29 protein-coding genes and 1 pseudogene are annotated in these 41549 nt (G+C 69.1%); 8 read left to right on the top strand and 22 right to left on the bottom strand.

Annotation, left to right across the window (positions count from 1 at the left end; all coding sequences use genetic code 11):
* Nucleotides 1–112: 112 nt before the first annotated feature.
* Both ctaD and ABZU52_RS00435 read right to left on the bottom strand, forming a co-directional pair.
* Nucleotides 113–1873 (bottom strand): cytochrome c oxidase subunit I, encoded by a 1761-nt coding sequence (gene ctaD, locus ABZU52_RS00440; RefSeq protein WP_210780947.1) that lies wholly within the window; start codon nucleotides 1871–1873, stop codon nucleotides 113–115.
* 130 nt (nucleotides 1874–2003) lie between these two features.
* On the bottom strand, nucleotides 2004–3110 hold the full coding sequence (locus tag ABZU52_RS00435; protein WP_354968950.1) for an FAD-dependent monooxygenase: 1107 nt from the start codon (nucleotides 3108–3110) through the stop codon (nucleotides 2004–2006).
* Nucleotides 3111–3408: 298 nt separating this feature from the next.
* On the opposite strand from ABZU52_RS00435, the gene ABZU52_RS00430 reads away from it, so the two are divergent.
* On the top strand, nucleotides 3409–4533 hold the full coding sequence (locus ABZU52_RS00430) for a cellulose binding domain-containing protein (protein ID WP_354968949.1): 1125 nt from the start codon (nucleotides 3409–3411) through the stop codon (nucleotides 4531–4533).
* Nucleotides 4534–4674: 141 nt separating this feature from the next.
* A pseudogene (locus ABZU52_RS00425) lies at nucleotides 4675–5030 on the top strand (IS701 family transposase); the annotation flags it as partial.
* A gap of 176 nt (nucleotides 5031–5206) precedes the next feature.
* Here the strand turns inward: ABZU52_RS00425 and ABZU52_RS00420 are convergent.
* From ABZU52_RS00420 to ABZU52_RS00390, 7 genes are all read right to left on the bottom strand, one after another.
* Nucleotides 5207–5623 (bottom strand): hypothetical protein, encoded by a 417-nt coding sequence (locus tag ABZU52_RS00420; RefSeq protein ID WP_354968948.1) that lies wholly within the window; start codon nucleotides 5621–5623, stop codon nucleotides 5207–5209.
* Nucleotides 5620–12405 (bottom strand): polymorphic toxin-type HINT domain-containing protein, encoded by a 6786-nt coding sequence (locus ABZU52_RS00415; RefSeq protein WP_354968947.1) that lies wholly within the window; start codon nucleotides 12403–12405, stop codon nucleotides 5620–5622. Before ABZU52_RS00415 ends, ABZU52_RS00420 begins: the two co-directional genes overlap by 4 nt.
* 80 nt (nucleotides 12406–12485) lie before the next feature.
* Nucleotides 12486–15995, bottom strand: a complete 3510-nt coding sequence (locus ABZU52_RS00410) for a LamG-like jellyroll fold domain-containing protein (protein WP_354968946.1) — start codon at nucleotides 15993–15995, stop codon at nucleotides 12486–12488.
* Between the two features lie 44 nt (nucleotides 15996–16039).
* Nucleotides 16040–19177: a hypothetical protein gene (locus ABZU52_RS00405; protein WP_354969052.1), complete on the bottom strand. Its 3138-nt coding sequence runs from the start codon at nucleotides 19175–19177 to the stop codon at nucleotides 16040–16042.
* A 723-nt stretch (nucleotides 19178–19900) separates the two neighbouring features.
* Complete coding sequence (locus ABZU52_RS00400; protein WP_354968945.1) at nucleotides 19901–20866, bottom strand: N-acetylmuramoyl-L-alanine amidase; 966 nt, start codon at nucleotides 20864–20866, stop codon at nucleotides 19901–19903.
* Complete coding sequence (locus ABZU52_RS00395; RefSeq protein ID WP_354968944.1) at nucleotides 20866–21018, bottom strand: hypothetical protein; 153 nt, start codon at nucleotides 21016–21018, stop codon at nucleotides 20866–20868. The genes ABZU52_RS00400 and ABZU52_RS00395 overlap by 1 nt, the downstream gene beginning before the upstream one ends.
* A gap of 126 nt (nucleotides 21019–21144) precedes the next feature.
* A complete protein-coding gene (locus ABZU52_RS00390; RefSeq protein ID WP_354968943.1) occupies nucleotides 21145–21930 on the bottom strand; it encodes an aldo/keto reductase in 786 nt (261 codons plus the stop codon).
* A gap of 165 nt (nucleotides 21931–22095) precedes the next feature.
* Here ABZU52_RS00390 and ABZU52_RS00385 point away from each other — a divergent pair, with 165 nt between their 5' ends.
* A complete protein-coding gene (locus ABZU52_RS00385; RefSeq protein ID WP_354968942.1) occupies nucleotides 22096–23286 on the top strand; it encodes a threonine synthase in 1191 nt (396 codons plus the stop codon).
* A gap of 51 nt (nucleotides 23287–23337) precedes the next feature.
* Here ABZU52_RS00385 and ABZU52_RS00380 read toward each other — a convergent pair whose 3' ends face one another.
* The 4 genes from ABZU52_RS00380 to ABZU52_RS00365 all read right to left on the bottom strand — a co-directional run bounded on the left by ABZU52_RS00380 (nucleotide 23338) and on the right by ABZU52_RS00365 (nucleotide 28335).
* A complete protein-coding gene (locus ABZU52_RS00380; protein WP_354968941.1) occupies nucleotides 23338–24708 on the bottom strand; it encodes a pectate lyase in 1371 nt (456 codons plus the stop codon).
* 259 nt (nucleotides 24709–24967) lie between these two features.
* A complete protein-coding gene (locus ABZU52_RS00375; RefSeq protein ID WP_354968940.1) occupies nucleotides 24968–26767 on the bottom strand; it encodes a glycoside hydrolase family 15 protein in 1800 nt (599 codons plus the stop codon).
* A 42-nt stretch (nucleotides 26768–26809) separates the two neighbouring features.
* Nucleotides 26810–27202 carry a cupin domain-containing protein gene (locus ABZU52_RS00370; RefSeq protein ID WP_354968939.1) on the bottom strand — a complete coding sequence of 131 codons (393 nt, stop codon included), beginning with the start codon at nucleotides 27200–27202 and terminating at the stop codon, nucleotides 26810–26812.
* Nucleotides 27203–27456: 254 nt separating this feature from the next.
* On the bottom strand, nucleotides 27457–28335 hold the full coding sequence (locus ABZU52_RS00365; RefSeq protein ID WP_354968938.1) for a sulfotransferase domain-containing protein: 879 nt from the start codon (nucleotides 28333–28335) through the stop codon (nucleotides 27457–27459).
* 91 nt (nucleotides 28336–28426) lie between these two features.
* Between ABZU52_RS00365 and ABZU52_RS00360 the strand changes: the two genes are divergently transcribed.
* The gene (locus ABZU52_RS00360) at nucleotides 28427–29494 is read left to right on the top strand and encodes a hypothetical protein (protein WP_354968937.1); all 1068 of its coding nucleotides are present in this window, start codon (nucleotides 28427–28429) and stop codon (nucleotides 29492–29494) included.
* A 7-nt stretch (nucleotides 29495–29501) separates the two neighbouring features.
* On the opposite strand, the gene ABZU52_RS00355 is transcribed toward ABZU52_RS00360, so the two are convergent.
* The gene (locus ABZU52_RS00355) at nucleotides 29502–29783 is read right to left on the bottom strand and encodes an adhesin (protein ID WP_354968936.1); all 282 of its coding nucleotides are present in this window, start codon (nucleotides 29781–29783) and stop codon (nucleotides 29502–29504) included.
* Between the two features lie 192 nt (nucleotides 29784–29975).
* On the bottom strand, nucleotides 29976–31109 hold the full coding sequence (locus ABZU52_RS00350; RefSeq protein ID WP_354968935.1) for an NAD(P)-binding domain-containing protein: 1134 nt from the start codon (nucleotides 31107–31109) through the stop codon (nucleotides 29976–29978).
* 49 nt (nucleotides 31110–31158) lie between these two features.
* On the opposite strand from ABZU52_RS00350, the gene ABZU52_RS00345 reads away from it, so the two are divergent.
* Together ABZU52_RS00345 and dacB are read left to right on the top strand one after the other, a co-directional pair.
* A complete protein-coding gene (locus ABZU52_RS00345) occupies nucleotides 31159–31875 on the top strand; it encodes an aquaporin (protein ID WP_354968934.1) in 717 nt (238 codons plus the stop codon).
* Between the two features lie 66 nt (nucleotides 31876–31941).
* Nucleotides 31942–33525 carry a D-alanyl-D-alanine carboxypeptidase/D-alanyl-D-alanine-endopeptidase gene (gene dacB / locus ABZU52_RS00340; RefSeq protein WP_354968933.1) on the top strand — a complete coding sequence of 528 codons (1584 nt, stop codon included), beginning with the start codon at nucleotides 31942–31944 and terminating at the stop codon, nucleotides 33523–33525.
* 45 nt (nucleotides 33526–33570) lie between these two features.
* On the opposite strand, the gene ABZU52_RS00335 is transcribed toward dacB, so the two are convergent.
* The 3 genes from ABZU52_RS00335 to ABZU52_RS00325 all read right to left on the bottom strand — a co-directional run bounded on the left by ABZU52_RS00335 (nucleotide 33571) and on the right by ABZU52_RS00325 (nucleotide 35742).
* On the bottom strand, nucleotides 33571–33900 hold the full coding sequence (locus ABZU52_RS00335; protein ID WP_354968932.1) for a hypothetical protein: 330 nt from the start codon (nucleotides 33898–33900) through the stop codon (nucleotides 33571–33573).
* A 117-nt stretch (nucleotides 33901–34017) separates the two neighbouring features.
* Nucleotides 34018–34959 carry a hypothetical protein gene (locus ABZU52_RS00330; protein WP_354968931.1) on the bottom strand — a complete coding sequence of 314 codons (942 nt, stop codon included), beginning with the start codon at nucleotides 34957–34959 and terminating at the stop codon, nucleotides 34018–34020.
* A 189-nt stretch (nucleotides 34960–35148) separates the two neighbouring features.
* The gene (locus ABZU52_RS00325; protein WP_354968930.1) at nucleotides 35149–35742 is read right to left on the bottom strand and encodes a pentapeptide repeat-containing protein; all 594 of its coding nucleotides are present in this window, start codon (nucleotides 35740–35742) and stop codon (nucleotides 35149–35151) included.
* 85 nt (nucleotides 35743–35827) lie between these two features.
* Here ABZU52_RS00325 and ABZU52_RS00320 point away from each other — a divergent pair, with 85 nt between their 5' ends.
* Entirely contained in the window at nucleotides 35828–37060 is a 1233-nt protein-coding gene (locus ABZU52_RS00320) for a serine hydrolase domain-containing protein (RefSeq protein ID WP_354968929.1), read from the top strand.
* Between the two features lie 188 nt (nucleotides 37061–37248).
* Here ABZU52_RS00320 and ABZU52_RS00315 read toward each other — a convergent pair whose 3' ends face one another.
* Nucleotides 37249–37710, bottom strand: coding sequence for a PPOX class F420-dependent oxidoreductase (locus ABZU52_RS00315; protein ID WP_354968928.1), 462 nt, complete (start codon nucleotides 37708–37710; stop codon nucleotides 37249–37251).
* 42 nt (nucleotides 37711–37752) lie between these two features.
* Nucleotides 37753–38391: a hypothetical protein gene (locus ABZU52_RS00310; protein ID WP_354968927.1), complete on the bottom strand. Its 639-nt coding sequence runs from the start codon at nucleotides 38389–38391 to the stop codon at nucleotides 37753–37755.
* 305 nt (nucleotides 38392–38696) lie between these two features.
* On the opposite strand from ABZU52_RS00310, the gene ABZU52_RS00305 reads away from it, so the two are divergent.
* Entirely contained in the window at nucleotides 38697–39476 is a 780-nt protein-coding gene (locus tag ABZU52_RS00305; RefSeq protein ID WP_354968926.1) for a D-Ala-D-Ala carboxypeptidase family metallohydrolase, read from the top strand.
* 102 nt (nucleotides 39477–39578) lie between these two features.
* Here ABZU52_RS00305 and ABZU52_RS00300 read toward each other — a convergent pair whose 3' ends face one another.
* Both ABZU52_RS00300 and ABZU52_RS00295 read right to left on the bottom strand, forming a co-directional pair.
* On the bottom strand, nucleotides 39579–39989 hold the full coding sequence (locus ABZU52_RS00300; RefSeq protein WP_354968925.1) for a hypothetical protein: 411 nt from the start codon (nucleotides 39987–39989) through the stop codon (nucleotides 39579–39581).
* A gap of 88 nt (nucleotides 39990–40077) precedes the next feature.
* Entirely contained in the window at nucleotides 40078–41502 is a 1425-nt protein-coding gene (locus ABZU52_RS00295) for a DUF234 domain-containing protein (protein ID WP_354968924.1), read from the bottom strand.
* Nucleotides 41503–41549: the final 47 nt, after the last annotated feature.

Genomic DNA, 41549 nt, shown 5'->3' with positions numbered 1-41549 from the left:
GGCGTGGCGCGGCCCACCACAGGAGGGGGGTCGCGGGGGGGCCCGCAAAGGGCGCGCGCCGCCGCTCCCGGTGTCCCGGGGGCGGCGCCCGTCGTACTGCTGAGCTTGAGCGTCAGTGCCGGTCGACGTCGCTCGCGGTGTCCTCGCGGTAGCTGGCTCCGCCGTCCGACTCGCTGGTGAGCGGCTTGGCGCCACCCTCCGGCGGGCCGGCCAGGCTCTGGCCGCCGGCGGCCAGCTCCGGGAACTTCGCGTCGAACGCGGGCCGCTCGGAGCGGATGCGCGGCATCCGGTCGAAGTTGCGCAGCGGCGGCGGGCTGCTGGTCGCCCACTCCAGCGAGTTGCCGTGACCCCAGGGGTCGTTCACCTCGACCACCGGGCCGGTCTTGTACGACTTCCAGCAGTTGTAGATGAACGGCAGCGTCGAGATACCGGTGATGAACGCGCCGATCGTGGAGATCGTGTTCAGCGTGGTGAAGCCGTCGCTGGGCAGGTAGTCGGCGTACCGACGGGGCATGCCCTCGTTGCCGAGCCAGTGCTGCACCAGGAACGTGGTGTGGAAACCGATCATGGTGAGCCAGAAGTGCACCTTGCCCAGGCGCTCGTCGAGCATCCGGCCGAACATCTTCGGGAACCAGAAGTAGATGCCCGCGAAGACGGCGAACACGATGGTGCCGAAGAGCACGTAGTGGAAGTGCGCCACCACGAAGTACGAGTCCGACACGTGGAAGTCGATCGGCGGGCTGGCCAGCAGCACACCGGTGAGACCACCGAAGAGGAAGGTGACCAGGAAGCCGACCGCCCACAGCATGGGCGTCTCGAAGCTGATCTGGCCCCGCCACATGGTGCCGATCCAGTTGAAGAACTTCATACCGGTCGGCACGGCGATCAGGTAGCTCAGGAAGCTGAAGAACGGCAGCAGCACCTGGCCGGTGGCGAACATGTGGTGCGCCCAGACGCTCATGGAGAGCGCGGCGATCGCGACGGTCGCGGCGACCAGACCCTTGTAGCCGAAGATCGGCTTGCGGGAGAAGACCGGGATGACCTCGCTGATGATGCCGAAGAACGGCAACGCCACGATGTAGACCTCGGGGTGCCCGAAGAACCAGAACAGGTGCTGCCAGAGCATCGGCCCACCGGTTGCCGGGTCGTACACGTGCGCGCCGAGGATGCGGTCCGCGGCGAGCGCGAAGAGCGCGGCGGCCAGCAGCGGGAAGACCAGGATCACCAGGAGGCTGGTGACCAGGATGTTCCACGTGAAGATCGGCATCCGGAACATGGTCATGCCGGGCGCACGCAGGGTGAGCACCGTGGTGATCATGTTCACCGCGCCGAGGATCGTGCCCAGGCCGGAGATGGCCAGACCCATGATCCACATGTTGGCGCCGACGCCGGGCGAGTGCTCGACGCTGCTCAGCGGCGCGTACGCGAACCAGCCGAAGTCAGCGGCACCACCCGGGGTGATGAAACCGGCGGTCGCCATCGTCCCGCCGAACAGGTACAGCCAGTAGGCGAAGCTGTTCAGCCGGGGGAAGGAAACGTCGGGCGCGCCGATCTGGATCGGCACGATGTAGTTCGCGAAGGCGAACACGATCGGCGTCGCGAAGAACAGCAACATGATCGTGCCGTGCATGGTGAAGAGCTGGTTGTACTGCTCGGGCGACAGGAACTGCAGCCCGGGCCGAGCCAGCTCAGCCCGCATGACCAGGGCCATCAGGCCACCGATCATGAAGAACACGAACGCGGTGATCATGTACATGATCCCGATCTGCTTCGCGTCCGTGGTTCGCAGCAGCCGCGCGATGGCCGACCCCTTGACCGGCTCCCGGACCGGCCAGGGCCGGGTCACGACCGGCTTGGGTGCGACGGTGGTCACGAGTGGCCTCCGGTTCTCGGTTGTCCCGCTCGGCACACGCTGGTTATCGGCGGGCCGTCATCCGCAAGGAGGATAGTCCCCGGCAGGTCGCAACGCCGCGTGGGGTGGCGTGACACGATCTCCAACGGGGCTACAGCGGGCCGAGCAGGAGCCGGTAGTGCTCCCCGAAGATCCGGTCGCCGCGTCCGCGCAGCAGCGGGTCGCGCAGCGCCGGCGGCACGTCCCTGGTCCGGTTGCGGTCCCGGGTCCGGTCCCGCACCCATCGGGTACGCGGACGGCGACGACTTTCGTACGCCACGAGTGCCGCCTCCACGCTGTTGGCGGCGCGCAGCGACTCGGCCAGCACCACGGCGTCCTCCAACGCCATGGCCGCACCCTGCGACAGCGTCGGCGCGGTGGCGTGCGCGGCGTCACCGACCAGCAGGACGCGTCCCCGGTACCAGCGGCCCAGCTCCACCTCGTCGGTGATCCCGACGTGCACCTCGTCGAGCGCCGCCAACACCTCGGGCACCGGACCGCGGTAGTCGGCGAAGAGCTCCCGCAGCCGGGCCAGCGGATCGGCTGGTTCCTCGGTGCCGGCCTCGTCGGCGTAGAGGTGCAGCCGTCCGGCGCCGATCGGCACCATCAGGAACCCGGAGCGCTGGCCGAGCAGTGCGGTCCACTCGGTGACCGGTGGGCCGTCGCGCAGCACGGCCCGGTAGACCACCTGGCCGACCGGGCGCGGCGGCCCACCGAGCGCGGCCAGCGCACGGACCGAGGAGCGTGGCCCGTCGGCGCCGATGACCAGGTCGTACTCCGTGGTGGTGCCGTCGGTGAAGGTGACGCCGACAGCGCCCGGAAGCAGGTCCAGGGTGCGGACCTCGGCGCCGTGCCGGACGGCGCCGCCGGCACCGCTGAGCAGCACCCGGTGCAGGTCGGCCCGGGGTAGCGCCCGGCACTCGCCGACGCCGGCCCAGAGGGCGTCGAGGTCGACCTCGCAGAGCTGCACGCCCGCGGCGTCGAAGAACCGCTGCCGGTGGATCACCTGCCCGGTCGGCCGGACCGGGTCGTGCAGATCGAGCCGGTGCAGTGCGCGGGCGGCGTTGCCGGGCAGGTACAGGCCGGTCTCGGTGGACTCCCCCGGTGGCAGCCTGTCGGTGACGTCGGGCCGGAAGCCCGCCAGCCGCAGCGCCCGGGCCACGGCCAGGCCGGCGATGCCCGCGCCGACGACGAGGATGCGCAGGGGGGAGCCACCCATGGTGGTGTACGCCTCCGGAGGGGGAGCGGAACGCGTTGGAGGCAACACGCTACTCGGAGCTATTGACCCACACCAGGCCCAATCGGCCCGCCCACAGCCGCTCGTCGGCGACCGGCGCCGCTTGGCCGGCCGTCTGTGGCCAGCCGTCCGGCGGGCATGGCAATCCTCACAATTCACCAGTTCGCCGCGGGCGGTTGCGTACCAGTTTCAAGCATGTAAATGTGTCGTGGAGCGTGGGAGCGCTCCCGCACTGCCCCACCACATCCGGCGCCCGGCACGCGCCGAGTCAAGGAGTGTCATGAAACGTCAACTTCGGGCCCTGGCCGCCGCCGGGTTGCTGGTCGCCAGTTCGCTGGTGGCGGTGGCCTTCGGCGGCAACGCCTCCGCCGACACCCAGATCTGCGAACAGTACGGCTCGACCACCATCCAGGGCCGCTACGTGGTGCAGAACAACCGCTGGGGCACCACCGCCCAGCAGTGCATCAACGTCACCAGCAGCGGCTTCGAGATCACCACGCTGAACGGCAGCAGCCCCACCAACGGGGCACCCACCGCGTACCCCTCGGTGTTCTTCGGTTGTCACTACACCAACTGCTCCCCCGGGACGAACCTGCCGATCCAGGTGAGCCAGATCAGCAGCGCCACCAGCAGCATCTCCTACCGGTACGTCAGCGGCGCCACCTACAACGCGTCGTACGACATCTGGCTGGACCCGTCGCCCAAGCGGGACGGGGTGAACCAGATGGAGATCATGATCTGGCTCAACCGGCAGGGTCCGATCCAGCCCATCGGCTCGGTGGTCGGCACGACGAACCTGGCCGGCCGCACCTGGGAGGTCTGGCGGGGCAGCAACGGCTCCAACAACGTCATCTCGTACGTCGCGCCGTCGGCGATCTCCAGCCTGAACTTCAGCGTGCTGGACTTCATCAACGACACCCGTAACCGGGGCGCGATCACCAACTCCTGGTATCTGACCAGCATCCAGGCCGGTTTCGAGCCCTGGCAGGGCGGCGTCGGCCTGGCGGTGACCTCGTTCTCGGCCAACGTCAACGGTGGCGGTAACCCCACCACCCCGCCGCCGACCACCCCGCCGCCGAGCGGTGGCGCGGCCTGCGCGGTGAAGTACACGGCGAACTCGTGGAACAACGGCTTCACCGCCGACGTGCAGATCACCAACACCGGCTCCAGCGCGATCAACGGCTGGACGATGAACTACTCGCTACCCAGCGGGCAAACGGTTACCAACGCGTGGAACGCCACGGTCAGCCAGAGCGGGTCCGCGGTGACCGCCCGAAACGTGGGTCACAACGGATCCATCGCACCCGAAGGCACGGCCAGCTTCGGCTACCAGGGCACTCTGAGCGGGTCGTACTCGTCGCCGACCAGCTTCTCGCTCAACGGGGCAACCTGTTCGCGTAACTGACCTGCTTTCTGTCGCCGGACAGGGGCGTGACCTTCGCGGTCACACCCCTGTTCTGTTGCTTGCCCTACCTGGAGGAAACGTCACCGGCTTCGGCGAACTCACGGATGAACGCCAGCATCCGGTCGATCATCCGCAGCTGCGCACCACCTGGTCGCCGTCGCCGGCCGACATGGAGCATCGAGGAATCGTTCCAAACCACCAAGACCGGCCTCGGCCTGGACCAGCACCAACACCGCCGCTGGCGGGCCTGGCACCGCTGGACCACCCTCGTCATCGCCGCTCACGCGTTCCTCGCCGCCGCCGCAGCAGCCAGCACCGCCAGCCCGGACGGCCTGATCCCGATCACCGTCAACGAACTCCGCCGTCTGTTCCACGCCCTGATCATCGAACCCACCCGACGCGTCGGCGACGTCATCGCCTGGTCCATCTTCCGCCGGCGGCATCAAGCCGAAGCCAAGATCAGCCACTACGCCCGACAAGCCCTGACGGAACCCTGAAAATGATCTCCTGCTGGAGTACTAACTAACTCACATTCGGGTTCGCACCTGAGCAGCATCACCAACGGCATGTGGGGGCGTGACCTCCTCGTCACGCCCCCATACACCTGCGGCAGCCCGCCTCGTCAACAATCGTCCGAGGAGGATTTCGGAAGGCTGCGGCGCATTCCTTTAACTCATCTCACCACATCAATCGCGATACCGTAATCGCGTCGCAAATCCTCGGCGAGCTGCGGCCCCGCATATCTAACGACTCCACGAAGCCACCACTCACTCTCGGGAAACTTCGGAAAGGCATCCGGGATTAGAATTGCGCGGAATTCTTCGTCTGCCGCCAGAACGGCCCTACGCACAGAATTCATTTGCGGAAAGGGCGCAAGCTCCTCAGCATTCAGAACTTTCTCTAGATCCCCTCGCGCCGTGAGCCCGTTGAAGTAGTCCTCCGCAGCATTGCCTTGAAAGCCCCTAACGCAGCTGGCCACCAAATCGGACCACTGGCCCACGAGCGCCCTCGGCTCATAGTTCCTCCAGCGCCCACAGCTTTTTACGAATTGGGAAAACACCTCAACAAAGGCGGCGTCGTTCAGGTTCATCGATTCGCCTCACCCTCAAAGTACCGTGATGGGTTGTCCGGCCGGAAGTAGTTGGTGATTCGGTTTCCCTCACGCATTCCAATCCTCCCCTTTGTATCCAACCGGATCACAGTGCTTACGCCGTCCAGAGTGCGTACGGTTTCCCTGGCGCCAGCCGGGCACGCATCACTGCACATCAGACTCTTCGCATCATCCACGTACTGCTCGAAGCCGCCGTCATAGTCGTACTCCGGCATGTCCGGACCCTCCGGCTTCCCATCCCCGAGCACATGCTTGTCGTATTTGATGTCAGCAATTCCCGGGCCGAAGTCGCAGTTGTGAACGAGCACCGGCGTCCGGCCCGCGAGCACGTAGTACGTGTGGATTGATTGTACGGTGAGGTTGTACCGAACCGCCGAACTCTCGTAGGAGCGAAGGGCGGCAACCTTGGCGACGTCGCCATTACTCGTCCCGAGAAGCTCCCCGACCCGAAGGTTGCCCGCATCCACCCAGGTGCGACGATCCGCGCTCCAGAACGGGTGATGTTGGGTGGTCTGCAAGGGGACCGCATCAGCGTTGGGGACCTTCAGGGTCAGGTCCGTCAGGTAGACGTCCAGGTTGATGTGTGTGGCTACGACCGCACGTATCGAGGTCTTCCCGCTCTGTGGATCGCGGGCAACCACCCTGTCCCCTGTTTTGATCTCCTCGATCGGACGCCTGGAACCGTCCGCCATCAGGACCAGGGTGCCGGGCGCGAAACTGTCCAGGCAGCCCTTGCTGGCCTTGAAGAAGCTCTTCGCGCCATCGACCAGGTCGCCCAGGAGGCCCTTGGCTCTGCTGACGAGGTTGGCGAACTTCTCCCACTTCCATGGCGCCCCGTACCTCGCGGCGAGCTTGCCGATCGCGCCGCCGATGGCTGCGCTGGCGATGTTGACGGCGGTGCTGATACAGCCACCCATGTCGCCCTTGAGGACGCAGTCCAGGGCGTCGGTGATGCCCAACTCATCCATCATGATCTTGGCGAGAGCCTTGGCCGCGTTCAGGAGCTTCTGCTTCGCACGCGCAATGCGCGCCTGGCGTTCCTTCTCGGCTGCGGCGGCAGCCGCCCGAGCCTTGTCCTCCTCGCTGGCCCGGGGGTTGTTCCAGGCATTCTTGGTCGGCTCGTCCGGGTCGTACGCGCCCGAGCAGCCGCCACAACCGTCGTTGTGTCCCTTGACCTCGTGGTAGTTGCCGTACATGTCCTCGTAGTCGGCACCGGGACCGCAGGCGTCGTCGGAGCACGACTTGAGGCCGTCGGGGTCGGAGTACGAGATCGGGTTGTTGTTCGCGTACGCGTACCCGTGCATCTGCTGCGGGTCGTTGACGTCGATGATCGGGTCGACGGAGATGAATCGACCGGTGACCGGGTCGTACTCGCGAGCACCGATGTTCACCAGGCCGGTGGTGGAGTCCTGGTTTCCGTTGACGAAACCCTTCTCCGTCGGCCATTGCCCCGGTGTTGGCGGCGTGCCGCGGCTCTCACCGAACGGCGTGCTCCGCCGGTGGACGATCCCACCGTTCTCGTCGACAGTCGCCTGGCCCGTGCCATGGTGGTCCGACGCTACGTAGTGCAGGCCGTTGATCTTGCGAACGATCGTGCCGCCACCTGGCAGGGGGTAGTAGCGCGTACCGTCGGTCGCCCTGGTCGCGTGATTGAGCCGGATCTCCATCCCAGGCAGGTAGAGAGTCGTCGACGTCGGCTCCTTGCGCAGCATCCGCGAGCCGTCGACGTCGTACGCGAAACTGGTCTTCTTGCCCGTGGCGTCGGTGACGGACTCGAGGTTGCCCTCGGCGTCCCACTTCAGGGTCTGGTCCTCGCCGACCTTCGTTCGACGCGTCGTGTTGCCCGCGGCGTCGTAGCCGTACTCGTGCAGCTTCGACCCCGCCGACGTCGTCTCGGTCATCGACTGGAGGGTGTGCGGCTGCGGCTGGCCCGCGGCCGGGTAGGTGTAGGCGCGCTCCTTGATCGAGGTGCCGTTCGCGGCGAACTGCGACTCGGTCTTGCGGTTGCCCACCACGTCGAAGGTGTAGGCGTGGTGATACGGAGCCACCCCACCCACACCCGTCGTCGACGGTCCTCCCGCGCACGGGTCGGTGGCGGTGCTCGCCGACGTCCAGGCCCGATCCATGCGGCGCAGGTAGTCGTAGGTGAAGCACTGCACGTCCCGGGTACCGGAGGGCGTGTCGGCGATCTGGGTGATGTTGCCGGACGCGTCGTAGGTGTACTGGGCGTCGATGTCGATGACTGGGGCGCTGCTGCGGTCCAACCGCTGTGTTGTCAGGCGCTTGGAGCCCTGCTCGTACCCATAGGTCGACCACACCTTGTTGTTGCCGAGCTTTGCCTCGGTCTGTTTGACCTCGCTGGTGGCCGAATAGTCGACGTCCGTCAGGTACGGCACTTGACCCTCGGTCGCGGTCAACCGCTCCAGACTGTCGTACGTGTAGGCGATGCTCTCGATCGGCAGTCCGCCACCGCCGGACATGCCCGTCGCTCGCACGGTGCCGTCCTGGTTGTACTCGGTCGCGAAGCTGTACATCCCGGCGAGTTCGGTGCCGGCATGCGGAGGCACCTGGTAATCGGTGTTGTGCGGCCGGTAGAACTCGTCGTAGCCGGTGTAGTACGTGGCGTACTCGGCCCCGTCGATCCATCGGCTCGTCATGGACAGCGTCCCGAGCTTCTGGAAGTCGTACAACCAGCTACTGAGGAGCGTGCCGGTCTCGGCGGTCCCCTTGTAGGTGGCGGTCGTCCGACCGATCGCGTCGTAGGTGGTGCTGATCGTCTGCTGCACACCATTGGTGGTGCTGGTGAGCCGGTCCAGCTTGTCGTAGGTCATCGTCGACGTACCCGCATCCGGGTCGATCGACTTGACCTTGCGGCCGAGCTGGTCGTACTCGTGCTTCCAGACGTTGCCGGCGGGGTCGGTGACCGTCGCGAGCTGGCCGGAGCGGTTGTAGGTGTAGGCCGTCTTGTCGGAAGCCCCCGACGGTTCAGCACCCTTGTACTGCAGCAGCTGAGTCGTCTGCCCGATGGCGTTGGAGATCGTCGTGGTGGGGGTGCCACCCTGCGGCGGGTCGACCGAAACGCGGTCGCCGCCGTACGTGGTGCTGGTACGCCACTTCTCGTTACCCGCTACCGCGAAGATCTCCGCCTTGACCCGGTCGGCACCGTCGTAGACGTAGAGCGTCTGACCATCGACCTCGCCGTCGCTGGCAGGGAAGATGGCGTCCGCCGGGGCACCGGCCGCGTTGTAGGTCGCGTAGGTCTTGGCGAGGTTTCCGGTCGGGGTGTAGAAGGTGTCCGCGATCATCCGGGTGCCGTTCGGCCCCTCGGTCTGCACCTGACGCGGACGCAACAGACCGTCGTGCAGCTTGTACTCGACGCTGTACGAGCCGTCGTTCTGCCGCTTCTCGGTCTTGACCGCGACCGGCTTGTCGGTGCGGATCAGGTAGCTGTACTTGATGCTCGGGCTCAGGCCCGTCGCACCGGTACGGTCCGGCATCCACACCTTGGTCAGCCGGCCCAGCGAGTCGTACTCCAACTGGCTGACCAGTTTGTTCGGGTCAGTCTGCTTGACCGGGCTACCCCAGGCCGGGGTGTACTCGGTGGTGGTGACATGGCCGAGCGGGTTGGTCTCGACCACCTTGGTGGTGAGGCCGTTCGTCTCGGTGTACGCGGTGGTGGTCGTCTTCTCCATCGCGTCGGTCGCGGTAAGCGGCCGACCGTACGAGTCGAAGGTCCCCGACGCGGCGGTGATGTAGGTGGCCGTGGTGCCGTTGTGGCTCGCCAGCCGCTCCGAAGACGTCGGGTTGCCCACCGTCGGCGCCACCCCGAAGGCCTTGCCGTCGTAGAGGGTCCGGGTGTCGGAGATGACCTGGGTCTTGCGATCCGGGGTCACCGAGCAGGCCACCGAAACGGACTCGGTCCGCGCCACCAGGTTGTACAGGTAGGCGCTGGCGTTGTCGGCGTAGGTGGTGCGGTTGCAGGCTTCGTCGCCGGTGACGTCGACGTCGCCGAGGTTCTCCGTCTGGGTGACCCGGCCGAATGTCGTTTCGAAATTCGAGACGTTCTTGGTCTCCCGCCAGCCGCCAGCGGCGAGTGCGACGAAGTTCCGCGTCACCGAGGTGTTGGTGAACCAGGCCTTCTTGGCGCCCCAGCTGTGCGATTCGGTGGCGGTGTTGTGCCGCCACGGCGTGGCGATGCTGCGGCTGACCTCGGAAGCGCCGTCGTAGACGGTGCTCTCCAACTGGTGGCCGGAGAACTCGTCGTAGTCGACGTGCTCGACGCCGGCGGAGTCCTTCACCCGGATGTCCCGGGTGTCGGTACTGTTCGGCATCTTGTCGCCGTGCATGCCACGCAGGTAGCGGTACTCGGTCTTGGTGGTCTGGGTCTGACCGTTGCCGACAGTGACGACGACCTTGCCGTAGCCCCGCCACTCACTCCAGGTGAGATCCTTCGGGTCGGAGATCCCGTCAGGCTCGGACTTCCGCCAGGCGGCACCGTCCTGGTAGTCGTACCTGGTGACCATGTCCGGCGCGCCACCGGTCCGATCGGTCTCGACGACAGCGGCGACCACGTACTTGAAGAACCAGTCCGTGATGGGATCGCCACTGCCGTACGGGTTCCACTTGACCGGGTAACACCGCTTGGTGCTGTTGCCCTCGGTCGGCAGCGTGCTTTTGGTGCAGTCCGGGGTCGCGTAGTTGACGTCGATCTGGGCGCCGGTGTCGGTCCAGACAGCCGCGAGTCGAGGCCGGACCAGCGGACCGATGTTGTCGTCGTCCCGGTCGACCCGGTTCGACAACTGGAGGTTGCCCAGTTCCACTGACGGCATGGCAATGTCCGTGCCGTACAGACCGGTGTGGGTGATCTTGTGCAGCCAGAGGGTGCGGGACCCGTCACCGTTGTCGAGGAGCTGGTGGTCGAGCTTCCAGGTGTCGACCGGTTCCCAGCCGCTGCCCTGACGAATTTCGGTGGTGATGTCGGTCAACCGGGCCCGGGTCCAGAACGTGGGGGTGATCTGGTCCAGCTTGCACTTGGTGTCTTTGTTGCAGTTGCGGTCGAAGGGGACGTCCGGCCAGTACGGCGCGGTGGTCGTGTTCAGATCCTGCGGGTCGCAGTCGATGGACCCGGTCGCGAGGCACCGCTCCTTGACGTCGAACCGCACCCGCGCCGGAGCGTTGGTGGTGTAGACCGCGTTGTGCCGCTGCCCGTAGTCGATCCGCTTGAGGTAACCGCCGCGCTGGTACGGCACACCGTTGGCATCGGTGTTCTTGCCCCGGGCGTAGTAGTTCGTCTCGGGCGTGTAGAAGTACGAGCTGACGTTGCCGTAGCGGTCCTTGACGTAGTCGAGGCTCCACCGCCACGCCTGGTTGCAGTGCGAGGCAGCGAAGCCGCCAGACGTGCTGTTGCACGGCTCGTTGGCGTCGTCGCCGTAGACCGGCAGGGTCCACGTCGACCCGGTGACCTCCTTGTTGGTGGTCCAGCCCGGAAGCTTGTTCAGGCCGAAGAAGTACTCCGTGCCGTCGGTCGTGGTGACCTTCCAGTGCTCACCGTCGTTGTCGCCGTTGTCCGCCCCGGTGAACCGCTCCACCTTCGAGCCGTCATCGGTGGCGAACTTCCAGGTGCTGCCGCTCTTGACCAGCTCGGTGGACTTGCCGTTGAGCAGGATGGTGGCGTTGTCGTACGCCCAGCACTGGTCGGCGTACTGGTCGTGCCCGTCCTCGGCGCAGGACTTGTAGCGGCGTTCGATGTGCCCCGGCTCGTAGTTGAAGCCCTCACCCAACCAGGAGCCCTGGTTGTTGGTCGTGGCGGTGCGACCGTCGACAGACTGCGAGGAGTACGCGAGGGTGATGCCCGGAGCGCCGCCACCCGGAACCGGGGGCGTCCGCATCGGGTAGCTCCAGGAGAACCCGCCGGTGGACGGTGCCACCGACCACTTCGACGAGGGTGCGAGCTTCGTCGCCCCGTAGTCGCCCTGCGAGGAGGATTCGGCCGCGGCCAGCGCGAAGGTCGAACCCGTCGCCGCCGCGCTGACCGTGGCGAAGAGCGTGCGGGACTCGCCGTCGTTGACGGTCGGGACGGGCTCGGCCGCACAGCCGGCCTTCCCCGGCGTGGTCAACGCACACTCCGGCAGCTTCACCAGCTTCAGCCGCGAACCGAAGTCGCCGCCGAAAGCACCGGCCAGTCCGTCGTAGTTGACGCCCAGTTGGACGTCGCCGGCACCTTGCTGACCGTCGGCACGATTCACCCGGACCAGCGGGCCGTCGACCCTGGCCCGCTCGGAGGCAGCGCGGTCGAGCACCTCGACGCGTACCTTGCTCGGAACGGAAGCCTGCGGAGCGCCCGCCTTCCGCGCTGGGCTTGCCGCGGCCGACACCGACACCGCGAGGCCGCCGGCCTGGCCGGTCGCGGCCGGCGATGGAGCAGCGGTACGCGCGCCAGCCTGCTCTTGCGCGCCGGCTGGCGGAACGGGCACCGCGATCTCGGTAGCTCCCGCCGCAGGCCAGGTGACCTTGGCCGGAGTGGTCGTGGCGGGAGCCGCGCCCGGGTTGGCCTTACGAGGCTTCACGCCGAGCGGCGCGCGGTTCGGCACGGTCTTGCCGACGTCGGTCGCCGTCGGACGTTTGCGTTCGGCGGCAGCCGACGCGGGGGCGTTGACGACCTGGATGAAGCTTGCGCTCATCACGATGGTCATCGCCCAGGACACTGGTCGCACTATCCGGCGCTGCAAAGCGCCGGACGTGCCCAGAAGTCGGGAGAACATCCACCCTCCCCAGGGTTGGTTGGACAGAGGCAGGAGGCATCGGGGCCGCCCCGGAAGGGACGGCCCCGACTCTGGTCGTGTCAGAGGTTGGGCTGCTCGAAGGTCAGGCTGAGCCGATCGATCTTGACCTTGTCTGCCGTGCCGTTGTAGATGCGGATGTCGTCGATCGCCCCGGACAGGTTCTCTTTCTCGACGCCACCACCGAGCGTGCGGCCGAACTGCACGTTGCGGAGAGCGGGCAAAGGCTTGTCCAACTGGAGCCCCAGGGCCTGGCCGTTGAGATAGAACAACAGCTCACGGGTGTACCCGTTGTAGACCAGTGCGACGTGGTCGCCCTTGGGAGTTATTGACGGGGAGTTGTCGAATTGGGCCGACTGTGTGATTCCGGCAGCGGCCATCTCCCAACGCCCCTCAGTGTTGCCCCGAAGGACCACGACGCTGTTGTTGGTGGCGTCCTGGATGGAAATCGCCGTCATCGGGTGGCCCTGGGACCCACTGGTGAATCGAACCCGAGCGGAGATGGTGAAACTTCCTGCCGGGTCGACGACCGGGGTGATCGTCTCGGCGTACTCACCGGCCTTGCCGGCGAACTGTAGGTACCCGGCACCCATTAGAGAAGTGAACGGGTTGGTGGTCCGAATGAGATTGCTCGGCTTTCCAAGTCGAAGCGCCTCACCGCCGGCATCGTAGTTCGGGCTCAACCCCGAGGTCTCGGTGCTCAGCTGCCAGTAGCCCTTACGATCCAGCTTGTGCTTCTCCAGGCCAGCCACGTCCTCGCTGACGACCGGACGGTCGAACACGGAGACGTCCGCCATAGCGCCCTTGAAGAAATCGGAGTATCCACCGCCCTTGTAGGTGTGGCGGCCGAACTGGAGGGCGCCCCGGGCCTGGACCAGCGAGCGCCGGTCCTTGACCACCGGAGCACCCGTACCGACCTGCAACGAGATCTTCTTGTTCGGGGCATCGAAGACGGCCGTCACAAAGGTCCAGGCGGTGGTCGCCGGACCGGCGTTCACCCTCCACTCACCCAGGTTGATGACATCGTTCGTGGGCATCCGGAAGAACCAGTTGCCCTGCTCCACACCCAGGCTGAAGCCCGGTTCACCGGTGGCATCCTGGCTGACGGCCACCTGTCGTCGACTGGGGTCGTCCACCCGGAACCAGCCGGTGAGGGAGAAGCTCTGGCCGGTGTTCGTCACCACCGATTTCTCGGTGACGAGGTAGGCGTTGGACGTGCCGTCGAACGTGGCGGCGGTGTCCCACGCGCCGAGGGACCCCGGCACTCCGAACGTGACGCCGGTACCGATCGTGGCGTCGTGCGAGCCCATCTGGTCGTTGGCCTTCTTGGCGGCGGCGATGTCCGACAGCGGCCACTGCGCGACAGGTGGACGCTTACCCACCCGGAAGGTGCAGGTGGCGATGGTGCTGGACCGCTTCGCCATGTCGATCGCCTTCACGAAGAGCTGACGCGGCCCCTCCTTGTCCGGCGTCCACTTGATCGTCACGGGGCCACCGTTGGTGGTCGGCTTGACCGACACCGTGGCGCTGTCGTTGAAGCTGTACTGGTATTCCACGACGTCGGTGGCTGCCGAGTCGAAGGTGAAACTGCCCTGGACGCCGATCGAGCCGCGCCACTGGTCGTCGTCGAGACAATCGGCAGTGGTATCAGCCGCATCGTCGGGCAGATACTCCGGCGAGTCCACGTCCGGGGCGCTCGGGCTGGTCTTGTCGTAGTAGAACTGGCAGACGTTACGCGAGCCGTCGGAACTCCAGGGCCCCCAACTCACCCCGTCACTCGCACGGACCTCCCACGAGATCGGCACGTCCTGCGCGATGTCGGTCGGCACGTAGTAGCTGAAGAGCGAGCCGCTGGCCTTCAACGGAGTCGTGTAGCTGCGGGTCTGCGGGCTTCCGCCGGCGGGCGTCCAGGTGACCTTGAACTCGGCCTTGACCTGCTCGGTGTGCGCGGACGAGTGGTCGGGGTCCCGCAGGATGGCGTTGAGCCGCGGCGGAACGTCCGTGTAGGGCGCGGTCGTGCCGTAGACGCAGCCGCCACCGGGCGACATCGTCAGCTCCGACAGGTTCGGGATCACCGGGGCGCGGTTGTAGCGAACGGAGAGCACACCGTTGTCGCAGAACCGCTTCGTGTGGCTGGAGTCGCTCTCGTTCACCGACCGGAGGCCGAGCGTGACATTGCTCCAGCCCTTGTTCACCGCCTGCTGGACCGCCGCCTTGGCTTCCCACTCGGTGTTCTGGTTCGTCGTGGTACAGCTCGCTTGCACCTTGGTCGGCGAGTTGTTGGCCAGGTGTGTGGCACCCGACCAACCGGAACCGCCGGGCTGGTTGCCCCAGTTCGTGGTGGACTTGATCCCGGACGGCATCAGGTAGAGAGCGGCCGCGTGCGCGGTGCTGTTGTAGACGTGCTGCAGGGTCACGCGGAACTTGGCTTCGAGGATCGTCTTGCCGGCGTACGGCGTGGCCAACTGGTAGAAAATGCGCTTGACCTTGGAGTTGTTGCAGGAGCTCGGGCAGAGTCCGATGCGCTCGTGTCGCTTGGTGTCGAACTTCCAGTACTCCTCGGACGGATAGCCGCTGTCGACCATCGCCCAGGCGCTGTTGGTGCTGCTCTGCCAGACCGGGTCCACGTACACCGGGTAGGTCGTGTCCGGGTTGGTGAGCATCGCCGCGTCCGGGGCAAGGCTCAGGGTGCCCGCGGTGTAGTCGAGACCCACCTGCCCGACCCGCGAGTCCTCGCCGGGACCCCGTGCCGAGGCGACGTTCGGATCGGCGGGATCGGCGGTAGCGGCGGAGCTGCGCTGGGCGGCGCTGACGCCCTCCTGGTTACCGCTGTCCCACATGGTCGGCGCGTCCGCCTCCATCACCGGGTTGCCGGTGGCCGGGTCGAAAGCGACGACACCGCCCTCGGCGGTCTCCTCGATGTCGAGTCCCACACCGGTGACCCCCAGCCTGAGGTCCCGCAGCTCGGGCAGGTTCGCCGCTTCGGGCGTCTTCAACACGAGAACGTGGGAGAAGCCCTCGACCGTGACGTTGGCGACCAGGTCGACGTCCGGGAAGACCTCCGGGTAGGTGACCTGGTCGCCGCTGATCGTCGGGGCGGGCAGGGCGTGGGGCCAGGTGAGCGTCATGACCCGGAAGTCGCGCTGGACCACCATGAGGGGCGTGGTGCCTCCACCGGACAGACGCATGTCGAGCAGCGCCGCGGCCGGGGTGATCGTCCCGTCCGCCTGGGCTACCAATGCCGCGTCGGCAGGCACCCACGTGTCGCCCCGAATGACCCGGACCGCCTGGTTGTACTCATTGGCGATGAGCGTCCCGTCCGGCTGGGCGAAGACGTCCCGGTACTCGCCGCGTTGGGCGAGCACCTCGACGGGCTGGTTCAGTTCCGCCGCCGCGATCAGTGCCTCGGCTTCGGTGTCGCGGACCGGGTCGGTCTCGACCGCGGCCACCGGGGCGGTCGGCGGAGCGGGCTCGGGAGCGGCCACGTAGGCGGTGCCGGCCAGTAGGCCGGCGAGGCCCACCGTGAGGCCGACCGTGAAGAGCCGACCCCGCTTTCTCGTACGACGGATCACCGTCAGGTCCTCCCCCGTTGAACTGCGCCAATTCAAGTTCTTCATCAGTTGACCGCCGCCCCGAACGTGCTCACGTTGGCCGGGAAGCCGTTCACGCCGGGCTGCCAGGTTTGAGTGGGCGTTGTCGCTCCGCCGGCCAGGCTCGACCAGTTGAAGCCGTAGACGGCGTCCGTCCCGTACGGGGTCGCCACCAGCAGCCGCGTGGAAGTGGCACCGAGCGAGGTACCGAGGATCTCACTCGTCCGGACATTGCCTGGAATGCTCGACCCGCCGCGTTCGAGCGTGACCGGCGTGCCGATCGGGTCGGCCAGCGCACGGAAGATCCTTACCCGGCCGGAGTCGACGGTGTCAGTACCGGCGTCTTCGCCCGGCACACCGACCGCGAGGAACATCGTCGAGTTGGTGCCCTCGCTGGCCGGAGCGGTGTTCACCACCAGCACCTTCTCGCCGAGATAGTCACCGTCCTCGGAGGCGTACGTGATCGCCGGCAGTTCGGCGAAGGTATTGCTGGACTTCACGTGGAAGCGGTGCACCATACCGGCGTCGGGCGCTGGGGTGCCGGTCGCTGCCACGGTGATGTCCTCACCGGGCACACCAACGACCACGAGCGAGTCTTGGGTGCCCTCCGCTGACCCGACGGGGCGGTACGGCGCGATGGCGACCGACTTACCGAAGTTGTCGTTGGCCTCGGAGACGTTCGAGACGGACGTCGCGTCCTGGTTGAGCTCGGCGGCGAGCGTCGGCAGCCCACTGGTCAGCACGTGACTGAAGACGTTCACCGCTCCGGCGAAGACCTCGGTGTCGATCGCCTCGCCCGGTGAGCCGACGGCCCAGTGGTACTTGGATGCCGCCACCGCGTACCCGGTCCGGTCGTCGATCTCGGCTGCTCCGGGGATGCCGGCGCCTTGGCTGAGCGCGACGTTCACGTTCCCCCGGATGTAGTGGACGATGCCGGTGACCGGGGAGGCGAGCGACTCACCGGGTGCGCCGATGACCAGGTACGGCTGCCCACTGGCCGTCTGGCTGCCGGCTACCGCGTAGCCGAACCAGTCGTGGGCCTCGGCGGCGTCTGGCACGTTCGTGACGTCCTGGTGGTAGACCAGCGTGTCGGGTCCCTTGGCCAGCCCGGCCGGTGAGCCGAGCAGGACGAGTACGACGCCGGCATCCTGGAGGCCACTGACGTCCTGGAAGGGAACCCCGACCGCGAGGTCGGTGCATCCGTCGTTGTTGGCGTCGTACGCGGAAATAGAGGTGCCGAAGCGGTCGCCCGGCTCGGGCGCACCGGGCACCTTGGACACTCCCTCAGCCAGGGTGTGCACGGTGGCGCCGCCGCCGTAGCTGACGTGCAGCTGCCCGGCGCGGATCTGACCGTTGACCGTGGCCTCGGGGTCGGCGATCGCGACATCCGCGACACCGTCACCGTTGAAGTCGCTCTCCGTGCCGCCGACGCAGCCGGTCACTGGCGCGACGGTGGTGTAGACCTGCATCTCGCAGAACGAGGACCAGGTGTCGCTGCCGCTCACGCCGTCGGATGCCTTGACTCGCCAGCGGTAGATGCCGCCGTCGACGAAGGCGCCGGCCGGTACCGTGGCCGCGGCGGTGGCCCCGTTGGCGACGTTGGTGTAGGTGGCTGACCCGATCGGCGTGTCGGCGTTCATCGCCCACCACTCGAACGCGACCGTCATGGCTGTCGCATCCGCGTCGGAGACGGTGGCCTTGAGCTGCGGCGTCACCGTGTTGACAGTGGGTCGGGCGGAGCCGGTCACGCAGCTGGTTGCCGGCACTGTCGCCCGTGCGGTCACCGTCGGGTACGAGTTGTAGGTGACGCTTGCCTTCGGCACTTCGGCGGTGCCGGAGTAGTTGCGGGAGCGGAACTGTTTGAACGACGTCGAGTCGGTCTCGTCGGTCGCTCGCAGACCCATGTCCGCGCGGGTGTCGCCCGCGTTGGCCGCCCGCTGGAAGAAGCTGGTGGCGGTGACGCCGACCCAGTTGTCGTCACACGACGGGTCGAAGCCGGCCGACGCCGTGGTAACCCTCTCCTGGTGGTTCCAGGCGGGTTGGTTGCTCCACACGACACCGTCGGAGATCGCGTCCGTCGTCCAGAGTTCCCAGGAACGCCCGGCACACTGCACCGACCACCAGTTCCACAGCGAGATGGTCGCTGTGTTGATCTGCTTGCCGACCAGCGCGGTGGTGTCCCACCGGGCGAGCGTCCGGGTGATCGGGCCGGTCGGGCCGAGCTTTCCGAGCCGCAGGTCTGGCTCGCCGCCACGGTCGACGCTCTCGTTGGCCTGGACGAAGGTGTCGAACGTGGTGGAGAGTGGGTTGATCTGCGGGTCGATGCTGATGGGGTACTGCCGCTCCGGCGCCTTGAGCCACTTCTGGTCCGGAGTGAGGGTCAGTGCGATGCCACTCCCCGCAGCGGTCTTGGCGACCTTGGTGACGGTGGAGGTGACCGGCACCTTGTTGACGGGTGCGCCCTGGGCGTCGACCCGCGCGTCCCACATCAGCAGGGCCGGGGTCGTCGCGATGGCGCGGCCCGTCGCGTCCCTGATGGTGGTGTCACCGCCCACGCCGCGCTGGGTGTCGGCGACATTGCGGCCGGTCAGCGGCAGCGTCAGCGTCGCGACCCGGCTCAGGGCGGCGGGGCTCTTGACCACGAACAGGGTTTCGAGGCCGCTCCGGCTCGCTCGTACGACGAGGTCGACGTCGGGCAGGGCGTTCACATAGGTCGCCCGGTCCTCGCGCAGTTGCGGCTCCGGCAACGCTCCAGCCCAGTTGACCGCCACCCGGTCGTCGCCCTTGCCCACGGCTGCCAGCTCGTGGGTGCCGTCCGGTTGCGGACCGGAGATCGACAGGTCGTGGGGGTGTGCCGCCGGACGGACGCTGCCGTCGGCGTTCCGGTGGAGGGTCAGGTCGATCGGAACCCAGTCGCCATCGCGGCGGACCCGGCTCGGCCCGAGAGACAGCTCCGCCCGGAACTGCCCGTCGGGCAGGGCGAACACCTCGGTGGTCTCGGAGGTGAGGCTCTTGACCTGCACCGGTTTGCCGGTCTTTCGGGCGGTCCGTGAGGACACCGCCTCGTCGGACCTGTTTTCCACGCCACCCGTTACGCCATCAGGCCCGGCGGCGAAATACTCCGCCGGTTCGCCCGATATACCCGCCAATGCGACCGCCGTCAGCACAGCGACACCTGCCGCAAGGCATGAACGAACGGTGGCAGTCTTTCGACCTGCCACGAAACCTCCCCCGTGTGTTTTCAGATATCGATCGGGACTGTAGGGATGAGTCCGCTCTACGCACAAGTAGCGTCACAAACAGTAAGGAGGAAGCGGTCAATTGGTACGTTCTGCCGTCATCAGTCACGCAGTGGAATCTTGCCTGCTCAGAGCGGATTGGCGGGGGTGGTCCGCGAACCCCGGACGACCCTCTCTGCGCCAGGAATTCCGGCAGTGATAACCAGCGGAAGAGCAGGACTCACAGTGCAGCTAGCCGAGCATTTTTCCCATGTTCGGGCTACGTGATCGTGCTTACCGGTTGCCACGTCGGAAATGGCAGCAAGAAGCGCCAGGCGAGGCTCGGATCCCGGCATCAATTCAATGGATCGCGGGGACGCGCACCCGGTCCGGCCATTGAGTGCGCCAACCCGCGACACCTACTCCCACCTGCCAGGATGCTGTCCAAATGCCGCAGTCCGGCCCAAGGACGTCGCGAGTTAAGTACACCCGGAAACAGCGTCACCTGGAGACTGCGGACGCACCCCAGGAATTCTCGGACAGCATTTCCTTGTCGTGCTGCATGCACTTGCCGTCAGCCGCCTCACGATCAACTCGGGTTTCGGGAAGTCGGGGCATCCCGCTGACGGGGATACCCCGACCTTGCCGGAGCCGAGTCGATAGGCAGGGTCAGGCCCGGGTGAGGCGTACGGCGTCGGCGATGACCAGACCGGCGGCGTTGCTCCACCGGCTCACGCCCACCCGGTTGGCGTCACCCGCCGGCAGCGTGAACGTGCCGAGCGCCCGCCACTGCCCGCCGGTCACCCGCTGGTCGACCAGGACCGTCCGGTTACCGGTGCTGGTGGCGACGATGTACGGGGCGGCGCTGTTGTAGCCCGAGTTCGCCGGCCACCAGGCCTCGACCCGGTAACTGGCGGTGGCCGGGACGTTGAACCGGTACCACGCGACGTCGCTGGCGGCGACCGGGTCGGCGTACCGGTAGTCGGCGCCGTACCGCTGACTGGAGTACGACGACACGCCCCAGTTGGCGCTGGCGGTGAACCGACCGCTGGTGGTGTTGTCCACAGTGGAGGACCAGGTCGTACCGCCGCCGGCCATTCTCGCCGCCACGTCGGCACGCATGACGTTCAGGTCGATGAACGACGGGTCGATCTTGCCGGTGGTGCTGGTCTCCCGGTGGCCCCGGGCGTAGCTGCTGTCCCGGCCGAGGCGGGTGAGCACGGCGGCGGTGGCGGCCAGCGACGCGTTGTACTGCGCGGCGGTCATCTCCTGGTCGACACCGTTGTAGTCGATCTCCCACCCGATCATGAGGGTATTGCCGTCCCCGGCCGGGATGGGCCCGCTGCCGCCGCTGACCCCGGCGTGGTTGCACCGACCGGCGGAGATGACGTGGAAGACACCGTTGTAGTCGACGAGCGCCTGGCACAGCGGCCCTGGCAGGTCGGACCGGCCGTTGATGCAGATGCCGAGCGCCGGATGCGGGTTGCTGGCGCTGGAGGTCGAGGCGGTGTGGTGCCAGAGCACCCCGATCGGGTCGAAGGAGCCGGGCCGCATCCGGTTGAGCCAGTCCCCCTCGACGACGACCTGGACCCCGGCGGCGCGTAGCACGTCCACCAGCCAGGGGATCGTCGCCATCAGGCGTCCCGGAGCAGGTCGGCGAGGCACTCGGCCTTCGGCGCGGCGCTCGCCGCGGCGGGTCGGGCGACGACGGTCAGCGCGGCGGCCATCAGGGCGGGGATGCCGAGCACCCCGCGGCGGCGCAGACGGATGGATGGTGATCGGGTCATGGCGATCCTCCAGCGACGGCGAGCACGAACGGATCGGCGATCGTGATGACGGGGACGGTATACCGTCCGGTACGCCGATGTCGATACCCTTCAATGTCTATCGCCGCTTTGAAGGAAACCGCCGGGTCAGACCTCGCCGAGCGCGTCGATGTCGCGCATCTCCTCCGCCGTCAGCGAGAAGTGGAAGACGTCGAAGTTGGCGGTGATCCGCTCCGGCGTCACCGACTTCGGGATCACCACGATCTCGTGGTCGATGTGCCAGCGCAGCACCACCTGCGCCGGGGAGACACCGTGCGCCGCGGCGATCCTGGTCAGCACCGGGTCACTGAGGTCGCTGTTCTTGAACGGGCTGTACCCCTCCAGCACGACGCCCCGGTCCCGGTGCTCGGCGTGCCGCTGCCGGTCGTACAGCGACGGGCTCCACCGGATCTGGTTGACCGCAGGGTTCTCCTCGGTGGACTGGATCAGCTCGTCGATCTGGGCGGTGCTGTAGTTGCTGACCCCGACCGCCCGGGTCAGGTTCTCGTCCCGGGCGGCCAACAGCTCCCGCCACATCGGGATGCTTTCGGCGGACGACGGCGGCCAGTGGATCAGCCAGAGGTCCACGTGCTCGACGCCGAGCGCCTCCAGGCTGGCCTCCAGCGTCGCGCGCTCCCGACCCACCTGGTTGGGCGGGAGCTTGGTGGTGATGAAGACGTCCTCCCGGCGCAGCCCGCTCTCCCGCACCGCCCGGCCGACCTCCCGCTCGTTGCCGTACATGGTCGCGGTGTCCAGGTGCCGGTAGCCGGTGTCGAGCGCGGCCAGCACGGCGTCGTAACCGGCCTGGCCGGTGGCCTTCCAGGTGCCGAAGCCGAGCAGGGGAATCCGCACGTCACCGGGGAGCAGGGCGGTGGGCTGGTCGGTGAGGTCCATGAGGTCCGTTCTACCCCGCCACGCCCCCGGCCGCCGAGCGAACCGGACACTCCGGCGTCCAGCGCGCTGATCCGGTTTGCCGGAGAATGCGGGTGTGACCGACCGGCTGGACGAGATGGCGGGACGCGGCCCGGACACCGACGCTGTCTGGCGGGAAGGAGCGACGTGTACCTGACCCACCTGGACTGCCCGCGCTGCGGCAAGGAGTACGCCGCCGACCGGTTACAGAACCTCTGCGAGTGCGGATCGCCGCTGCTGGCCCGCTACGACCTGCCGGCCGTGGCGAAGGCGGTCACCCCGGAACGCTTTCCGCTGCGCCCGGCCGACCTGTGGCGCTACCGCGAGCTGCTGCCGGTCGCCGACCCCCGGCACGTCACCACGCTGGGCGAGGGCTGGACGCCGATGCTGCGTGCCCCGGCGTACGGTGCCGAGATCGGCGTCGCGGACCTGATGGTCAAGGACGAGGGGTTGATTCCGACCGGCTCGTTCAAGGCCCGGGGCGCGGCGGTCGGCGTGAGCCGGGCCCGTGAGCTGGGCGTCCAGCGGATCGCGATGCCCACCAACGGCAACGCCGGGTCGGCCTGGGCCACCTACGCCGCGCGGGCCGGGATGGGCGCGACCATCGTCATGCCGCTGGGCGCGCCGAGCATCTGCCGGCGCGAGTGCGTGGCCGCCGGCGCGGACCTGCGCCTGGTCGACGGGCTGATCGGCGACGCCGGTCGGCGGGTGGCCGAGCTGATCGCGGCGTCGAACGGCACGATCTTCGACGCCGGCACGCTGCGCGAGCCCTACCGGCTGGAGGGCAAGAAGACGATGGGGTACGAGATCGTCGAGCAGTTCGGCTGGCAGGTGCCCGACGTGATCATCTATCCGACCGGTGGCGGGGTCGGCCTGATCGGCATCCACAAGGCGCTGCACGAGATGGGCGAGCTGGGCTGGATCGGCGACAAGCTGCCCCGGCTGGTGGCGGTGCAGTCCACCGGCTGCGCGCCGATCGTGCGGGCGTTCGCCGCCGGTGAGGATCGGGCGCAGCCGTGGGCGGACGCGCACACAGTGGCGTTCGGCATCACCGTGCCGGCCCCGCTGGGCGACGAGTTGATCCTGGCGGCGCTGCGGGAGTCCTCCGGCACGGCCGTCGCCGTCGACGACGCGGACATCCTGGCCGACCTGCGGGACTTCGCCGCCCGGGAGGGGCTGCTGCTCTGCCCGGAGGGGGCGGCCTGCCTCACCGCGGCCAAGCAACTGCGCGCCGGCGGGTGGATCCGGGCCGGCGAGCGGGTGGTGGTGCTCAACACCGGCGCCGGGCTGAAGTATCCGGACACGGTCGACGTGTCCGGCGTACCCCTGATGGGGTGAGGTGACGGCACCCCGCGGACCGGGCGGTGCGCGGGGTGCCGCCGTGCCGGTCTACTGATAGGTGATGTCCGAGGGCGAGTAGAGGCAGTTGACGCCGTCGGCGCCCTCGCCGATCTCGGTCGGCTCGCTGCCCTTTGGCACGCCCTTGTACTTCACGCAGATCGAGGTCTCCCGGTCCGGGTCGCCGAGGATGGTGATCCGGCTGAACCGGGCGGTGTCGCCCCAGTTGGTGTTGATGCCGGCGATCGCGTCGGTGTTCCGGACGGTCACATTGTCGATCACCACGTGCCGCTGGTACGACGTGGAGCAGTTGCCGCAGGCCCGGTAGAGCTTCCCGGCGTTCTCCACCCGGAAGTTCTTGATGTAGACGGTGCCCGAGCCGTTGTGCTGGAAGACCTTGTCGCTGGCGGAGCGCGCCCCGCCGCCGTCGACGGTGTACGTGGTGCCGCCCCGGAAGGTCGCCGCGTCCTCGCCGACGTCCTCCCACCAGACGTTGATCAGGGTGCAGTTGCCCTCGCAGTGCACGCCGTCGCCGGCCGGGGCGCCGATGATCACGTTGCGCAGGGTGGCGCCGGCGGCCAGTTCGAACATCGGGTCCTGGCTCTCGCTCTGCCCGCCGTCACCGATGCCGTAGTAGCGCTTGAGCCCACCGTCGAAGGTCCCGGACACCGCGATGGTCGCGTCCACCTTCTGGCTGCTGGTGGGCGTCGGCCAGCCCGACTGCGGCGGTGTCGTGGTCGGCGGCGGCGGCGTCGTCGGTGGCGGTGTGGTGGTCGGTGGCGACGTGGTCGGCGTGCCGCCGCCGGAGGAGTCGACAAGCACGTCGTCGAAGCCGCCGCTGGCGTACGCGGTGACCAGACCGATCCGGCCCGCGCCGGCCAGGCTGTTGCTGCCGGACGCGATCTGGGTGCCGTTGACGAAGCCGCGGATGGTGCTCCCGCTGGTCTCGATGCGCAGGGTGTACCAGGTGCCGGTGCCGATGCCCAGCGCGGCCGAGCCGATGGCCGTGATGGAGCTGCCGTTGACCGCCTGGAGTTCGGCCCGGCCGGAGCCGAGCAGGGCCAGCCGGTACATCCTGGTGCTGCTGGTGGAGCGGGCGGCGAGCCCGACCAGGGCGCTGGACGAGCCGAAGCTGGTCGGCCGGACCCGGGCCTGCACCGCGTAGTTGGTCCAGCTGGTCTGGCCGGCGAACTGCCGGGCCAGCTCACTGCCGGCGTTGGACTGGTTGAGCACGCCCGAGCCGTCGACGGCCCAGGTGCCGCCGGACTTGGACCAGCCGGAGGTGTCGCCGTCGGTGAAGTCGTCGCTGAAGACGGTGGCCGCGAGGGCCGAGGTCATGCCGGCGGCGAGGGCCGCCACGGTCACGCCGGCACCCACCGCGAGCAGGAGTGGTCGGCGGCCGGGGAGTCGTGTTTTCTGCACAGGTGTCCTCCTTGACGCATGTGGTGGCGATCCCTCGGCGGCCGTACCGAGACGGGTCGGCACGGCGTGCTGCGCGCTGAACGGGATCGGTGTGTGCCCCGCTGGGTGCCCGGATCCGAAGCGGGGTGAAGTGGGATCAAAGCCCTGGGGAAAGGGCTTTCCCGCTCTTTCGAGGCTAGGACCGCCCAACCATCAGCGTCAATGCCTGGCGCTTGCAGGTCTGTTGCAGGATTCCGGGCCGGAGAGGCCGACCGAGCCATCAGTAGCTGTCCGGCTCGGTGATCCGCCAGGCCGCGTTGATCAGCCCGATGTGCGAGAGCGCCTGCGGCGTGTTGCCGAGCTGCATCCCGGTGGACAGGTCGATCTGTTCGCTGAACAACCCCACGTCGTTGGCGTGCCCGACGACCCGCTCGAAGAGCGCCTCGGCCCGCTGCTGCTCACCCGTCATCACCAGGCACTCCACCAGCCAGAACGAGCACAGCAGGAAACCGGCCGGGTCGGTCGTCCACCGCCGCAGGAGCCCGTCCTCGGCGCCCAGCTCGCGCTCGACCACCGCGATGGTCGAGCGCATCCGCGGGTCGGTGGCCGGCAGGAAGTGCATGACTGGCAGGGCGAGCACCGAGGCGTCCAGCTCCGGTGATCCGAACGCGCCGGTGAACGCCCCGGTCCGCTCATTCCACCCCTCGCGCAGCACGGTCTCACGGATCTCGTCGCGGATCTTGGCCCAGCGACGTGGGTCGGCCCGATCGCCGAGCCGGTCGGCGAGCCCCACCGCCCGGTCCATGGTGAGCCAGCAGGCCACCTTGGAGAAGAGGTAGTGGCGATCCTCGTCCCGGGTCTCCCAGATGCCCCGGTCCGGCAGGCGCCACGTCGCGGCCACCTGCTCGGTCAGCCCGAGCACCATCTCCCGCAACTCGTCCTCGAACGTCACGCCGAGGTAGTCGCGCAGCTGCGACACCGCGGACATCACCTCACCCGGCACGTCGAGCTGCCGCTGCCGCCAGGCTTCGTTGCCGACCCGCACGGGCCCGCTGCCGCGGTATCCGCGCAGGTGGGGGCACTGGTGCTCGGAGATGTCGCGCTCACCCTCCACCCCGAAGAGCACCGGGACGGGATCATCGCCGAACCGGCCGATCGAGCGGGTCGCCCAGGCGAACAGCCGGGACGCCTCGTCGGGGCAGGCCGCCACCCAGAGCGCCCGCATCGTCAACGAGAAGTCCCGCAGCCAGGAGTAGCGGTAGTCGTAGTTCCGATCGCCGCCGATCTGCTCCGGCAGCGAGGAGGTCAGCGCTGCGACGACCGCGCCACTGCGGGCGTACGTGAGGCCGGTCAGGACCGTCGAGCTGTGTCTGACGAGCTCGGGATAGCGGCCGGAATACCCGTGCGTCTCCCGGAACGCCTCCCACGCCTGTTTCGTGTCAGCGAGGGTGGTCAGCGGGTCCATCCGAACCGGTGGGTCGCCGTACGCCTCGCCGAAGGCCAGGTCCATGCCGATCACCTGACCCGCCGAGACCTCGAACTCGTGGGTCACCCGGTCGGCGCCCGCCCGCAGGTGCAGGCCCCCGGCGTGCAACACCAGCACCACGGGGCCGGCGCCGGCCAGCACCCCGCCGTCCGGCTGCTCGTGCAGGTACGGCGTGAGCAGGCCGTACTCCGGGCGAGGCGCGAAGTCCAGCGCCATCCGCACCCGCCCGGACAGCCCCTGGACCACCCGGATCAGCACGGCGGGTGAGTTCTTACCCACCTGGTGGGCGCGGGCGCCGAACTCGGCGGCGAGGGCGTCGATGACCGCCACGCTGCCGTGCGGGGTGTGGTGCACCGTCCGCAGCACCAACGTGTCCGGCAGGTACGCGCGCTCCACCCGGTGACCCGGGCCGCCGACCCCTACCGGCGCCAGCCGGAAGTGGCCGGCTCTGGGGTCGAGCAACCGCGCGAACACGGACGACCCGTCGAACCGATGCGGGCACCACCAGTCGATCGAGCCGTCCCTGCCGACCAACGCCCCCGAACGGGAGTCCGAGAGGAACCCGTAGTCGGAGATCGGCGGCTGCTGCTCCACCCGCCGGGGGTACCCGCATCGGCCCGGATCAGGCCGGACGGATCACCCGGTCGGCGGCTCGTCCTTGCCCGCCGCCTCGGCCGCGTCGGCCTCTTCCTTGGTCTTGTGCACGGCCTTGTCGGCGTGCTCAGGCGGCCCGTAGACGGTGTACAGCACCAGCGGGTTGGGACCGGTGTTGACGAAGTTGTGCTTGGTGCCGGCCGGCACCACGACCAGGTCGCCCGCGACGACCTTCCGCTTCGAGCCGGCAACCCGCGCCTCGCCGACCCCGCTGACGAAAGTCAGGATCTGGTCGATGTCCTCGTGCACCTCTTCGCCGATCTCCCCGTCGGCGGGGATGGTCATGATGACCAGCTGGGTGTGCTCGCCGGTCCACAGCACTCGCCGGAAATCCGGGCTCTGCTCGGCGACAGTCGCGATAGTGAAATGCTCCATGTCCACGCTCATACCCCGTCCGGCGGTCCGCCACGCCGGGACTCGCGAATGGTGGAATTTCCCACGGTGAGTGGGTTTGGACCTGCGCGGACCGGGGATCGACAACGCTGACCGGCGCGAACGGCCGGTCGAGCCAGGTCCCCGCCGACGTACCGCCGAACGGCTGCGGTGGTGGGAGACGGCCAGAGCACGGCGACGTTCCGACCACTGTCGAAACGGCGCCGTGCGCTCTGGTGTCTCGAGCCTCGTCCGGCTCAGCGGTGCAGCCAGCTGAGCAGGTCCGGCGGGGCCAGCGCGGCCACCCGTTCCTGATAGCGGGCTCGCGCGGACTCGTCCAGCAGGTCGCGGCCCTGGCCTGAGCCTCCCCGGCGAAAGAACGCCTGCCGGTCCCGCAGCACGCCGAGTGTGTCCGGGGCGAGCCGGTCGGCGCGCTCCCGCATCCGACCGAAGGTGGCCGCCTCGATCAGCTCCGGCCCCGGGCTCGGAAGTTTCCACCGGTCGGCGAGCCGGCGCATCTCACCGCCCAGGTCGGCCAGCAGGTCGTCGTAGTGCACCAACTCGATGTTCGGCTCGTGCCGGCGGGCCCACGCGTCACTCAGGTGCATCAGCACCCCGGGCAGCGAATCCAGCTCGGCGCGGGGGTCCACCTCCCGGTCGACCCAACTCGCCAACCACTCCCGCACCGCCGGCCGCTCCCGGGGTGGCCCGGCCGGGGCCGGTTGACCGGTCAGCTCGGCGAGGCGGGCCCGGTCCAGGTTGGCGGCCTGGTGGTAGAGGGAGACCGCCATGTCCAGCGGGTGCCGGGCCACCACCACGTAGTGCACCCGAGGGTCGAGTGGCACCCCGTCCAGCGGTGTGTGCGTCTTGATGAACCGCCGGTGTGGCTGGGCGGCCAGCCGGCCGTACACGGTGTCCCGCGGCTCGACCAACCAGTCCAGCCACGGCGAGAGCCGGGTCAGCGGCGCCGGCAACTCCGGGGTGCCCAGCACCAGCAGCGCGCAGATCATCTGCATCCAGGTGGTGCCGCTCTTGGACCGGGTGCTGATCACGATGTCGCCGTCGCGGAACGGGAAACCGGTCCACCGCGCGCTGTCCTCGTCCTCGGATCGGTAACGGTGAACTGGTGTGAGCATCGGGGGATGGTAGTCGCCGAGCCGACAGCCAGGCAGCCGAATTCCGACTTGCATCCCTGTGACACATGCACATGCCTCGTTAGATTGAAGTATGGTGCCCGCCCACGGGGGCCGGGCGGCGGCACCGGTCTACCGCCCCATCCTCGCCAGCCGACGGGGCGAGCTTGAGGCCCTGAGCCACCTCGATCCCGCGTACGCCGCACTGGTCACCCCGATCCTGGAGATCGGGGCGGTCGACCGGTCCATGATGGGCGCCATTCGCCGGTTGCCGTCCGGGCTGCTGACCGCCGTCGACGTCAGCGCGCTACCCGACATCCCCGAGACGGAGCTGACCCGCTGGGGCGTACCGGTGGTGCCGGTCATCGGGCTCGCGGAGAGCGACCACCGGCTGGTCGCGCACGGCGCGGCGGCGCGGGCGTACGGCCGACGCGCGCTCATCCGGCTGCGGGCCGGTCACGACCGGGCCGGGCCGGACGCGAGCACCACCGCTGTGGAACGGATCTGGCGGTTCACCGACCTTGCTCCGGAGGAGTGCGACCTGCTGGTGGACGCGGGGGACGTGTGCTGCCCGGCGGACGTGCGGACCGCCGAGCCCCGGGTACGCCATCTGCTGGACTGGGCGCGCCGACACGCCTGGCGGTCGGTGACGGTGGCGGCGGGCGGCATGCCGCCGACGCTGGCCCGGTTGCCCACCGACGAGCCGGTCCAACTGGACCGTTGGGACTGGCAGCTGTGGCGACGACTGGCCGACGCCGGGGTCGATTACGGCGACTACGGCGTCCATCCGGCAGGGCCGGGCACCGGCGACCCCGGCGACCGGTTGCCGACCGTGCGATACACCGACGACGACAGTTGGTGGGTCTACCGCTGGGCGCGACGCGGCGGCCGGGTCGATGACCGGGTCGCCGACCTGTGTCGCACGCTGGTGTCGGCGCCACACTGGCCGACCGCCGGGGCGGCCTTCTCCTGGGGTGACCATGAGCTGCTGCGCCGGGCCCGCAGGGGCGCCGGCGCCGGCTCGACCGCCAACTGGGCGGCCTGGAGCACCTCGCACCACCTGGCCCACGTGCTCGCCACGCTGGTGCATCCGGCCGTCGACGGCGCGCCGAGGTGGCACCCCGGGCAGGGTCCACCGCAGCGGGGGCGACCGCTGCGGTGAGGCGCGTCTACTGCCTCTCGGTGAAACCGAACTGGATGATGCCCTCGTCGTCGACGGTGGCGTCCACCGACGCGTCACCGAGCAGCTGGGCGGCGTCCTCGTCGAGGAAGATCCGGGCACCCTGGTTGTCGACCACCCGATCGCCCTGCACCGGCTCGGGCACCAGCTCGACGGTGAGCGAGCCGGCCTCGGTGTCGGCGGCGATCCGTACTCCGCCGTCCTGGGCGACGTCCTGTTGGTTGGCGAGGTCACGAATGACGAGCACGGCGTTATCGGTCATGGTGAGCATGGATGGAACTCCTCGTGGATTCTCGGCTCGCGGTCGGATACCGCACGGACCGGACAGTCGGCCCGCGTACGAGCACACGTGGGAGGCGACAGAAGGGCGATCGGTCGTCGCCGTCGCATCGGATCGGGGCAGCTGAGGGCCCCGTCACCCCCACCGTGCCCGCTGGCGGACCATCCGTCAAATAGAGCCAGGTCAGTGGAGAGCGGCGGCCGGGGCCAGCCAGGCGCGAATCTCGTTGACCGCCGCGCGACCGGCCCGGTTGGCCCCGATCGTGCTGGCCGAGGGGCCGTACCCGACCAGGTGAATCCGCTCGTCGGCGACCACCCGGGTGCCGTCCATCGTGATACCGCCGCCCGGCGCGCGCAGACCCAACGGGGCGAGATGGTCGATGGCCGCCCGGAAGCCGGTGCACCAGAGGATCACGTCCGCCGGCACGAACCGCCCGTCCGTCCAGGCCACCCCGTCGGGTGTGATCCGGTCGAACACGGGTAGCCGGTCGAGGACGCCGCGCTCGCGCAGTCGGCGTACCTCCGGAGTGACCGGCAGCCCGGTCACACCCACCACGCTGCCCGGCGGCCGACCGGCCCGAACCGCCTCGTCCACCCGGGCCACGGCGGCGCGTCCCAGCTCCACGCCGAACTCCTCGTCGTTGAACGTCGGCGGCCGGCGGGTCACCCAGGTGGTGGCCGCTGCGACGGTGGAGACCTCGCCGAGCAGTTGCACGGCCGAGGTGCCGCCACCCACCACCACCACGCGAAGGCCGGTGAACTCGGCCGGCCCCCGATAGTCGGCGGTGTGCAGCTGCCGTCCCCGAAACGTCGACCGGCCCGGGTAGTGCGGCCAGAACGGTCGGGTCCAGGTGCCGGTGGCGTTGATCAGGGCACGGGCAGTCCAGCTACCCCGGTCGGTGTGCACATCGAGCTTGCCGTCGGGGCGCGAGCGCACCGCCCGGACCCGCACCGGCCGCCGCACCGGCAGGTCGAAGGCTTTCTCGTACGCGGCGAAGTAGGCGCTCACCTGCTCGGCGGCCGGGCGTTGTGGCTCGGCCGGCGGGAGCGGCATCCCGGGCAGGTCGTAAAAGCCGTGCACCCGGTCGAAGACCAGCGTCGGCCAGCGGTGCTGCCAGGCGCCGCCGGGCCCGTTGTCGCCGTCGAGGATGACGAAGCCGCTGTCGGGCGCGAAGCCGGTGCGGTGCAGGTGATAGCCGGCGCTCAGGCCGGCCTGCCCGGCGCCGATCACCACGACGTCCGCGGAGTGGGTGTCCACGTGGGGTACAACGCCGCCGATGTCGCCGCTGTGCCCGTCGTCGACCGTCGCGCCGGTCACAGACGGCCATTCCACCTTCAGCCACCTGACCTGCACATACGCTGAGTGGATGAGCGACTTCCGTCGGTACGCGGCCGAACTGCTCGGCACCCTGCTGCTGGTGTTCTTCGGCGTGGGCAGCGCCGTTGCCGCGCGGGTTCAGGGTGGCGTCGTGGTGGTGGCGCTGGCCTTCGGGTTCGTGATGGTGGCCCTCGTCTACACGATCGGCCCGCTCTCCGGCAGCCACGTCAACCCGGCGGTGACGCTCGGTGTGCTGCTCTCCGGAAAGGTCTCGGCGCTCGGGGCGGTGGCGTACTGGATCGCCCAGTTCGTCGGCGCGACCATCGCGGCCTTCATCCTCTGGGCGCTCACCCGCTGGGGTGACGTCGCGGACCAGACCGGGGCGCTGGGCACGAATGGTTACGGGGCACACATCAACCGGGGTGGCGCTGCGGTGCTGGAACTGGTGCTGACCTTCCTTTTCGTGCTGGTCGTACTGGTGGTGACCAGTCGGAGCGAGAATCCGGGCACCGCCGGGCTGGCCATCGGGTTGGCCCTCGCCGTCACCCAACTGGTGGGCCTGACGCTGACCGGCGCGGCGGTCAATCCGGCCCGCGCGTTCGGCCCGGCGATCTTCGAGGGTGGCGTGGCGCTGCGGCAGCTCTGGGTGTTCATCGTCTTTCCGCTGCTCGGTGGGGCGCTTGCCGCGCTGGTCGCACCGCTGGTCATGGGTGCGCAGCGGCACTACTGGGGTGGTCACGAGAAGTCGGTGGGCGGGCCGAAGTAGCCCAGACGGCAATATCTTTCGCCTGAGGGTCTTCTCCGGCGAATATCTCCGTGACAGCATCAGCGGATGCATCGCCGTCACTTTCCCCGGGCCCTCGCGCTGCTCGCGCTGGTCGCCACCGCGGCCACCGCAGGCGCGCCCGGCGCCACGGCCGAGTCGCCCACCCCGGCGACCACCCAGCTGCGCGCCACCATCGACACGATCCTCGCCGACACCCGGCTGGCCGGCGCGCAGGCGTCGGTGGTCGTGGTCGACACCAGCACCGGACAGACGCTCTACGACCGCAACGGTGACCGCCGGCTGGTGCCAGCGTCCAACACCAAGCTGCTGACCTCGACCGCGGCCCTTGAGCTGCTCGGCCCGGGCCACCGCTTCAGCACCGACGTGCTGTCCAGCGGCAAGCGCCGCGGCGGCCTGCTCTCCGGCAACCTCTACCTGCGCGGCGGGGGCGACCCGACCATGCTCGCCGCCGACTACGACGCGCTCGCCGCGCAGGTCGCCGCCGGCGGCGTACGGGTGGTCACCGGGAATTTGGTCGCCGACGACACCCGCTACGACCGCACCCGACTCGGCCCCGACTGGACCTGGGACGACGAGCCCTACTACTACGCCGCCCAGGTCTCCGCGCTGACTGTCGCCCCGGACACCGACTACGACGCGGGCACCGTGATCGTGCACGCCGCACCGGCCGGCCAGGCCGGTGCCCCGCCGGTGGTCACCACCACCCCCGCCACCGGGTACGTCCGCGTCGACAACCGCGCCCAGACGGTCAGCGACGGCGAGACCTCCATCTCGATCGAGCGCGAGCACGGCGGCAACACCGTCGTGGTGACCGGTCAGATCGCCGTCGGCGACGAGCCCGCCAGCGACTGGGTCACCGTCTGGGAACCCACCGGCTACGCGGCCGACGTGTTCCGGGCCGCGCTGCACCGCCACGGTGTCCGGGTGCTCGGCCGGACCGTGCTCGGCCAGCCCACCCCGGAGAGGGCCAGCCCGGTCGCGCGACACGACTCGATGAGCCTGAGCAAGCTGATGACGCCGTTCCTCAAGTTGTCCAACAACGGGCACGCCGAGGTGTTGACCAAGGAGATCGGTCGGGTGCTCTCCGGCTCGGGCACCTGGACGGCCGGAATCACCGCGATCAGTGAATACGTCGCTGACACCGGAATGGACACCGGGAAGCTGCGCCAGCGCGACGGCTCAGGATTGTCCCGGCGCAACCTGGTCCCGGCGACGGAATTCGTCGACCTGCTGAGCGCCGTCCGCGCCGAACCGTGGTTCGCGACCTGGTACGCGGCGCTGCCGATCGCCGGCCAGCCCGAGCGGTTCGTCGGCGGCACCCTGCGCAGCCGGATGGCCGGCACGCCGGCGGCGGGCAACGTGCACGCCAAGACCGGCAGCCTGACCGGTGTCTCCGGGCTCTCCGGCTACGTCACCAGCGCCGACGGTCGACTGCTGGCGTTCTCGATTCTGCTGAACAACTATCTGACGGCTTCGGTGAAGTCGCTGGAGGACCGGATCGCGGTGGCGCTGGCCGGGTTCCGCGAGGGTGGTTCGTCGACGGCCCGAGTGGCACCGCCGGCGGTGCCGGAGACGCCGCGTACCCCGGAGGGCGTCGAGTGCTCCTGGGTCAAACCGATCACCTGCTGAGCGGCGGCCGGGAGGCGCGAACGCGCCTTCCGGCCCGCCGGGCGCTCAGGCCGGACGGTCCGGTGGGGGGACCACCGCCGTCGGGTCGCCACGCTCGATGAGCGCGGCGATCTCAGCGGCCCGCAGCCCGCGCAGCGCCAAGACGCGGGTGCCCCAGCGGTGCAGGCGGCACGGGTGCGGGCTGGCATCGTTGCGGCAGACCACCCCGCCGGACCACCGCCGGGGGGCGTGCACCACCACCGCCCGTACGGCGAACTGGGTGTCCTCGCCCGTCACGTACGGCGGCAGGGGAATGTCGCGAAGAACATCCCCGGACGCTTCACCGGTGCCGGACGAAGCGGCACGACGGACGCGGTGGGCGGTGCTGCTACTCATCTCCGCTGCCTCCACACTGGATGGTCGGATGGGGACAGCAGAAAGTTACGACGTGTCAGACGGTCCGCGACGGACAAACTGTCCCGCCGCGGGTACAGCCAGCGATCGGCCAGTCAGTCAGCGCACCGTCACGGCCTGGAGGCCGACGTTGCCGCAGTGCGGCGTGAAGACCTTCTCGACGGTCCAGTTCAGTAGCAGTCGGGCACCCTTCGGCAGCGTGAAGCGGATGGTGAACTGGGCACTCTGACTGGTGTAGGGGTCCTCCAGTCGAGCGGTGCTGGCGGGCCCGCCGGTGGACAGCCGCGCCTCCAGTCGCCCCCGAGCCATCCAGATGCCGCCGTAGAGCTGGACCGTGCGCGGCTCGCCGCTGCCGGCGATGGCGAGGTTGAACCCGTTTCCGGCACCGCAGGTGTAGACGCCGTTTGAGGTGCCGTTCGTCGACCTCTCCGGCGTGCCGTCGGACCAGCGGACGTACTCCTGGTTGCCATCCCAGCCGACCCGGCTGCCGGCGCCACCCCCGTCGATGATCTCGCCAGAGCCGGAGCGCTTGCGGTTCGTCGATCGGCCGCCGCTCTCCCCCCAGTGCACCCAGTCCCGAGCGCCCACGGCGGTGAGGTCGACGGAGGCGGGCATCTCCCCCCGGCTCACCGACAGCGGCGGCGCGCCGGGCTTGGCCGGGGGCGGGGCGGGCGCGCTGGCCGACGGCGTCGGGTCCGGCGAGGGTGGGCGCTGGCGCGGACGCAGGCCGGGCGTCGCCGGCCCCGCCTCGCCGGTGCCCCCACCGGAGGCCGGGAGAACGGGGGAACGGGCCGCCCCGGCGGTCACGCCGCCCGGACCGGCCTGGTCGTCGTCCGGCTCCGGACCGGACCGGATGCTGAGGTACGAGACCAGCAGCACCAGGCAGACGAGTACGGCGGTCCCCTCCATCGCCCGGCGTCGCCGCCGTCGGGCTCGGCGCAGCACGCTGCGGTTCTCCCCGGCGGCACTGGTACGCGGACGATGCCTCGGCGGCGCGTCTTCAGCATTCGAACCAGCCCGCGTGCGGTCTTCGTCCGCCACCGACCCCTCCAACTCCGCCGCCCGGCCGTCATGGACCGTCGCGGACCACACCGTCCACTGTGGGCCGTTTCACGTTTACCCGGGCGTGGACGACACGCTAGATCCGGACTACCGGACGTGTCCACCCCCAGAACGGGACGCTGTCGGACAACCTGGCTCCGCGTGGACGGAACACCTGCGCCTTTGGCGTCAACCGACCCGGAAGCCGAGCAACTGCGCGATCACCACGGCCTGCTCGAGGTCGATGACGGCACCGGCCCGCTCGACGACCGTCGGGTCCAGCGCGGTGAGATCGCTGCCCCGCAGGTCGGCGCCACCGAGCCGGACGTTGTTCAACTGCGCGCCGGAAAGATCGACGCCAGTGACCGTGGCACCGGTGAGGTTGGCCCTGGTGAGGTCCACCTCGCGCATGCGCACCCCGAGCAGTCGAACGCCGCGCAGGTCGGCACCGGGCAGCGCGGCGAAGGACCAGTCGCCGCCGTCCACTGTCAACGGACGCAGGTCGCACTCGCTGAAGGTGCTGCCGACCAGCTTGCAGCCGGTGAATTCGGCCTCGAAGAAGTTGCACCGCCGAAAGACGCAACGGGTGAAGGCGGAGTCGACGTGTCGGGAGGCGTTGAACGCCACGTTGCCGAACGTGCACCCGGTGAAGACCGCGCCTCTGCTCACCGCCTCGGTCAGGTCCACCCCGAAGAACTCGCAACCCACGAAGTGCCGGTCGGTCAGCTCCTCGCCGTACCAGTCCTCGTTGCGGAAGGTCACGTCCTCGGTCAACTCCGGCATCCGGCCAGGCTAGTGGGCGCCGCCGACGGCGGACGGCAGGCGGGCCCCTTCCGGTGACGGCGTACCGGCGAGTAGGTTCGGCGGCGTGAGTGTGGCTCGGAGCAAGGACCCGGATCAGGTCGGTTTCGACCCGGCGCGGCTGGCGCGGATCGACGAGCACTTCGGTCGGTACGTCGACGACGGCCGGCTGGCCGGCTGGCAGGTGGTGGTCGCCCGGCGCGGCGAGGTGGCGCACTCCTCGACGTACGGGCTGCGCGACCGGGAGTCGGGCGCACCGGTCGAGGCCGACACCCTCTGGCGGATCTACTCGATGACCAAGCCGATCACCTCGGTCGCGGCGATGATGCTGTGGGAGGAGGGCCGGTTCGAGCTGACCGACGAGATCAGCCGGTGGCTGCCCGAGTTCGCCGACCTGCGGGTCTACTCCAAGGGGTCGGCGCTCAAGCCGTACACGGTGCCGGCGGTCGAGCCGATCCGGGTCTGGCACCTGCTCACCCACACGGCCGGCCTGACGTACGGCTTCATGCAGACCTCGGTGGTCGACGGGCTCTACCGGGCGGCCGGCTACGACCTGTACCCGCCGGCGGACGTCGACCTGGCCGCCGCCTGCGCGACCTTCGGCGAGCTGCCGCTGCTGTTCCAGCCCGGCTCGGCGTGGGGGTACTCCGTCGCCACCGACGTGCTCGGCCGACTCGTCGAGGTGATCTCCGGGCAGAGCCTCGACGCGTTCTTCGCCGACCGGATCTTCGGCCCGCTGGGCATGACCGACACCCGCTGGTGGGTGGAGGGCGACGAGGCCGACCGGCTGGCCGCCCTCTACGTACCGGAACCGCGCAGCGGCCGGGCCGTCCGCTACGACAGCCTCGGGTCGCTCGCGTTCAGCAAGCCGGCGCTGCTCTCCGGCGGCGGTGGCCTGATCTCCAGCGCCGCCGACTACCACCGGTTCACGACGCTGCTGCTGCGCGGCGGCGAGCTGGACGGCGTCCGGTTGCTCGGGCCGCGCACGGTGCGCTTCATGACCCGCAACCACCTGCCCGGCGGTCAGGACCTGGGCACCCTGTCCACCGGCGGCTTCGCCGAGACCACCCTGGACGGGATCGGTTTCGGCCTCGGCTTCGCGGTGGTCGACGACCCGATCCCCAGCCGGGTGCCGAGCAGCGTCGGCGAGTACTACTGGGGCGGGGTGGCCAGCACGGCGTTCTGGGTCGACCCGGCCGAGGAGATCACCGCGCTGCTGTTCACCCAGCTGATGCCGTCCAGCACGTACCCGCTCCGCTCCCAGCTGCGCCAGCTGGTCTACGCCGCGCTGACCGACTGACGGCTACGAGCCGCCTTGTCGTTCCTCCCCGGCGCAGACGCTCCCCGCCCAACCCGCCTTTGCTCTGCTTGCCTATGTGCGACATGACAGCGAATGGCGCATCCAGGTAAGCAGAGCAAAGGACCGGAATCTCGGGGTTGGCCGCCAACTCGACGCGGGTTGGGCAGCGGGGCGGGCCGGCGCGCGATCTAGGCGAGGCGGGCCGGGAAGCCGCCGGTGGCGATCGGACCCCAGGCATCGATGGTGACCCGGATCAGCGACTTGCCCTGGCGCACCATGGCCGCCCGGTAGTCGTCCCAGTCCGGGTGCTCGCCGGAGATGCTGCGGAAGTACTCGACCAGCGGCTCCAGCGCCTCGGGCAGGTCCAGCACCTCGGCGGTGCCGTCGACCTGCACCCAGGGGCCGTTCCAGTCGTCGCTGAGCACACAGGCCGAGACTCTGGGGTCGCGGCGGATGTTGCTGACCTTTGCCCGCTCGGGGTAGCTGGAGACGACCAACCGGCCCTGCCCGTCGACCCCGGCGGAGACCGGGGAGGACTGCGGGCGCCCGTCGGCCCGGGTGGTCATCAGCAGGACGCGGTGTCGCGGCCGGAGGAAGTCGAGCAGGCCGTCCCGGTCGACCCGGGTGTTCGTTGCGATGCTGCGTGCCATTCCCCGTTCCTACCAGGGCGCGGGCGCAGCCGCGGCAGCGGGTCAGCGAGGTCGGGCCGCGGCCCGGTGCACCGCCTGGGAGGGCACCCGGGGGCGGCCGGACGGACGCCAGGCCCGACCGTTGGCGTAGATCACCCGAAAACCGAGGTACGACGCGAGCGGCGCCCAGTGCGCGGAACCCATCCGCAGCTCGGCGGCATTGTGTCGCTGGCCGTTGGCGAGCACGTCGAGCAGGACGGTTTCGAAGGCCGCCGATTCGACCCAGTCGACTTCCCGGGTGAAACCGCAGATCAGAGCGGCTCCGGTGACCTCCAGGAACTCGCGCAGCACCGCGTCCGAGGCGCGCAGCACCGAGCAGCTGCCGAAATAGAGCCGGCGCCCCTCGGCGCGGCCGGCCATCAGGTCGGCCACCTCGTTCAACTCCACCGACTGCCAGTCGGTGAGGCAGAGCCGGCTCGGCTCGCCGTGCATGGCGAAAAAGCCGACCCGGTGGTCGGCGTACTGCTTGAGCAGCCAGCGGTCCAGGAAGTAGAACAGCTCGTCGCGGGTGGCCGCGTCCTTGTGGATGAAGCGGATCTTGCCCAGCCGCTCCAGCAGCTCCAGCGTGGGCAGCACCGAGCCGCGCTCGTTGAGGTCACGGTGCCACTGACCCTCGACACAGAAGACGCCACCCCGTGCCACGCGCACCTCCGCCAGTCCGCCGCCCCGGGGCTGACGTTACCGGTCACCATCACCCCGGGAACATCACCCTCGGTGTGGCAGATTGCGACGTTCGGTGTGCTTGGCCATGGAAGGGCCGATCGGGAGCAAATGGCTGTTTCGCAAATCATCTGCATTCCCAGCCAATACCCAGGAACAGCCGATTGTGAGGACGATTCTCGTTAATCCCCTCGAAAGGCACCGACCAGTGCCATGGTGGAAATCAAGGGACTTCTCAGTCGATGTCCTGGAGCCACCCCATTCGCTCTGCTATCGGGAGGACTTCTGTGCGCGTACACACCTTGAAGCGGGTCGCCGTCGCATTCGCCCTGGCACTGCCCGGGGCCGCAATCGCCACGGTGATCGCCCCGCCGGCGGCGCACGCGGACGGCTGTTACACCTGGAACCGCACCCTGACCCAAGAGCGCTCCGGAGACGACGTCCGCCAGTTGCAGATCCGGGTCGCCGGGTGGGCCGGTTACCGGGACGTCGTGAAGGAAGACGGGCGCTACGGGCCGAAGACCGCCGCCGCGGTCAAGCGGTTCCAGCAGGCGTACGGGCTACGCGCCGACGGCATCGCCGGGCCACAGACCTTCGCCAAGCTGTACCAACTCCAGGACAACGACTGCACACCCGCGCACTTCAGCTACAACGAGCTGGACAACGGGTGCGGCGGGAGCGGGTGGAGCGGTGGCCCGCTGTCGGCGAACCAGACCAAGCAGAACGCGCTGCGCACCATGTGGAAGCTGGAGGCGCTGCGCAAGGGCCTCGGCAACAAGCCGCTCTACGTGTCGAGCGGATTCCGCAGTCGCGCCTGCAACAACCAGGTCGGCGGCGCGTCCGACAGCCAGCACCTGTACGGCAACGCGGCCGACGTGACCTCACGGACGTCCTCGCTGTGCCAGGTCGCCCGCAACGCCCGGAACAACGGCTTCAGTGGGGTCTACGGGCCGGGCTACCCCGACCACGACGACCACGTGCATGTTGACTCGCGTCGGGAGAACAACAACGACCGCAGCTCGAACACGACGAGCTGGTCCGCCCCGGACTGCGGGGTCGGCAACTGAGCCCACCCGTTCAGAGCGACGTCGACCCGACGCGGAGGGGGAATCTTCGCGCCGGGCCGACGTCGTGTCGCCCCGGGGCTGGTGGGCGGATGGGTAGCGCGCTCAGCTCGCCCGGGGCCAGCGCGGCGCGGTGACGGGGGGAGTCACCGGCCGGCCAGCTGCGGTGGGCCGTATCCCCTGGGGGACGACCCGCGCGGCCTGTTGCCGCGACGGCCCGGTCGCCGTGAACGGGAAGGGCACGTGCACGAACGGATTGCCGTGCCGGATCAACGCCTCGATCTGCCGCTCGTTGAGCCCGTGTGTCTCCAACACCCGGCGCCCCCAACGGTGCAGGCGGCACGGGTAGGAGGCACCGTCGTTGCGACACAGCGGCCCGGTCGGCCACTCCTCGGCGGTGTGCACGACCACCGCCCGGACCGCGAGCCGGACATCCTCCGGGGTCAGCGGTGCCGGCAATGGCACCTCACCCAGTACCTGGTCGATGGGATCCGTCGACTGCTCACCAACTCGCACGGCAGGCCTCCCGCAGTTCGGCAGCGGTACGGCGGACTCACCGCACCGACATCCTCGGCCATGAGTACGGCGAGGACCGCCCGAAAGTTCAATTCCGGTACCCGGTAAGCAAATCCTCCGCCGACAACACGCGAATGCCGTCGACGGCGCTGCCGCTGCGCGACACGGCAACCACCGGCACCGACTCGTCCGCGCCGGGGAGCCGAGACCGGTGCAGGAGGAGCCGGCCCAGGTCATGCGCGTCAAAGGGCCGGTTCTCCTGCCACTTGACCGATCCGACGAAGCAGATGCGCCGAGCGACGGGCGCCCGGTCGACGCCGACTATGTCGATCTCCGGGTCGTTGGTCCGGGTCCAGTAGCCGCCGATCACCGCCGCCTCCGCCGGCAGATGGTCACCGGGCAGCCGCCGCAGCGCCTCCCGGACGACAGGTTCGATGGCCCGCCCCCGCCAGGACGCCCAGGACCGCTCGATCCGGTCCAGGGTCAGATCGCCCCGCGCTCGCTCGATCTCGGAGAGGTGCGGCCCCAGGAACGACAGCCAGAAGCGCAGGTACGGGTCGGCCACCGTGTACCGGGTTTCCCGCGATGGCTTGGTCGACAGCGGAACGGTGACCTCCACTGCCCGCTTCTGAGTCAGCAGGCGCAGGGCGCGGTTCAGGGACGCCTGCGGAAGATCGCCCGCCGCACGGGAGATCAGCGAGAAAGTACGCTCCCCGGAGCCGATGGCCCGCAGCACCAGACCCGCCTGGGACTGCGGCGGGAACTCCGCCGCCAGTGCCCGCTCGCCGCTGACCAGCAGGGCAGAGGTTGGATCTCGTACCGCATCGGTCAGGTACTCGTGGACGGACGCACCGGTCGGCCACTCGTCGAGGATCAGCGGCAGACCGCCGGACACCAGGTAGGCGTCGAAGGCATCCGCGGCGGACAGGCCGAGCATGTCGCTGACGTCGGCCGGGCTCAGCGGCGGAATGACCATCTCCGTGGCTCGCTGGTGGAACGGCCGGCCGTAGTCGTTGAGGGCTTCCATCATGGCCAGGTCCGATCCGACACAGATCAGCAGGACCGGCCGCCGGGACAACTCGCGGTCGAAGACCTTCTGCAGCGTTCCTTCGAAGCCCGGATCTCTGGCGATGAGGTACGGCATCTCGTCCAGGACGACGACGCACGGCTGATCGGACGGCAGCGCGGCGGCGAGCAGGGTCAGCGCGGCGTCCCAGGTCCGTGGTTGCTGCTCACGCAGAATCTGTGCGCCCGGCAGCGTCGAGGCGGCGGCCTCCTCCACGAAGAGGGCGAGGTCGGCTGCGACGGTCGGCTGCGCGGAGGCGGTGAAGAAGAGATACGGCACGTCGGCCCGATCGACGAACTCCTCGACCAGTCGGGACTTGCCTACCCGCCGGCGACCTCGCATGAGGAGGGCCCGACCCGGCCGACCAGCACGGCCGCCCCGTCGCACCCGAGAGAGCATGCCGTCCAGGAGGTGGAGCTCACGATCGCGCCCGACAAAGCCATCCACGATCACTCCTGAGACTACCAAAGATGAGACAACCTAGGATGAGTGTA

The sequence above is a fragment of the Micromonospora sp. NPDC005220 genome, from assembly GCF_040607895.1.
Lineage (GTDB): Bacteria > Actinomycetota > Actinomycetes > Mycobacteriales > Micromonosporaceae > Micromonospora.
This window is presented reverse-complemented; position numbering and strand designations above follow the sequence as displayed.

Coding starts and splice junctions, on each gene's coding strand:
- ABZU52_RS00335 (WP_354968932.1), bottom strand. CDS start 33,900: ATGAGTAGCAGCACCGCCCACCGCGTCCGTCGTGCCGCTTCGTCCGGC.
- ABZU52_RS00415 (WP_354968947.1), bottom strand. CDS start 12,405: ATGTTCTCCCGACTTCTGGGCACGTCCGGCGCTTTGCAGCGCCGGATA.
- ABZU52_RS00435 (WP_354968950.1), bottom strand. CDS start 3,110: ATGGGTGGCTCCCCCCTGCGCATCCTCGTCGTCGGCGCGGGCATCGCC.
- ABZU52_RS00315 (WP_354968928.1), bottom strand. CDS start 37,710: ATGGCACGCAGCATCGCAACGAACACCCGGGTCGACCGGGACGGCCTG.
- ABZU52_RS00430 (WP_354968949.1), top strand. CDS start 3,409: ATGAAACGTCAACTTCGGGCCCTGGCCGCCGCCGGGTTGCTGGTCGCC.
- ABZU52_RS00400 (WP_354968945.1), bottom strand. CDS start 20,866: ATGGCGACGATCCCCTGGCTGGTGGACGTGCTACGCGCCGCCGGGGTC.
- ABZU52_RS00420 (WP_354968948.1), bottom strand. CDS start 5,623: ATGAACCTGAACGACGCCGCCTTTGTTGAGGTGTTTTCCCAATTCGTA.
- ABZU52_RS00370 (WP_354968939.1), bottom strand. CDS start 27,202: ATGGAGCATTTCACTATCGCGACTGTCGCCGAGCAGAGCCCGGATTTC.
- ABZU52_RS00395 (WP_354968944.1), bottom strand. CDS start 21,018: ATGACCCGATCACCATCCATCCGTCTGCGCCGCCGCGGGGTGCTCGGC.
- ABZU52_RS00325 (WP_354968930.1), bottom strand. CDS start 35,742: ATGCCGGAGTTGACCGAGGACGTGACCTTCCGCAACGAGGACTGGTAC.
- ABZU52_RS00365 (WP_354968938.1), bottom strand. CDS start 28,335: ATGCTCACACCAGTTCACCGTTACCGATCCGAGGACGAGGACAGCGCG.
- ABZU52_RS00360 (WP_354968937.1), top strand. CDS start 28,427: ATGGTGCCCGCCCACGGGGGCCGGGCGGCGGCACCGGTCTACCGCCCC.
- ABZU52_RS00345 (WP_354968934.1), top strand. CDS start 31,159: ATGAGCGACTTCCGTCGGTACGCGGCCGAACTGCTCGGCACCCTGCTG.
- ABZU52_RS00390 (WP_354968943.1), bottom strand. CDS start 21,930: ATGGACCTCACCGACCAGCCCACCGCCCTGCTCCCCGGTGACGTGCGG.
- ABZU52_RS00355 (WP_354968936.1), bottom strand. CDS start 29,783: ATGCTCACCATGACCGATAACGCCGTGCTCGTCATTCGTGACCTCGCC.
- dacB (WP_354968933.1), top strand. CDS start 31,942: ATGCATCGCCGTCACTTTCCCCGGGCCCTCGCGCTGCTCGCGCTGGTC.